This window comes from Acinetobacter haemolyticus (assembly GCF_900406815.1).
Classification (GTDB): domain Bacteria; phylum Pseudomonadota; class Gammaproteobacteria; order Pseudomonadales; family Moraxellaceae; genus Acinetobacter; species Acinetobacter haemolyticus_A.
The window spans coordinates 57,672-115,342 of the sequence record NZ_OVCN01000014.1 but is presented as its reverse complement, the minus strand read 5'-3'; the positions used below and the strand labels follow the sequence as shown (position 1 = coordinate 115,342).

Annotated in this window: 54 protein-coding genes, 3 tRNA genes and 2 pseudogenes (2 of these 59 cut by a window edge); 27 read left to right on the top strand and 32 right to left on the bottom strand. The window is 39.5% G+C overall.

Features of this window, described 5'->3' with window-relative positions; all coding sequences use genetic code 11:
* The 8 genes from DK207_RS11425 to DK207_RS11390 all read left to right on the top strand — a co-directional run.
* Positions 1-629 carry the final stretch of an NAD(P)/FAD-dependent oxidoreductase gene (locus tag DK207_RS11425; protein WP_005081817.1) on the top strand. The gene continues 658 nt to the left of window position 1, outside the view, so 629 of the gene's 1,287 nt are visible here — the last part of the coding sequence; the start codon falls outside the window, past its left edge; it ends in the stop codon at positions 627-629.
* Positions 630-750: 121 nt separating this feature from the next.
* Positions 751-1,233, top strand: a complete 483-nt coding sequence (locus tag DK207_RS11420) for an FKBP-type peptidyl-prolyl cis-trans isomerase (protein WP_004638347.1) — start codon at positions 751-753, stop codon at positions 1,231-1,233.
* A 118-nt stretch (positions 1,234-1,351) separates the two neighbouring features.
* Positions 1,352-2,782 carry a deoxyribodipyrimidine photo-lyase gene (gene phrB / locus DK207_RS11415; RefSeq protein ID WP_109441279.1) on the top strand — a complete coding sequence of 477 codons (1,431 nt, stop codon included), beginning with the start codon at positions 1,352-1,354 and terminating at the stop codon, positions 2,780-2,782.
* Between the two features lie 157 nt (positions 2,783-2,939).
* Positions 2,940-3,689 (top strand): hypothetical protein, encoded by a 750-nt coding sequence (locus DK207_RS11410; RefSeq protein WP_109441278.1) that lies wholly within the window; start codon positions 2,940-2,942, stop codon positions 3,687-3,689.
* Positions 3,689-4,594 carry a hypothetical protein gene (locus DK207_RS11405; RefSeq protein ID WP_109441277.1) on the top strand — a complete coding sequence of 302 codons (906 nt, stop codon included), beginning with the start codon at positions 3,689-3,691 and terminating at the stop codon, positions 4,592-4,594. The genes DK207_RS11410 and DK207_RS11405 overlap by 1 nt, the downstream gene beginning before the upstream one ends.
* Positions 4,581-5,831, top strand: a complete 1,251-nt coding sequence (locus tag DK207_RS11400) for a glycosyltransferase family 2 protein (protein WP_109441276.1) — start codon at positions 4,581-4,583, stop codon at positions 5,829-5,831. The genes DK207_RS11405 and DK207_RS11400 overlap by 14 nt, the downstream gene beginning before the upstream one ends.
* Entirely contained in the window at positions 5,832-7,679 is a 1,848-nt protein-coding gene (locus DK207_RS11395) for a hypothetical protein (protein ID WP_109441275.1), read from the top strand. It abuts the gene before it with no gap.
* On the top strand, positions 7,657-8,556 hold the full coding sequence (locus tag DK207_RS11390; RefSeq protein WP_171293675.1) for a hypothetical protein: 900 nt from the start codon (positions 7,657-7,659) through the stop codon (positions 8,554-8,556). Before DK207_RS11395 ends, DK207_RS11390 begins: the two co-directional genes overlap by 23 nt.
* A gap of 17 nt (positions 8,557-8,573) precedes the next feature.
* Here DK207_RS11390 and DK207_RS11385 read toward each other — a convergent pair whose 3' ends face one another.
* The gene (locus tag DK207_RS11385; RefSeq protein WP_109441273.1) at positions 8,574-9,788 is read right to left on the bottom strand and encodes a tetratricopeptide repeat protein; all 1,215 of its coding nucleotides are present in this window, start codon (positions 9,786-9,788) and stop codon (positions 8,574-8,576) included.
* Between the two features lie 219 nt (positions 9,789-10,007).
* Here DK207_RS11385 and DK207_RS11380 point away from each other — a divergent pair, with 219 nt between their 5' ends.
* The 5 genes from DK207_RS11380 (at position 10,008) to DK207_RS11365 (ending at position 15,285) form a co-directional block, all read left to right on the top strand.
* On the top strand, positions 10,008-10,709 hold the full coding sequence (locus tag DK207_RS11380) for a VIT1/CCC1 transporter family protein (protein WP_109441272.1): 702 nt from the start codon (positions 10,008-10,010) through the stop codon (positions 10,707-10,709).
* Between the two features lie 206 nt (positions 10,710-10,915).
* The gene (locus tag DK207_RS15960; protein ID WP_228247944.1) at positions 10,916-11,374 is read left to right on the top strand and encodes a DUF2946 family protein; all 459 of its coding nucleotides are present in this window, start codon (positions 10,916-10,918) and stop codon (positions 11,372-11,374) included.
* Between the two features lie 153 nt (positions 11,375-11,527).
* Positions 11,528-12,961 (top strand): cytochrome ubiquinol oxidase subunit I, encoded by a 1,434-nt coding sequence (locus DK207_RS11375; protein ID WP_109441271.1) that lies wholly within the window; start codon positions 11,528-11,530, stop codon positions 12,959-12,961.
* Position 12,962: 1 nt separating this feature from the next.
* The gene (cydB, locus tag DK207_RS11370; protein WP_109441270.1) at positions 12,963-13,967 is read left to right on the top strand and encodes a cytochrome d ubiquinol oxidase subunit II; all 1,005 of its coding nucleotides are present in this window, start codon (positions 12,963-12,965) and stop codon (positions 13,965-13,967) included.
* Positions 13,968-14,241: 274 nt separating this feature from the next.
* Positions 14,242-15,285: an NAD(P)H-dependent flavin oxidoreductase gene (locus DK207_RS11365; RefSeq protein WP_109441269.1), complete on the top strand. Its 1,044-nt coding sequence runs from the start codon at positions 14,242-14,244 to the stop codon at positions 15,283-15,285.
* A 49-nt stretch (positions 15,286-15,334) separates the two neighbouring features.
* Here the strand turns inward: DK207_RS11365 and ppk1 are convergent, their stop codons facing one another.
* Both ppk1 and mtgA read right to left on the bottom strand, forming a co-directional pair.
* On the bottom strand, positions 15,335-17,413 hold the full coding sequence (ppk1, locus tag DK207_RS11360; RefSeq protein WP_109441268.1) for a polyphosphate kinase 1: 2,079 nt from the start codon (positions 17,411-17,413) through the stop codon (positions 15,335-15,337).
* Between the two features lie 155 nt (positions 17,414-17,568).
* Positions 17,569-18,240 carry a monofunctional biosynthetic peptidoglycan transglycosylase gene (gene mtgA / locus DK207_RS11355; protein ID WP_109441267.1) on the bottom strand — a complete coding sequence of 224 codons (672 nt, stop codon included), beginning with the start codon at positions 18,238-18,240 and terminating at the stop codon, positions 17,569-17,571.
* Between the two features lie 98 nt (positions 18,241-18,338).
* Here mtgA and DK207_RS11350 point away from each other — a divergent pair, with 98 nt between their 5' ends.
* Together DK207_RS11350 and DK207_RS11345 are read left to right on the top strand one after the other, a co-directional pair.
* A complete protein-coding gene (locus DK207_RS11350; protein ID WP_109441266.1) occupies positions 18,339-19,142 on the top strand; it encodes a rhomboid family intramembrane serine protease in 804 nt (267 codons plus the stop codon).
* Between the two features lie 261 nt (positions 19,143-19,403).
* The gene (locus DK207_RS11345; RefSeq protein ID WP_109441265.1) at positions 19,404-19,832 is read left to right on the top strand and encodes a VOC family protein; all 429 of its coding nucleotides are present in this window, start codon (positions 19,404-19,406) and stop codon (positions 19,830-19,832) included.
* Positions 19,833-19,912: 80 nt separating this feature from the next.
* Here the strand turns inward: DK207_RS11345 and DK207_RS11340 are convergent.
* The 3 genes and pseudogenes from DK207_RS11340 to DK207_RS11335 all read right to left on the bottom strand — a co-directional run.
* Positions 19,913-21,688: pseudogene (locus DK207_RS11340) on the bottom strand (ABC transporter permease); the annotation flags it as partial.
* Positions 21,689-21,765: 77 nt separating this feature from the next.
* Positions 21,766-22,399: pseudogene (locus DK207_RS16090) on the bottom strand (ABC transporter permease); the annotation flags it as partial.
* Complete coding sequence (locus tag DK207_RS11335) at positions 22,396-23,100, bottom strand: ABC transporter ATP-binding protein (protein ID WP_109441263.1); 705 nt, start codon at positions 23,098-23,100, stop codon at positions 22,396-22,398. The gene DK207_RS11335 and the pseudogene DK207_RS16090, both read right to left, overlap by 4 nt.
* A 43-nt stretch (positions 23,101-23,143) precedes the next feature.
* Here DK207_RS11335 and DK207_RS11330 point away from each other — a divergent pair, with 43 nt between their 5' ends.
* On the top strand, positions 23,144-23,767 hold the full coding sequence (locus tag DK207_RS11330) for an arylesterase (RefSeq protein ID WP_171293676.1): 624 nt from the start codon (positions 23,144-23,146) through the stop codon (positions 23,765-23,767).
* Positions 23,768-23,788: 21 nt separating this feature from the next.
* Here the strand turns inward: DK207_RS11330 and aac(6')-I are convergent, their stop codons facing one another.
* Positions 23,789-24,226, bottom strand: a complete 438-nt coding sequence (gene aac(6')-I, locus DK207_RS11325) for an AAC(6')-Ighjkrstuvwx family aminoglycoside N-acetyltransferase (protein ID WP_109441262.1) — start codon at positions 24,224-24,226, stop codon at positions 23,789-23,791.
* A gap of 86 nt (positions 24,227-24,312) precedes the next feature.
* Positions 24,313-24,927, bottom strand: a complete 615-nt coding sequence (locus DK207_RS11320) for a carbonic anhydrase (protein ID WP_109441261.1) — start codon at positions 24,925-24,927, stop codon at positions 24,313-24,315.
* Positions 24,928-25,446: 519 nt separating this feature from the next.
* Between DK207_RS11320 and DK207_RS11315 the strand changes: the two genes are divergently transcribed.
* Positions 25,447-26,454: an alpha/beta fold hydrolase gene (locus tag DK207_RS11315; RefSeq protein WP_109441260.1), complete on the top strand. Its 1,008-nt coding sequence runs from the start codon at positions 25,447-25,449 to the stop codon at positions 26,452-26,454.
* Between the two features lie 24 nt (positions 26,455-26,478).
* Entirely contained in the window at positions 26,479-27,486 is a 1,008-nt protein-coding gene (locus DK207_RS11310) for a hypothetical protein (RefSeq protein WP_109441259.1), read from the top strand.
* A 31-nt stretch (positions 27,487-27,517) separates the two neighbouring features.
* Here the strand turns inward: DK207_RS11310 and DK207_RS11305 are convergent, their stop codons facing one another.
* Both DK207_RS11305 and nfuA read right to left on the bottom strand, forming a co-directional pair.
* A complete protein-coding gene (locus tag DK207_RS11305; RefSeq protein ID WP_109441258.1) occupies positions 27,518-29,557 on the bottom strand; it encodes a ligand-gated channel protein in 2,040 nt (679 codons plus the stop codon).
* Positions 29,558-29,739: 182 nt separating this feature from the next.
* The gene (nfuA, locus tag DK207_RS11300) at positions 29,740-30,378 is read right to left on the bottom strand and encodes a Fe-S biogenesis protein NfuA (RefSeq protein ID WP_004638320.1); all 639 of its coding nucleotides are present in this window, start codon (positions 30,376-30,378) and stop codon (positions 29,740-29,742) included.
* A gap of 153 nt (positions 30,379-30,531) precedes the next feature.
* Here nfuA and DK207_RS11295 point away from each other — a divergent pair, with 153 nt between their 5' ends.
* Both DK207_RS11295 and DK207_RS15955 read left to right on the top strand, forming a co-directional pair.
* A complete protein-coding gene (locus tag DK207_RS11295; RefSeq protein ID WP_109441257.1) occupies positions 30,532-31,149 on the top strand; it encodes a rhomboid family intramembrane serine protease in 618 nt (205 codons plus the stop codon).
* Between the two features lie 122 nt (positions 31,150-31,271).
* A complete protein-coding gene (locus DK207_RS15955) occupies positions 31,272-31,436 on the top strand; it encodes a YgdI/YgdR family lipoprotein (protein ID WP_228247943.1) in 165 nt (54 codons plus the stop codon).
* 21 nt (positions 31,437-31,457) lie between these two features.
* On the opposite strand, the gene epmA is transcribed toward DK207_RS15955, so the two are convergent.
* From epmA to DK207_RS11265, 6 genes are all read right to left on the bottom strand, one after another.
* On the bottom strand, positions 31,458-32,429 hold the full coding sequence (gene epmA / locus DK207_RS11290; protein WP_416224677.1) for an EF-P lysine aminoacylase EpmA: 972 nt from the start codon (positions 32,427-32,429) through the stop codon (positions 31,458-31,460).
* An 11-nt stretch (positions 32,430-32,440) separates the two neighbouring features.
* The gene (locus DK207_RS11285) at positions 32,441-33,508 is read right to left on the bottom strand and encodes a 4-phosphoerythronate dehydrogenase (RefSeq protein ID WP_109441255.1); all 1,068 of its coding nucleotides are present in this window, start codon (positions 33,506-33,508) and stop codon (positions 32,441-32,443) included.
* A gap of 201 nt (positions 33,509-33,709) precedes the next feature.
* On the bottom strand, positions 33,710-35,344 hold the full coding sequence (gene groL / locus DK207_RS11280; protein WP_109441254.1) for a chaperonin GroEL: 1,635 nt from the start codon (positions 35,342-35,344) through the stop codon (positions 33,710-33,712).
* A 57-nt stretch (positions 35,345-35,401) separates the two neighbouring features.
* Positions 35,402-35,692 (bottom strand): co-chaperone GroES, encoded by a 291-nt coding sequence (locus DK207_RS11275; protein ID WP_004652030.1) that lies wholly within the window; start codon positions 35,690-35,692, stop codon positions 35,402-35,404.
* Positions 35,693-35,883: 191 nt separating this feature from the next.
* Entirely contained in the window at positions 35,884-36,636 is a 753-nt protein-coding gene (locus DK207_RS11270) for a metallophosphoesterase family protein (RefSeq protein WP_109441253.1), read from the bottom strand.
* A complete protein-coding gene (locus DK207_RS11265) occupies positions 36,617-37,555 on the bottom strand; it encodes a diacylglycerol/lipid kinase family protein (RefSeq protein ID WP_109441252.1) in 939 nt (312 codons plus the stop codon). Before DK207_RS11265 ends, DK207_RS11270 begins: the two co-directional genes overlap by 20 nt.
* A gap of 396 nt (positions 37,556-37,951) precedes the next feature.
* On the opposite strand from DK207_RS11265, the gene DK207_RS11260 reads away from it, so the two are divergent.
* Entirely contained in the window at positions 37,952-39,781 is a 1,830-nt protein-coding gene (locus DK207_RS11260; protein ID WP_109441251.1) for a phosphoenolpyruvate carboxykinase (GTP), read from the top strand.
* Positions 39,782-40,000: 219 nt separating this feature from the next.
* Here the strand turns inward: DK207_RS11260 and DK207_RS11255 are convergent, their stop codons facing one another.
* The 3 genes from DK207_RS11255 to DK207_RS15775 form a co-directional block, all read right to left on the bottom strand.
* Positions 40,001-40,861 carry an Imm49 family immunity protein gene (locus DK207_RS11255; protein WP_109441250.1) on the bottom strand — a complete coding sequence of 287 codons (861 nt, stop codon included), beginning with the start codon at positions 40,859-40,861 and terminating at the stop codon, positions 40,001-40,003.
* Between the two features lie 14 nt (positions 40,862-40,875).
* Entirely contained in the window at positions 40,876-41,232 is a 357-nt protein-coding gene (locus DK207_RS11250) for a hypothetical protein (protein ID WP_109441249.1), read from the bottom strand.
* A 100-nt stretch (positions 41,233-41,332) separates the two neighbouring features.
* Positions 41,333-41,494, bottom strand: a complete 162-nt coding sequence (locus tag DK207_RS15775; RefSeq protein ID WP_162540226.1) for a hypothetical protein — start codon at positions 41,492-41,494, stop codon at positions 41,333-41,335.
* Positions 41,495-41,592: 98 nt separating this feature from the next.
* Here DK207_RS15775 and DK207_RS11245 point away from each other — a divergent pair, with 98 nt between their 5' ends.
* Complete coding sequence (locus tag DK207_RS11245) at positions 41,593-43,782, top strand: TonB-dependent siderophore receptor (protein WP_109441248.1); 2,190 nt, start codon at positions 41,593-41,595, stop codon at positions 43,780-43,782.
* Between the two features lie 31 nt (positions 43,783-43,813).
* Here the strand turns inward: DK207_RS11245 and glpD are convergent, their stop codons facing one another.
* The 3 genes from glpD to glpK all read right to left on the bottom strand — a co-directional run bounded on the left by glpD (position 43,814) and on the right by glpK (position 47,900).
* Complete coding sequence (gene glpD, locus DK207_RS11240; RefSeq protein ID WP_109441247.1) at positions 43,814-45,334, bottom strand: glycerol-3-phosphate dehydrogenase; 1,521 nt, start codon at positions 45,332-45,334, stop codon at positions 43,814-43,816.
* Positions 45,335-45,574: 240 nt separating this feature from the next.
* On the bottom strand, positions 45,575-46,333 hold the full coding sequence (locus tag DK207_RS11235) for a DeoR/GlpR family DNA-binding transcription regulator (protein WP_109441246.1): 759 nt from the start codon (positions 46,331-46,333) through the stop codon (positions 45,575-45,577).
* A 52-nt stretch (positions 46,334-46,385) separates the two neighbouring features.
* The gene (gene glpK / locus DK207_RS11230) at positions 46,386-47,900 is read right to left on the bottom strand and encodes a glycerol kinase GlpK (protein WP_109441245.1); all 1,515 of its coding nucleotides are present in this window, start codon (positions 47,898-47,900) and stop codon (positions 46,386-46,388) included.
* Positions 47,901-48,187: 287 nt separating this feature from the next.
* Between glpK and DK207_RS11225 the strand changes: the two genes are divergently transcribed.
* Positions 48,188-48,610: a hypothetical protein gene (locus DK207_RS11225; RefSeq protein WP_004638300.1), complete on the top strand. Its 423-nt coding sequence runs from the start codon at positions 48,188-48,190 to the stop codon at positions 48,608-48,610.
* A gap of 56 nt (positions 48,611-48,666) precedes the next feature.
* On the opposite strand, the gene DK207_RS11220 is transcribed toward DK207_RS11225, so the two are convergent.
* The 3 genes from DK207_RS11220 to folD all read right to left on the bottom strand — a co-directional run bounded on the left by DK207_RS11220 (position 48,667) and on the right by folD (position 50,645).
* Positions 48,667-48,951 (bottom strand): GNAT family N-acetyltransferase, encoded by a 285-nt coding sequence (locus DK207_RS11220; RefSeq protein WP_109441244.1) that lies wholly within the window; start codon positions 48,949-48,951, stop codon positions 48,667-48,669.
* Between the two features lie 126 nt (positions 48,952-49,077).
* Entirely contained in the window at positions 49,078-49,746 is a 669-nt protein-coding gene (locus DK207_RS11215; protein ID WP_005081711.1) for a class I SAM-dependent methyltransferase, read from the bottom strand.
* A gap of 50 nt (positions 49,747-49,796) precedes the next feature.
* Positions 49,797-50,645 carry a bifunctional methylenetetrahydrofolate dehydrogenase/methenyltetrahydrofolate cyclohydrolase FolD gene (gene folD / locus DK207_RS11210; RefSeq protein WP_005081710.1) on the bottom strand — a complete coding sequence of 283 codons (849 nt, stop codon included), beginning with the start codon at positions 50,643-50,645 and terminating at the stop codon, positions 49,797-49,799.
* Positions 50,646-50,797: 152 nt separating this feature from the next.
* Between folD and DK207_RS11205 the strand changes: the two genes are divergently transcribed.
* Together DK207_RS11205 and DK207_RS11200 are read left to right on the top strand one after the other, a co-directional pair.
* Positions 50,798-50,871 (top strand) — tRNA-Cys (locus DK207_RS11205).
* A gap of 8 nt (positions 50,872-50,879) precedes the next feature.
* Positions 50,880-50,965 (top strand) — tRNA-Leu (locus DK207_RS11200).
* A gap of 123 nt (positions 50,966-51,088) precedes the next feature.
* On the opposite strand, the gene DK207_RS11195 is transcribed toward DK207_RS11200, so the two are convergent.
* Positions 51,089-52,849: an alkaline phosphatase D family protein gene (locus tag DK207_RS11195; RefSeq protein ID WP_109441243.1), complete on the bottom strand. Its 1,761-nt coding sequence runs from the start codon at positions 52,847-52,849 to the stop codon at positions 51,089-51,091.
* 198 nt (positions 52,850-53,047) lie between these two features.
* On the opposite strand from DK207_RS11195, the gene DK207_RS11190 reads away from it, so the two are divergent.
* Positions 53,048-53,133: transfer RNA gene (locus tag DK207_RS11190), tRNA-Leu, on the top strand.
* A 66-nt stretch (positions 53,134-53,199) separates the two neighbouring features.
* Here DK207_RS11190 and DK207_RS11185 read toward each other — a convergent pair.
* From DK207_RS11185 to DK207_RS11170, 4 genes are all read right to left on the bottom strand, one after another.
* A complete protein-coding gene (locus DK207_RS11185) occupies positions 53,200-53,595 on the bottom strand; it encodes a hypothetical protein (protein ID WP_109441287.1) in 396 nt (131 codons plus the stop codon).
* Between the two features lie 386 nt (positions 53,596-53,981).
* Entirely contained in the window at positions 53,982-54,323 is a 342-nt protein-coding gene (locus DK207_RS11180) for an FKBP-type peptidyl-prolyl cis-trans isomerase (protein WP_109441242.1), read from the bottom strand.
* A 36-nt stretch (positions 54,324-54,359) separates the two neighbouring features.
* The gene (locus DK207_RS11175; protein WP_109441241.1) at positions 54,360-54,890 is read right to left on the bottom strand and encodes a YaeQ family protein; all 531 of its coding nucleotides are present in this window, start codon (positions 54,888-54,890) and stop codon (positions 54,360-54,362) included.
* Positions 54,891-54,959: 69 nt separating this feature from the next.
* Positions 54,960-55,967 (bottom strand): CobW family GTP-binding protein, encoded by a 1,008-nt coding sequence (locus DK207_RS11170; protein WP_109441240.1) that lies wholly within the window; start codon positions 55,965-55,967, stop codon positions 54,960-54,962.
* A gap of 471 nt (positions 55,968-56,438) precedes the next feature.
* Here DK207_RS11170 and DK207_RS15840 point away from each other — a divergent pair, with 471 nt between their 5' ends.
* Entirely contained in the window at positions 56,439-56,615 is a 177-nt protein-coding gene (locus DK207_RS15840; protein ID WP_171293674.1) for a hypothetical protein, read from the top strand.
* 123 nt (positions 56,616-56,738) lie between these two features.
* Here the strand turns inward: DK207_RS15840 and DK207_RS11165 are convergent, their stop codons facing one another.
* Positions 56,739-57,254 carry an acyl-CoA thioesterase gene (locus DK207_RS11165; RefSeq protein WP_109441239.1) on the bottom strand — a complete coding sequence of 172 codons (516 nt, stop codon included), beginning with the start codon at positions 57,252-57,254 and terminating at the stop codon, positions 56,739-56,741.
* A 137-nt stretch (positions 57,255-57,391) separates the two neighbouring features.
* Positions 57,392-57,671, bottom strand: the 3' portion of a protein-coding gene (locus tag DK207_RS11160; RefSeq protein ID WP_109441238.1) for a MarC family protein. 338 nt of this gene lie beyond the right edge of the window; only the last 280 of its 618 coding nucleotides appear in the window; its start codon lies beyond the right edge, outside the window; it ends in the stop codon at positions 57,392-57,394.

Here is a 57,671-nt window from a genome sequence, read left to right as displayed (position 1 = left end):
CAGCACTCAATGAGAAAACAGCAGCACATAGTGCCAAGCAATTGCAAAAAATGGGAATTGAAATTCTAACCCAGCACAAAGTGCAAAAAGTTGATGATTCCAATGTCTATTTTAGTAACGGCAATGTCATCCATTCTGATATTACAGTTTGGGCAGCAGGCGTTAAAGCACCTAAGATATTAGAAGCTTTAAATGATTTTAAACGCGATAAAATCAATCGTTTAATGGTATATGCGACCTTACAAACTTATTCGGATCCGAATGTTTTTGCATTTGGAGATTGCGCCCATTGCCAACTGGATGCACGTCAACCACCTCTCGGACCTCGTGCACAAGTTGCCAGCCAGCAAGCGAGTTTTTTAGTTGATGCGATGGCAGCACGTTTAAACCACTCACCACAACCGATGTTTGTCTTTAATGATAAAGGCTCATTGGTTTCATTAAGCCGAAATCAGGCTGTAGGTGAGTTATTGGGTGACGTGAGTGTGCAAGGTTTTATTGCCAAAACGATGTATGTATCTTTGTATCGACTGCATCAAGCCAACATTCATGGTTATACACAGGCAGGAATGTTAACCATGAAAGATTTGCTTACCCGTCGTGTTCGCCCAAAAATTAAACTTTACTGAGTTGAAAACATAAATTTCGTTCCCATTTATAACGAAATCGTTTCAAAAAGTGGAAAATAGTCAACAAACTCGACTTTTCACTTTATGATGTACACCTGAACTCTTTGAATGGATTAACAACATGACTGCTATTGCAAATAACCACGTGGTTTCATTCCACTACACTTTAACAAACGCTGAGGGTGAAACACTTGATAAATCTCAAGGTGAACCACTTGCATATTTGCACGGCGCAGGGAACATCATTCCTGGTTTAGAAAACGCACTTACAGGTAAAACTGTAGGTGAGAAATTCACTGTAAATGTTCCTGCAGCAGAAGGTTACGGTGAATACAACCCTGAACTTGTTCAAGAAGTTCCAGCTCAAATGTTCCAAGGTGTAGACAACATTCAACCTGGTATGCAATTCCAAGCGCAAACTGATGATGGTGTACAAATCGTAACTGTTAAAGCAATCGAAGGCGACAACGTTGTTGTTGATGCAAACTTCCCACTTGCTGGTCAAGATCTTACTTTTGAAGTAGAAATCGTTGAAATTCGTGATGCTTCTCAAGAAGAGTTAGATCACGGTCACGTACACGGTGCAGGTGGTCACCACCACTAATTCTTTTTAGAATTAGCACAACTAAAAAGCAAAGCTTCGGCTTTGCTTTTTCTTCACATTCACTTTTATAAAATAAGAAAGATACCTTACTTCGAATAAATTGAGTGGTTCTTACTTTATGCAAAGCGATTATCAACTGATTTGGTTTCGCCAAGATCTCAGAATCCATGACCATGCCGCCCTTTGGCATGCAACACAAACAGGGCCTACAGTTGCGCTAGTGATCTTGTCACCTGAACAATGGCAACTACATGATGATGCACCCATCAAAATCGACTTCTATCTTCGTCAACTACAACAATTACAAATTGCATTGCAATCTCTCAATATTCCTTTAATTGTTCAGCATTTACCACTTTGGAAAGATATAACACAGCTCTTTGCAGATTTAATGCAATATATTCCAATTCAACAGGTATATGCCAATATTGAACTGGGGGTCAATGAATTAAAACGGGATAAAGAAGTACAAAAATTATTAAATCAACAAAACAAGGAACTGGTGCTTTTTCATGACCGTACTCTCTTTCCAGTAGCATCGATTCGTAATCAGAGCCATCAGCCCTATCAAGTTTTTAGTGCTTTTAAAAAAGTCTGTTATCAACGTCTGCAACAAAGCTTACCCCAATGCTATCCAGTACCTGACGTGCAGCAGCCGATCAACATCCATCCACACCCCTCACTTGAAGATTTCAAAGAGCTACAACTTAAATATACTCAGCAACTTAATCATCTAACACAACAATGGCCAGTAGGCGAATCCTATGCATTAACATTACTCGATCAATTTATCCATGACAGATTGGACGATTATAAAAATGCCCGCGACTTCCCAGCACAGGCAGGCACCAGCCAGCTATCCGCTTATTTAAATATTGGTATTCTCTCTATTCGTCAATGTCTACAAGCACTATTCCGTAAACAACATGGCGATTTTGTGATTGAGTCTGAAGGCCAGCAAACATGGCTGGATGAACTACTCTGGCGAGAATTTTATCAGCATATTTTGTTTGACTACCCACGTGTTTCAAAGCACTTGCCATTTCAGCTTTCAACCCAAAAAATCAACTGGTGTGATGATCCAATTGCGCTGCAACAATGGCAACAGGGTCATACGGGTATTCCAATCGTCGATGCAGGTATGCGACAACTCCTTGCAACAGGTTGGATGCACAATCGAGTCCGTATGATTTGCGCCATGTTTCTGAGTAAAAATCTTTTGATTGATTGGCGAAAAGGGGAACAATGGTTTATGCAGCACCTTATAGATGGTGATCTAGCTGCAAACAATGGTGGCTGGCAATGGTGTGCTTCGACAGGTACCGATGCTGCACCGTATTTCCGTATATTTAATCCGATTAGCCAATCACAAAAATTTGATCCGAATGGTGATTATTTACGTCAGTGGATCCCAGAACTTGCCCATTTGGATGCCAAATCTATTCACGAACCTCATGCTAAAAAAATCAATTCAGAACTTCACTATCCAGTACCCATAGTTGACTTAAAAAGTAGTCGGGCACGTGCAATAGCTGTTTTTAAAGAATAGGTTTGGATTATTTTCCAACCTATTCAGTAACATATCGACACACGATATATTCATGTTTATAAAGTTATTTCACATACTCAACAACATAAAACTATCGCAATCACTATAAAATAGTGCTACCTTGATCACAAAAGACAACATTAAAACTAAAAATATTATGCAAAAAAACCCAGCTCCCGCACTCGTCTTATGGATTATCACAGCTCATATCTTTATGGGGATTGTGGCGTATGAGTGGCTACCTGCCACCTATCGAGGCAGTTGGATTTTCTTACTATTATTGGTGATTGCTGGCGCATACTTAAATATTGGTATGGCATTGATACTGGGTTTAGTCGCATTTGTCGGAATCGCATTTTATTTCTTTCTTGATCTCGCAAATCAAACCTATATTGAACGACAACTACTTCTGTTATTTGTGGCTCCCCTAGCTCCTATTTTTCTTAGTGCGATTCGTCACAATATTAAAAATGCTTTAGCCTCTTATCGTGCTATTCAAAGTTATGACCGGAATTACCAACATGATATTTTACCGTTAACTGCACTCAAGCACTTCCAGGATCAACTTAAGAAGCTATTACAACTGACTCATAAAGATCACTATGAGGTGATCAGTATTAAAATTACCAATACTGTCCTTATTCGAGAAATGCTCGGAGAAGATATCTGGAAAGAAACGCAAAACAACATTATGGCAATCTTATCTACTGAGCGAGATAGCGTCATTTATCATTTTATCAATGAAGAGTTAAGTGAAATAAAAAGCATCGTTATCCACGAAAGTCGAATGGATGAACAACACCCGACACCTCATTTTATACAGCAATTGCAAGAGATGAGTGTTTTAAAGTTAAAAATTGAACAACATACAGAATACCTATCGCAAGTGGGCCGAGAGGTGTTTTGATGTCCGTACTTCTAAATATTTGTGGTCTACTGGTGACAACTGAATATTATCCAGATACAACCTTACAACAACTTTATCAGCAGTATTATCACTGTTCGATTCAGCCCGCAAAATTAGAGTCCAGTCCACATATTCAATCTTCTGAAATGATTTCAGAGGTTTTCTCTCAACCAGCAACATGGTGGCCTGTTTTTACGGCAGACCAACTCCAGTCCAACAGTTTTAAAGAACTCATCGCTAAAGGCGTAAAACCCGGCGTTATTTTACCAGATGAGTATTTCAGCTTTTTAACATACTATCGGATAAAAAAAGCAGTCAATGAAGGCGCGATTCCGATCGCCCTTTTTCAAATGGAACATTCAAGATACTTTTCAGCCAAAGCAACTTTTTCTACTGCAATTGGTTTGAGGCCGTTAGCCACATTGATTGAAACAGGTTGGGATGAAAACTTAATCTCACAACCTGCGGGTAGCTACATTATTCAATCGGATAACAAACAAATCCTGCCCATACCTGCACGTAAGATTCAGCATCATCAGCACCATTTTTATCAAGCCAATCATAACTATGATCAAACCTCTGGCTACCAAATTTTAATTAATCCTCCCGCACACTTACCCGTTAATACCATTGAATATCCCCAATTAGGGATATCATGGCGCTTTGGTCGAGTTCATTACCACAGTACGCCTGAAGGGGTCGAGACCAATCTATTTGGTTATTTCTTAATTGCCATAAGTCCTATTGTGATTCCGCTAGATTATCTTTTTTCGACCCATTTCCCGAGTTTATTAAGTAGTTTTGGTAGTTCTATTTCCTGGATTTCATTATTGCTTGGTGGATCGCTACTTCTTATTTTAATCATCTCTATCATTCGTAGGAGAAGAGTCAATGCCCGCGATTGATATTCTATTTTTATTCGGTTTTCTTGGTATTTGGATTCCCCAAGCTTTTTGGGCATGGTTAAGTTATCAAGCATGGAAATATTCAAAAAATGCAGCCAAAGAGTTAGAAAATTTGCCTGTACCCGCCGAATGGCCAATGCTCAGTGTATTGATCCCCGCCTACAACGAAGGTGTGGTGATCGAAGATACACTCCATGCAATTGCGCAACAAGACTATCCCGCGCATGCGTATGAAGTTTTATTAATCAATGATGGTTCTAAGGATAATACCCTCGAGATCGCTGAGCGAATGGCGGAAATTTACCCGTGCATCAAAATTGTGAATGTCCCGAAAGGTATGGGAGGCAAAGGTAAATCTCGGACCTTAAACAATGGTCTTCCCCATGCCAAAGGCGAATTAATTATTGTCTATGATGCCGATAGTACGCCCGAACCCGACTGTGTTCGACTGTTGGCTCAAACCTTATTGGCAGATAAAAAACTGGTTGCTGTCAACGGCAAAGTTCGAACACGGAATTGGCGCGATAGTATTTTGACGCGATTTATTGCAATCGAATTTATTTTCTTTCAATGGATCTTCCAAGGTGGCCGATGGCAACGTTTCGAATTATCAACATTGATGGGAACCAACTATGTCATATGGCGTGATGCACTAGAAACATTAAGGGGATTTGATGAGAAATCATTGGTCGATGACACTGAAATGAGCTTCAGAATCTTTCTCGGCCAAAAACGAATCAAATGGGTGCCTTATGCAGTAGGTTGGCAACAAGACCCTCCCTCACTCAGTGTTTTTGTTAAACAACGTTCTCGTTGGACGCAAGGTAATTTCTATGTGACCAGCAAATACCTCCCCGTTGCTTTAAGAAAACCGTTTCCAATTGGCATCGAAATTTTCAACAACATTATGTGTTATGTCTTATTCGTCCCAGCACTCATTTGGAGTCATATCACTCTAACGCTGGGCTTACTTGGCATAGCAGGGATCACTTTACCTGGACCATTTACGGTGTTATGGGTATTGTCTTTTTGTCTATATGTCGCACAAATGTGGTTCACCTTATCGCTTGAAAGAGTTAAACCTCAACTTTATTTCTTTTCAGTTTTATCTTACATCACCTATTCACAGATCTTTTTATTCATCGTATTTAAAGCAGCCTACGACATGCTGAAAAATAAGATACAAGGTAATTCACTACAGTGGTACAAAACTGAACGCAGCAAAGAGAGAAAATAAATGAAAAAAAATCGATTCAACCATCCTGTTTTCAAAATCCTGTTAGCAAGTGCGACTCTCTCTTTGCCCGTATTTGCTCAAGCAGATTCATGGAATACGTGGAAATTTGATAACATCAATACCTCTAACAAATACACGATTGAACCGCACTACTTTTATGTCGGCAAGGGTTCTGAATGGCAAAGTATTCGTTTTAGTAGTGACTATTCAACTGAACATTTCACCACTTTACTAGTGAAATACGATGATAAGTTGATTTATAACACGGTGTTAAATGGTGATGGCCAACTGGAATTTAATATTCCCGCAGCTGAAAGCGGCTTTCATCGCTTAGATTTCATTTTACAGCAATATTCCCCGCGTACTTCACCTGCTGCTGATCGCACAACTTTCTGTAGTGAAGATATTGATCAAGTCACTTATTTAAGTAATTCAAAAATTGACTATGCACGACATCGACCAGTTTATCGTTTAAAGGATTTACCCGATGCATTGTTTAATCCGCAGATCGTCAGACCGACACCTTTTGTAGGCGTTCTCAAATTTAACCCAGCCAATGTAAATGAAGCATCTATGCTCGGTCGCCTCATGAATGCATGGGGATCCGTTACTCCTGTGCAATGGTATGAACAAAATCCACCAGCAGATCAAGCTGCCGACTTCTTAATTGAAATTTCAAAATCGACTACGCCAATACCGCAAGGAACCTTAGTTCAGCTTAGCTCTGAAAATAATGTGCCAACTTTGCAAATTAAATATGATCATCCACAAAAACTTGCCTCAACTATTAACGGATTACTCAATTCAAATTATTTACAACAGCTCAATACTTCAGCTACTTTTTTACCTGATAAACTTGCAGCACCCACTTGGGCTAAAATAAAACAAATCAATACCCTAGCAGATTTAGGCATCAGCGATTTTCGACTCAACCAAGCTGAAAAAAACCTGTTCCTTAACTTTCCAGCGGTTTGGCAACCCACAGATATTTTGCAAGGGCAAATTGCATTACGTGTCCAAAGTGGCTTACTGCAAGGCTCTAATATCACCACTTGGATTGATGGGGGATTGGCAGGCAGCCTAAAAACTGCTGAATTGGATTCAGATCCCGTAAACCGTCAATTTAACTATTTTGCAAAAACAATTTCTAATAGCACTTCATTTCAATTAAAACTTGAAAACTCTGTGATCGTAAACTCGCAATGTTTACCTACAGCAAAAGGCTCTCTATGGATTGATACTGAGAAATCCACGGTCAAATTACCGCATAAACTTAAAAATGGTGTAGCGTCATTATCAATGGCATTTGCAACCCATCCGACCATCGCTATAGATGGTGAACCAGGTAGTTTAGAAATAGCCCTAATCCTGAGTCAAACAGCAAAAAGGATGTTACTCACGGACGATCCAGTACCATTAAATTTTGTCAAATTTGATGCGGCAAAGCCTGAATTAATTAATGTTCAAGTCAATCCTAATATTTATCGCCAGCAAGTATCCATGCATCAAGATACTGTTTATGCACCTGCTGCCGCCAAGGGCTTTTTAGTAAGTTTTCACGAACAACGTTTTGATGTCCTGACAGACTCCACTGAGGGTGCTCAAAACTTCACGAAATTTTGGGAAAAAATTCAACAAAATATTCCCAATAATGCCAGCAAGATTCTCGTGACGCAAAATGGTCAACTCTTTACTTTACAAAAAATTATTGTCGGTAATCAAAAAGCACCTCTGGTTCAGCAGTCATCTTTCTTTATCTTGGTGCTTATCATTTCTGCTATTATGATTTTGGCAATCATGCTTTGGTACTGGCGAAAAAAACCGAATGCTAAAAATAAGGCAGAATAATTTAACACTTACCATTATTTTCATCTTTTCAATGATCATTCTTTTGGGTGGTTGCATACACTTTTCGCAATCCGAAATGCAGCCTCCCCATATTGAAGGAATTTTTTGGCAACCTGATTTAGACACTACTCCACCCAAAGGAAACTGGGACCTACTCGGGGTTTCTACATTTGTTCCGCAATGGTCTGTTGTGCAATCCAAATCTTGGTTTGACCATGATACGGGTTTTGTAAAATGGGATAAGAATATAAATCTCCAACAGCTTAATCAAAATGCATGGGCATCAGAGATTATCTTAGGTTTAGCAGGTGAATATGATGAAAAGCTTGCACGCTCTCAAGTCATGTCGCTTGCTCAAAGTTCTCAACAACTGATTGTACATACCCAATCTATCCCACTCAAAGGATATTACTTTCCAGTTGAAGCCGACCCGACATGGTTAGGTGTAGGCGTTTTAGGACAAGCATTAGCCCAACTTCCAAAACCTGTATGGGTGAGTATTTATAGCGCAGATGAAATGCCCAAACATTACGATGTGTGGTTAAAAAGTTGGCTGCCTGAGCAAACCAATGTTTTTTTTCAAGATGGTGTTGGGGTCGGCACTCGCTCACCTGAACAAGCACGAATTATCTTAGATGAGCTGCAACATGAATTTGGTCAAGACAGAATCATTATTGTTTTAGAAGCATTTCGACCTACTAAAAAAGGTCATTTTCGAGCAGCATATCCATGGGAAATTATCGAACAATTGAAAGCCTATGAGGGACAAAAAGTTTATATCTTTGATGGCCCTCATTATATGAATCGTATCAATGTCTACGTGATTGCCTTATGGTATAAGCTTAAATATCGTACAAACAACCAGACTGTTTCTTAACAGAAGCAGTTTAAGCCTTAGAAACTCTTATAAAATACCAATTCAGTTCGAGTGTTGTTATAGCGATCTTGTCCATTTGCCAATGCATCTTTGAAATAATGACCATATAAACGCTCTACACGTAGTTTTACAGGCACATAATTAAACGGTTGCCACGCAACACCAGCACCATATTCAAATAAATTATTATAATTTTCACCTTCAGAATCTGCCAAAGCATGTAATTTGGCATAGGCTTGTACCGTACCCGTTTCACCTTGGTAAACATTAAAACCTGAGCGTAATCTTAGATCCGCAATGACGTTATAATCTTCACGTGAATAACTAGCCACGTTACCATACAGGTCGGTAAAATAATCATTCCAAACCGTGCGATTTTCGACACTCGGATTTGCATACCATTCTTGATAGCCTGTAACTCCACCTACAACGCTTTCACGAAACTTATCGCGATTACGGTCAATTAAGTCATAACTACCGCCTAATTCTAGATAGGCTCTAATCGGTACACTCGACCACGGCTGATAATTTGCACCTACCCCAACCGTTACCGCATTTTCATCAATAATTTCAGGTCGAACACCCCCTCTGGATTTGGTATCACGATTAAGATTCATAAAACCATAAATCTGTGCGCGACCATTATCAAGATTACGCCCATAACGCATTTTTAACGGGAAAATGAAATCGTCATAACGCGACTCATAAGAAGGTGCAAAATAAATATCTTTAAATATAGGGCTAACTGCTCCACCACTTAAATTTTGTACGGCTTGCTGTGCTTTAGTTGCGATTTCAACATCATTTGATTGGGTCAACATTTTGAATATCGGTAAAGCTTCTTTATCTCTCTTTTGCTGATTCAGCAAATATGCTTCTTGTAGTTTTAATTGATCGTCCTGAGGAGCAAGTTGCGAGGCTTTACGAACACTTTGGAGAGCTTGGTCTTGTTTGTTCAAGCGTATTTGCAAATAAGTTAGGCTTTTCCAAACTTTGATATCTTGTGGTGTCAGCGTTGCAAGTTCGAGTAAAATTTTTTCTGCTTGCTCAGGCTGCTGTTGTTCTAATTTATAAAATTGATCCCATCGATCATAGATTGGATTACCAGGTTTATAAGCCGCATCCCCTTCTTTTACAAAATCAGCTTCAGCACTCATAACCGCTTGTAATGGAAATAGAAGGCTTAATGTAAATAAGGTATGACTGAGTAACTTTTTTTTTGATTTTTTCATTGCATATCTCAAGTAAATAATGCCCATTATAAGTGGATGTAATCGTCAGCTTAAATCAATTTAAAATGTTAATTTATTCACACATTATAACTAAATCATTGTTATCATGTCGTTAAAATACGTTATTTTATAAATCGATTCAGTCCGTGAATCATCGATAAAAATAGTATCTCGCATAAGAAAACAAACACTTTTACTTTTCTCTCAAAGAGCACAACCATGTCATTTTCACATCATACAGAACCTCATGTTATTCAACGATCAGGCTGGCTGAGAGCCGCGGTCTTGGGTGCAAATGATGGCATTATTTCCGTTACCAGTTTAGTCATGGGCATGGCAGCAAGCGGCGCACATACCCAGACGCTATTAGTCACTTGTATCGCGGGATTGATTGCTGGTGCCACCTCAATGGCTGCAGGTGAATATGTTTCCGTCAAATCTCAAGAAGATATAGAAAAGGCGGACTTAAAATTCGAAGCAAAAGAACTCAAAAGAAACCCTCAAGCTGAATTAAATGAGCTTACTCAAATATATATCAGTAGAGGATTGGATACAGAATTAGCATTACAAGTAGCAACTCAACTTACGGCGCATGATGCACTCGCTGCCCATGCAAGGGATGAGATTGGCATTCATGAAAATACTGCTGCTAACCCGATTCAGGCTGCGGTATCTTCTGCAGCCGCTTTCTCATGTGGTGCCGCATTACCGATGCTAGCCATTTTACTCAGCGCTGAAAATTATGTCTCTCAAACCGTCATGCTGACAGGCACCTTATCTTTAGCATTGTTAGGTGCAGTTTCAGGTTATGTTGCAAAAACTTCGATGTTTAAAAGCAGTATGAGGGTTACCATCTGGGGAATTTTAGCCATGTTATTTTCAAGTTGGATTGGTTCATTGTTTAATGTTCATCCACTGTGATTGACGTAGTGAGAAGACATGCCTGTTCCAATTCTTATTTTTAATGTTAATTATTCAACATAAAAAGCCAAAAGCAAATTATTCCTCACAGTTTAAAGCTTTTTTTATCATTTAGATGTATGATCGAAGAGATCTCATCATCATCCATGAAGCTGAAAAGCCAACTGATGAATAGAGTCTAGAAATATCCAATGTAGAGAGCGGTTTTGATACATCGACTTGGGATATGGCTTGCTTTCGCAACCATCACGCTACAAATTGCTGTTTTTCTGCAGCCTCTTTTGCCAGAGGAATTTCAAATTTCTCCAGCATGTGAGACTGTTGTGCATTTGTCAGCCCAGTCCCGACATCATCAGGGTATACAAAACTCATCAATAACCTCTCGATCTCATTCTGAACATCATCATAGCAGCACAGTTGATCATGTCACTTCAGAGGGTGTAAATCACACCCATCAGCATGATATTAACCATCAGTGCCCATTTTGTTTCTTCTACGGTCAGTTGGTCGTACCACCCACACTAGGTATCAAAGAAGTCGTTGTCCGCATACAAGTACGCTATGTGCACCTGCAACAACTTTTCCTTAGCTTCTTTTTTGACTTACAACGTCTTTTTCTTCTGCCCCAAGGTCGCGCGCCTCCTCTCACCTTTTCAATTCATTAGCTTTTAAAACTATTTATTGAAAAGTGAGTAACGTATGTTTTTTCAAACTTGTTTTGCTGTTTGGCAGCAAAAACGAGCGATCTTTATCGCCAATAAATCTCTGTATCTCAATGTTCTTCAACAACCGTTTTGTTTGGTATCGGAGGCTTCGTGATGGACTTAGGTTTAACCGCATTAGAATTGGCACGTATCCAATTCGCATTTACTGTCTCATTCCATATTATTTTTCCAGCAACATCGATTGGACTGGCCTGTTTTCTTGCCGTTTTAGAATGGAAATGGCTAAAAACCCATGATCCGATTTATCAAGATCTGTATAAATACTGGCTTAAAATTTTTGCTGTGACCTTTGGTATGGGGGTCGTTTCAGGTGTAGTGATGAGCTATCAGTTTGGTACAAACTGGAGTGAATTTTCACGAATTGCAGGAAGTGTCACGGGTCCTTTGCTGACGTATGAAGTGTTGTCTGCCTTTTTCTTAGAGGCAGGATTTCTCGGTATCATGCTGTTCGGATGGGGACGTGTAAGTGAAAAAGCACATTTTTTTGCCACCTTCATGGTCGCAATCGGTACCTGTATCTCCATGTTTTGGATTTTGTCATCCAATAGCTGGATGCAGACCCCGCAAGGTTTTGCAATAGAAAATGGCATTATTGTTCCCAAAGACTGGTTTGCCATCGTGTTTAATCCATCATTCCCTTATCGCTTTGCGCACATGGCTGTCGCTGCATTTTTAGTGTCGGCTTTGGTGGTTGCTGCAACTGCAGCTTGGCATTTATTGCGTGGTCGTCGTGATGCACTGGTTAAAAAATCATTTTCCATGGCAATGTGGATGATCTTATTTGCTGCACCAGCACAAGTCATCATCGGCGATCATCATGGTTTGAACACTTTAAAATATCAGCCTGCCAAATTAGCTGCGATGGAAGGACATTGGGAAACCAATGTCAACGAACCGATGCCACTTTATCTATTCGGTATTCCTGATATGCAAGCCGAAACTACCAAGTATGCAGTGGGTATTCCATATTTAGGAAGTTTGATCCTCACCCATAGTCTGGATGGCGAAGTTAAAGGATTAAAAGAGTTTGCTCCTCAAGATCGCCCAAATTCAACCTTGGTATTCTGGAGTTTTCGTATCATGGTGGGTTTAGGCACACTCATGGTCTTACTTGCTGTGATCGGTTTAATTCTACGTAAGAAAGATCGGATATATGAGAAAAAATGGTTTCATAAATTTGCCTTCATCATGGGTCCAACAGGTTATATCGCCTTACTCGCAGGCTGGTTCACAACTGAATTAGGCCGTCAACCGTGGGTGGTCTATGGGGTATTACGTACTGAAGATGCGTTATCAAGTGTTTCGGCAAATCAGGTTGGAATAACCCTCATCATCTTTGTCGTGGTATATACCATCGTATTTGGGACTGGGATTTATTACATTCTCAAGCTCATGTACAAAGGTCCGCAATTCATTCATACCCCAGTCCAAGATACTGGTGGTGTTGGACATTTTAAAACCCCAATGCGTCCTTTGAGTGCTGTTGAGGAAAGCCTCGATAGCAACGACCAGAAGAAAGGAGAATAACATGTTTGATATTTCTCTTATTTGGGCAATGATTATTGCCTTGGGCGTATTAATTTACGTCGTACTTGATGGATTTGATCTAGGTATTGGGATTTTATTCCCCTTCATTCAAGGTCAACAAGAACGTGATGTGATGATGAATACCGTGGCACCTGTGTGGGACGGCAATGAAACATGGATGGTGCTTGGGGGCGCAGGTTTATTTGCTGCTTTCCCAATCGTCTACGCAACCGTATTATCCGCTCTGTATATGCCAATTACCCTGATGGTAATTGCCCTCATTTTTAGAGGCGTTGCTTTTGAGTTCCGCTTCAAAGCCAATCGTTCCAAAGCACTGTGGGACATGGCCTTTATTTGGGGATCAACACTTGCCAGTTTCTTGCAAGGAGTGATTTTAGGTGCATACATTCAAGGTTTAAAAACTGAAAATGGCATCTATGTGGGTGGCAGTTTGGATTGGTTAACTCCTTTTGCACTATTTACTGGTCTAGGTGTGGTGGTAATGTATGCAGCGTTAGGATGTGGCTGGTTAATTCTAAAAACTGACCAAGCGCTGCAAAATAAAATGTATGAACTGATGCCAAAACTCATCTTCAGCCTATTGGCAATTTTCATTGCGGTGAGCTTGTATACCCCATATAGTCAGCCTGCCATTGCCGAAAAATGGTTCACTGTGCCACAACTGATCTACTTTAGTCCTGTGCCAATTTTAGTGTTGATTTTTAGCTATTTGGCATGGCGCGCTTGTCTAAATAAAAGTGAATATAAACCCTTTATTTATACATTAATGCTGATGTTCCTTGCCTACTCTGGCTTTGTAATTAGCTTATGGCCCAACATTATTCCACCATCTGTGACGATTTGGGATGCTGCCGCACCAAAAGAAAGTCAGATTTTTGCTTTAGTTGGCGCTGCGATCATGATTCCCATTATTCTGGTTTACACCTTCTGGGGATATTGGATCTTTAGAGATAAAGTCCGTATCGGTGACGAAGGCTACCATTGAGGTGAAATCTAATGAAAAAATCACAAATCAAATGGTTTATCGGACTGTGGCTGGTTGGTTTTATAGGCTTGGCCATTATCGCGGGTCTTTTTAAGGCTTTGCTCATGTTGGCTTATCAATAATAAGGCGGTTTGTGGGTGTTTGATCATTGATTGGTCAAACACCTTTTTCACATCACTGCTTAACTTTCCATTCCTCAAGTAAATAACCATTATTATTTGCTATTTTTTTAAGATCTAGGCTATGTTGGGTTAAAAGAGATGAGGAATCTAACATGTCGATTTTAGAATTATTAGAAATAAAACATCCTATTTTTCTAGCACCTATGGCAGGTGTGTCTACTCCGGACCTTGCTGCTGAAGTTTCTAATCAAGGTGCTCTCGGTTCTTTAGGCCTTGGTGCCAATACACCAGAATCAGCAAAAGAACTCATCTTGAAAACTCAACAGCTCAGTGAGCGTCCATTTCAAGTCAATTTCTTTTGTCATCAACCAGAACCTTTAAATTCTCAACATGCACAACAGTGGATTGAATATTTAACCCCTGAATTCAAAAAATTTGATGCTCAGCCACCAACTCAACTCAAATGTATTTACCCAAGTTTTTTAGAAAATGACGATTTTTTAAATGTGGTATTAGAAACCAAACCTAAAGCCGTCAGTTTTCATTTCGGGATTCCTCACGCTCATCAAATTGAAGCACTCAAAAATGCAGGCATAATCACGATGGTGTCGGCAACAAATCTGATAGAAGCTCAAGCCATAGAAGCAGCTGGCATTGATTTAATCATCGCGCAAGGTATTGAGGCTGGTGGACATCGAGGAATTTTCAATCAACACTTTGACGCAGCGATTAAAACCAGCGATTTGGTCGAATTACTTACTCAACACTGTTCCCGACCGATTATTGCCGCTGGCGGCATTATGAATGGTGATCAGGCAAAAAATATGCTTAAACGCGGCGCAAGTGCAGTACAGTTGGGCACCGCCTTTGTACAATGTAAAAGTTCAAGTGCCAATGCTGCCTACCGTAAAGCACTCTTTAGCCAAAGCATTACGCAGATTAGTGCGAGTTTATCTGGTCGCCCAGCACGTGGTTTACTGGGTACATGGCATACGAAAATCGATGCACCTGATCGCCCAACCGTTCCAGCTTATCCATATACCTATGATCTGGCGAAACAATTAATGAATATTGCAAGTCAACATCAAGATTATAGTTATGGTGCTTTTTGGGCAGGCAGTAATGTGTCACAAATTCGAGAATTAGAGGCAGCCGATTTGGTCAATCAATTAATTGTTGAAATGACAACACTCTAAATTTTCGTGCAAAAAAATCGACCTACTTAGGTCGATTTTTTTAATTTGATCATTTAAATGTTTCTAGCAATTTTTGCTGCGCATTATGAGGAGTTTCTCCTTCAGCAAGCTGAGCTCGCTCCCAAACACCATCACCTTGCAGTAACCATGCTTGTTGATTGTCTTTAAGATAATTTAACAATCCAAGTTGATAAATTGATTTCTTCAAAGCAGGATCTTCAATTGGAAAGCACGCTTCCACACGATTAAACAGATTACGATCCATCCAGTCCGCACTTGAGCAATAAATACGAGGATTACCATTATTGCTAAAATAATAAACGCGGGTATGTTCCAAGAAACGACCGACAATCGAGCGAACGCGAATATTTTCTGACAGATTCGGCAAGCCTGGACGTAAGCAGCAGATAGAACGAATAATCAAATCAATTTGTACACCAGCCTGAGAGGCTTCATACAATTTATTGATCAACTGCACTTCCGTCAAAGCGTTCACTTTAATGATAATTTGCGCAGCTTTTCCTGCTTTGACATTGGCAATCTCATCATCAATGAAATTGATCAACTGTGTATGTAAAGTAAATGGTGCATGTAACAGCTTTTTCGGTTTCGCCATTTTGCCCATGCCGGTAAGCTCTTGGAAAATCCGATGCACGTCTTCACAAATATCTTTATCAGTGGTCATCAAGCCATAGTCGGTATAAATACGTGCATTACCCGCATGGTAATTACCTGTACCGAGGTGAACGTAACGCACTAATTTATTATTCTCACGACGCACAACCAAAATCATTTTGGCGTGCGTTTTGTACCCTACGATCCCATATACGACAACGGCCCCCGCTTCTTGTAAAACGTTTGCGACTTCGATATTTGACTCTTCATCAAAACGGGCACGTAGTTCAATCACGGCCGTCACTTCTTTGCCATTGCGTGCTGCTTCGGCAAGCACTTGCACGATTTCTGAGTCGGCACCACTACGATAAAGCGTTTGTTTGATCGCTAAAACCTGTGGATCACGTGCTGCCTCTCGCAACAACTGAATCACGGGTGCAAATGATTCAAAAGGATGATGCAAAAGAATATCTTGTTTTTGCATGGCAGCAAAAATATTTTCAGACTTCTTAAATACTTTTGGCAAGATCGGTGTATGTGAGTCATAACGTAAATGAGGGCGTTTAAAGTTTGAAAGTAAACGCGCTAGATTAACGGGACCATCAACACGGTAAAGCTGCTCTTCATTGAGATCAAACTCATTGAGTAAATATTCATAAATATGCTGTGGACAATTATGCGTAACCTCTAAACGCACCGCACGACCAAAACGGCGTGAACTTAATTCACCTTTTAAAGCTTTGGCTAAATCTTCAACGTCTTCATTCAATGCCAGATCCGCATTTCGCGTGACACGGAATTGATAACAGCCTGTAGCGGTCATCCCTGGGAACAAGTCGGATACATGTTCGTGGATGATGGCTGATAACATCACGTGATGCTCTTTGCCATCTGTTAATTCATCAGGCAATCGGACTACACGTGGTAACGAACGTGGCGCAGGTACAACTGCAAGATCAATTTGACGACCAAACGCATCCTTACCTTCCAAGGTCACGATAAAGTTTAAACTTTTATTGACTAGACGTGGAAATGGGTGGGCAGGATCCAGACTAATAGGTGTGAGGACAGGTGCGACTTGTTCTTGGAAATATTTCTTAATCCATGCAGATTGGGCTGGTGTTAATTCACCACGACGTAAAAAGCAGATATCTTCTTCGCGTAACTTTGGCAGAATTTCCTGGTTAAGAATACGATATTGACGTTCAATCGCAGCATGTGCTGTCTTTGAAATTTGTTCCAACACTTGCTTTGGCGTTAAACCATCAGGTGTGCGACTTTCATTGCCTAATGTTAATTGCTCCATAACCCCTGCGACACGAATTTCAAAAAACTCATCGAGGTTACGAGAAAAGATCAGCAAAAAGTTCATCCGTTCCAACAGCGGATGAAGTGGATCAACTGCTTGTTCCAATACCCGAAGATGGAAATCAAGAATTGAAAGTTCACGATTAATATAACGATCGTTGTAACTATATTCTATTGGTGCCGTTGTCGTCACTGCAGTATTCATACCGAACCTTGTCGCATTATCATTTATCAAGTGATGAATTAAGTATGCTGCAAAATTATGTCAATTTGGTAAAAAAGCCCAAAAATATTGGGCTTTTCTTTTGTAAAATAATTCTAATTTGTGAAAATATTATTCAATCATAACAAAATAAGCATTTAGGGCTTTTGCGTCCCATTCATATATTTCAAAATAATACGCTTTCGATATTGCAGCTTTCGATCATTACGGTTGTTTTGATAGTACTTAGGGTTTGGCAATAAGGCTGCTAAAAAAGCCGCCTGTTCACGCGTTAAGTTTTTCGCACTTTTTCCATAGTAAAATTGTGCAGCAGCTTCTACACCATAGATATTTTGTCCGAACTCAACAGAGTTCATATACACTTCTAAAATTCTACGTTTCGACCACATGCGCTCCATCATCCAAGTCGCGATCGCTTCTTGCCCTTTGCGCACAAATGAACGTTTATTATAGAGAAATAAATTTTTTGCTAATTGTTGTGAAATCGTTGAACCTCCAGCCACAACTTCGCCTTTTTTATTATTGCGTTCTAAAGCATGTTGAATCCCAGCCCAGTCGAAACCATGATGATGAATAAATTTCGCATCTTCACCTGCAAGAACTGCCTGCTTGAAGTTATCGCTAATCTCGTCATAGTCACGCCAATGATGTTGAATGGGTGTCAGATCTGACCAGTAATCCAGACGCATAAACATAGTGGTATTCACAGGATGAGTTCGCCACCAAACCAGACTACTAAAAATCCATAACTGAATCAGTAAAATTACGCCGATCAACAGCATCACTATACGCGCGAATAAGGCTTTCATTTAAATGCATCACTCCTAGGTGCAAAAAGTCTGCGTCGTATCTACAAACCTTCGATTCATGCTAAGCTATTTTTTATTGTAGCAACTCGTTTAAGTACATGACTGAAACAACTCCACCACAAATTACTCAAAAATTACACGTACATACTTGGTGGTTTACAGCGGCTTTGATTGCAGTCAACGTTAGTCTATTTGGCTGGCAAATCTTCACAGGCGTTGATATTACCGATCCTTCCCCTGTTGATGCAATTGCTTGGGGGGCTGATTTCACACCACTGACCTTCTTGGGTCAGCCTGAACGGCTTTTCAGCAGCATGTTTTTCCATTTCGGAATGATCCACCTCATGCTGAATATGTGGGCATTATACATTTTTGGCAGTATCGCCGAACAACTGTTCGGTCGTCGCTACTATATTGCACTATATTTCCTTGCTGGGCTGATGGGGAGCCTACTTTCGAGCTATCTCGGTATTCTAGATGGCTATCAATTGCTGCAAAATTTCGATCCTCAATATTTACCTAAAATCAGCGCTGGGGCTTCTGGTGCAGTGATGGGATTAGGTGCAGCCCTTACTATTATTTCTGTTTTACCGATGTTGCCACGCCAACGTTTCCTCTTAGATAAGAAGTCTTTGCTATTGATTATGGCAATTAACCTCATATTCGGCTTTACAGTTTCAGGTATTAATAATGCTGCTCATATCGGTGGAATGCTCATGGGGGCTGTATTAGCAACTGCATGGTATATCAGTCAAAAAACAGGGAAAAAAATAATGTTCCAACTTGGAGCTGTCCTGATTGCGACGCTATTACTTTATGGGTTTTACGTTTATTGCACAGCATTAAGTCAAACACTACATCCGTTATGGTATGAGATTTTGACGCAAAATAAACTCAATTAAATCGCTTAAACAATTAAATTGGGCGATCACCGCAAACAAATAACTGCCCAATTTAATCTATTCATGCGCATACTACCCTTTTAACATTGACTAAAAAACCATCCATTTATTATGCTTTTTTTGTCAGAAACAGATTAGGTTTGGGACGGTTGGCCCATTCCCTCGTTGATACGAGTTCTTCCGTTATTCGACTAACGGCCCATGACGAATAATGTACCAACATCATGTAGGTACATCTATGACATCAAAAGGGGCACAAAGATGAAACCACACATTTCCATTTTAACGCTTGGCGTTAACGATCTAGAACAATCTCTTATTTTCTACCGCGATGGTCTTGGCCTGCAAACAGATGGTATTGTCGGTCAGGAGTTTGAACACTGTGCAGTCGCATTCTTTAATCTTCAACGTGGGCTAAAGCTCGCAATCTTTGCTCAGCAAGATCTCGCGATTGATGCTGGATTAATTCCGCAACCTATCAGTTCAACTGGCATGTCAATTGGACATAATGTCAGCAATAAAAGTGAAGTTGATGAAATTATGGAAACTGCGAAAAAAGCAGGTGCCGTCATCGTTAAACAAGCCCAAAATACTTTTTATGGCGGCTACGCAGGATACTTTCTTGATCCGAATGGTCACCTTTGGGAAATTGTCTGGAATCCACAAATTATGCCACCCTCGGATTGTTGATAAAACGAAGTTTTTTAAAGCATAGTAGGATTTAGATGCAAAATAACAGAATATCTTGCATCTAAATCATTACATAATTTTTAAGATTGGTTGATTTCCCTCAAGCTCTGCAATGGTGGAATATCGCATAGATAGCTTAGGCGATAACGTCCAATCAAAGTACAAATCAACAGCATACTCAACGGTAGGATCAACCAAATTTCAGGATGCCATTGAATCGCCATTTGCATTTTATAACTGGCAATTGCACTAATCACCTCTGCAAAAAGACAGGCTACAACACCAGCCAATGCACCAATAAAACCGATCTCTAAACTGAGCATGCGTTTCAATTTATTTTTAGCAATTCCAAATGAACGCATTAACGCGACTTCTTTGCGACGCTCATCCATCAATACATTTAGACAGGCAATCAACACCAGTAAACCCGATAATCCAACCAGCATTGCCAGTACCGTGACGATTTGCACCAACACATTCATTAGCCTTTTCACTTCATCCAAAACGCGTCCCACATCAATAAACACGGTATTTGAAAACTGTTGAATTAAAGAAACCATTTTGGCTTGATCTGTAGGAGGTACATAAAAACTTCCCAGATAACTACCTGCGTTTTCATCCATGCTGTTTGGTGAAAAAATAAAGAAAAAATTGGGGCTAAAACTCTCCCACTCAACTGACCTGAAATTGATTACGGTGGCCTGTAACGGGCCTTCAGGCAAGCTAAAACTGAGTTCATCGCCGATCTGGATGCCTAGTTCAGCAGCTAAATTTTCTTCGACGGAAACTTGATGTGTTTTGGTAAAAACAGGCTCACCACTTGTAATGACATTGTCATTCGGAAAGTCAGATGCTTGAGTTAAATTAAGCTCTCGACGTAATGAGTTATTCTGCTCAACCAATTCAGGTGAAAATGCCTCTCCATTTTTTGCGATCAACCGCCCCCGAATATTTGGATAAAGCGGTGTGGATAGCCAACCATTTTGTTCAAGTTGTTGCTTTAATTCTGGCATATCAAAGGGTGGTAAACCATAAACAAACTGATTGGGTGTGCCTTCAGGTAATTGCTGTTGCCAACGTTGCAATAAATCGGTTCTTAAAACGCTAAGCACAGTAATTAAGCTCAACCCTAAAGCCAGAGCTGTAATCTGCAAAGCAGTTTGATGAGGGATCCGCACATAGGCAGAGATTGGATGTTTAAGTTGTTTTATCGCTTTTAATAACTGCCAAATCAGTACATAAAGTATCGCGCATAAAAGTAAGATTGCAGCTAATACCAACATACTGAGAGACAGGTTATCACTCAATACCAGACTAAAAACAAGTAAACTCGTCACCCCCACTGCAAACATTGCAACATAAGATTTACGCGAACGTTCTTGCTGTCGAATCACTCGAATTGGAGGCGTGTTTAACAACTCCCAAATACTTGGCAAAATAAAACCAATCAGCACCATCACACTAGTAAAAATAGCGATTGGTAAGGCATAAAACAAATCACCAATTGCAAAACTCAGCTGTAATTGGGGAATCAACTGCAACATTAACTGCAATAAACCATAGCCTAAACCAATACCAATCAGACTTCCCACCACAATGGATAAGGCACTAACCACCGCTAGCAATACACAATAAGCCACAATGATTTGTTTTTTACTGGCACCCATGCAACGTAACAATGCAATATGATCTTGGTTTTGTTGAACATAGCGTTGACTGGTTAATGCGATGGCAATCCCACACAACAAAATTGTCAGCAAATTAGCAAGCTGTAAGAAAGTATCCAAATTTTCAATTGGTTTCATCAAGCGCGTATTAGATTGACTGGCATCTCGCAGTTTTAGCGAACTCGTCTCCTGGTTCGACATGCTAGGATCATCTGTTTGAGCCTCAGGATGTTCTTGCTTGTTTTGCAGTTCAAACTGTTGTTGAAATGTGTTGACCTGTGCTGGTGTACCAGCCATAAGTAAACGATATTCAATACGGCTTCCCACTTGAACAGCATTGGTTTTGGCCACATCTGCTTGATGGATAATCACGGTCGGTGAAAAACCAGAAAAGCCAAGCTCTTGATTTGAGTCGTGTTCGATCAGGCCTGTAACCTTAAACTGTCCATCTGCAATCGCAATCTGATCCCCGATCTTCACCTGTAATAAGTCCATTGCACGAGGACTTAACCAGACTTGTCCTACCTGAATCCTCTGTGCCATGGGTGAAATCTCTAACTTCCCCCTTAAAGGAAAATGTTCATCGACGGCTTTGACATTCACCATCACAAACTGATCATCAGTATGTGCCATTGAACCAAAAACAGTTACAGTAGCTCGCTTTAGATCTAGTTTTTCAGCCTGTTGTTGCCATTCGGCTTGGATAGGTTCATGGTCGGATAACACCAAGTCAGCACCAAGCATTTCTGCTGCTTGTAGAGTGACTGCATTTTGGACCTGTGTATTGCTAAACTTTAATGCGGTGGTGGCACTGATCGCGAGAGATAATGCGATAATGAGCAGATACAATCCACCTGTACGAAAACTTTGTAGAAGTAAGGGCTTTACGATTGAGTTCATATCCCTTCCCCGACTTTGACCACATTCTGAACTTGACCATCGACAAGCCGTACGTGACGTTGGCACATTGCAGCTAGATTCTGATCATGGGTCACTAAAACCAGAGTCGTCCCAAGTGCCTTATTCAAATCAAACAACAGCTGTTCAATCTCTTCTGCAGTTTGCCCATCAAGATTACCTGTTGGTTCATCGGCAAAAATAATTTTTGGTTCTGCAATCAGTGCTCGTGCAATCGCAACCCGTTGTTGTTCACCTCCCGATAACACTTTCGGTGTTTGCTGAGCTTGGCGTACGAGTCCCACACGTTCCAACCATTGCAAAGCTTTTTGTTCTGCTTGCTTAAAATTAAAGTTTGGCTGTAAACGTAATGGCAACATTACATTTTCCAAGGCGCTCAACTGTGGTAACAATTGAAAGGATTGAAATACAAAACCAATATTTTCTAAACGCACTTGGGCACGTTGCTCTTCGGTCAGCGTATGAACAGCCTGCCCACATACCCATAACTCACCACTACTTGGTCGATCCAGAGTGGCTAAAATACCCAACAATGTAGACTTACCCGAACCTGATCGCCCCGTAATCGCAATTTGTTCACCCTGATAAATCTCAAGATCAATCTCTCTTAGGATCGTTAAACTTTGCTGATTAATTTGAATATTTTGTGTAACTTTTTGAGCAGAAATAATCGGTTGTGGCATGATGTCACGTATCCTGTTGAGCAAATTAATTACGGTTATGCAAATTTCTAAAGTAATTTTGTCGATATCGAAACCATTGATCATTATCGGAATTTTTTTATTTCCGACACTGGTTTCAGCAAAGACCATTTTAATATTAGGCGACAGTCTAAGTGCAGGCTATGGTATTGAAACCAAACAAGGTTGGGCTCACTTACTACAACAACGCTTAGACCAACACTATCCGAAACAGCACAAGGTGGTCAATGCAAGCGTAAGCGGAGAAACCACCAGTGGTGCGCTCGCTCGATTACCCAAACTTCTGCAAACCTATAAACCTGAAGTTGTCGTCATCGAGCTAGGTGGAAATGATGGACTTCGCGGACAACCGCCACAATTGATTCAAAAAAATTTAGCTCAATTGGTACAACTGAGTCAGAAACAAAAGGCCACAGTTTTACTGTTTGGTATGAAAATACCACCAAATTATGGTACAGCCTATAGCCGCGCTTTTGAAAATAATTATAAAGTTGTAAGTCAGCAATACCGTATTAAGCTGCTACCGTTTTTTCTTGAAGGTGTAGCGGGCAATAAGAGTTTGATGCAGAATGATCAGATTCATCCAAATGCCAAAGCACAATTGACGATGCTTAATTTGGCTTATCCCTATATACGAGAGGCTTTGTAAATCACCGCATTTCAAGTTTGATTAATCTATTTTTTTACTAAAATAAACGACTTTTTCAGTTTCCTGAAAACCTAATGAACGATGCATAGCGTGACTAATTACATTGTCTAATGCAGCATCAGATGCGAATTCAGTACAAGAAAATTGTTTTGCCCACACTTCCGCCTGTCGAATAAGCTCCGTTGCAACACCTGAGCGTCGATAGGCTGGAAGTACATAAATATCTTCCAAAAAGCCTACAGGAGAGGTCTCCGTTCCATTTACATATTCAAACCGAATTGAGGCTTCTAACATCGCAATCGCTTGGTGATCAGAATAGGCTAATAATTGTAAGGCATGTTTTGCAGCTAATAATTGATGCATCTCTTTTAAATGTGAGGCTTCAGAATCGTTCCACAACTTATTTCTTAGTTCTAGCCAATCTTGGATTAAAGCTTCTGATGCTGTTTTAATATTCATGAAATAACCACCACTGTGTACATCACAACATCGTGAAAATAACAGCTGGAACATGGCTAACTTAAAAGTTAGCCATGGAGATGATTTTAAAAATCAAAGAATGTGACTTCACCTGTTTCCAGCGAATACTCTGCACCCACGACAATCATTTTACCTTTTTCAATTAGGCTTTCTAATACCGAAGAACCATGGCGTAACTGATTCACAGAAGCAAAAACATTGGAACGGACGGCATGCGCAGATAATTTTTTCAAATCATCCTTTAACTCAGTTTGCATCAAAATTTCAACCGAAGGACGCACACGATTCACAATCGACATCAGGTTTGATGATGGGGGTTGATCTGGATTCTTTAGCGTATCAATTGTTGCTTGGATTGCACCACAATGACTATGACCTAAGACAACAACCACTGCACAATCATATCGTTCAGCGGCAAACTCAACACTACCCACTTGTGATGGTGCAACAATATTACCAGCTACACGGATCACGAATAAATCACCTAAACCTTGGTCGAACACCATCTCAGCAGGTACACGTGAATCTGAACAGCCTAAAATAATCGCAAAAGGATTTTGTTCACTTGCCATCTCGGCACGCTCTTGATGAGTGAGCAATTTTTGTTGGGTTGCTTCCCCTTTCACAAAACGAGCATTACCAGCTTTTAAACGTTCTAGAGTTTCTTGGGCAGTGAGCATGTGTATATCCATCTATGGTAAACATGAGAAATAGGGGCTGATGACATTTCACCTTGCGAGCTATTCAGCTCTCATTGCGACAGTGGACATTTTCTGAGGATACAAGTCATGACTTACGCAATTTAGCTCTTCTAAATAAGTAAGGCATAACGCAGTTGCGGCACAAAATGTACCTGTCCCACAGGGTTACGGCTAAAACTGCTCCAAACTTCGTTATGAAACTTGACAAGGGAACCGCCATTGTCTGTGCCTCATGCCTCGTTTGTATGGTTTTAGCCAGTAACGCAATGCATGGCTGAAATATCAACAGCCCCTTAGTTTAATCTGCGCAAAGTTTAATGTCACTGACAAAAATAGAAACTGCATCGACTAAGGAACATACCTTTGATCATAAAAATAGCTTAAAAATGCTGATTTCATTGGCAAGAATTTCCATACACCTGTAGATTATGCGAATGACTCACTGAGCAACATCCTCAATAATCAATTGTTTTAAAATAGATCAAGGACTGAGCAAAGATGAATATTCCATTTTCGTTACCTATAGCTAAAACACTTACTGCCGCATTATTGGCATTCAGTTTAACAGCAACCATAAATACAACACATGCTGCTGAAATTGAAATGAGTTTCCAAAACCTACTTCAACAAGAACGCTCATGGGCTGGCTTACAAACCAAAACTCTAAAAGTAGGAGATATGACTTGGTCATACAGTGAAGGTGGTCAAAGCGGCAAACCGATTATTGTGTTAATTCATGGTCTGGCAGGCAGTCGTGATAACTGGAATCGTATTGCTCACGCATTAACAGCAAATTACCATGTCATCATTCCGGATTTACCTGCCAGTGGCGAAACACAAGTTCCTAAAGATTTTGACTACTCTGTTCCAAACGTAACAGAAAAACTACGTCGCTTTATTGAAGCTGCCAACCTAACTGGACCAGCACATATTGCAGGTCATTCACTTGGTGGATCAGTCGCTATGCTCTATGCAGGCCAATATCCTTTTGAAACCAAGAGCCTATTTCTCGTCAATGCTGCAGGCGTATATCGTTCAGCAAACACGCCTTATCTAAAAGATCCAAATCAACTAAGAAATATGGTGGTGAGTAAAAAAGGAGATTTTAATTTCCTGATGCAACAAGCAATGTATGCACCTCCTTTCATTCCAAAAGAAATTGCACAAGCTCAAGAACGCATGATGATCGGACAAGTTGAACAAACCAAAAGAATGGTTGATCAAGTCGTTGCCTTGAATAAATTATACACGCCTGATTCTTTTGCTTTACTCGCAAGAGCCATCGATGCTCCAACGCTTATTTTATGGGGCAAACAAGATAAAATTATCAATGCTGAAGTTGCACCAGAGTTAAAATCACTCTTGAAAAATGCGCAAGCGCCTGTGATTTTAGAAAATGTGGGACACATGCCAATCCTAGAGGCAGATCAATTGGTTGTTCAACAGTACTTACCATTTTTAAGCAAAATTCAGGCGCAAAAACCTGTAACCGCTTCAACACCATAAACTTAGAGGTGTGATTTAAACCCTATGCAAAAACATCCAATGATAGAACAATTGATTGATGCACAACTTGATTTTCTTGATCATGAGTTTGCACAAACTGAAACCATTCAACATGAGTTTAAACAGTTCTATCATTGGTTGCGCTTACAGCAATTACAACACATTTGGTCGTTTGAGCAGATCTTTGATTTGATCGAAAAACAAATCTTAGCCACGCCAGCAAGTTCATTTTTAATCGAGCAAATTGCAGAACATATCCGTTTTGCGTTAATTCATCCGCTCAATGATGAGACCTCAATTGAAGATGTCATTCCTGTTTTAACCATTGATTCGATTGCCCAATACATTGCAAGTAAAAGTGGACACCGCCAAAGATTAATCAAGACTGTTGTGAATAATCCTGCATTTTCCGCACTGATTACACAACTCATCCAACATTCTATTCAAGATTATTTAGAAAACTCAGTTATGTCTAAACGCGTTCCTGGTGTGGGACAGTTTATGAAAATGGGAAAATCTGTTTTGGAAACCGTGACAGATTCGAACCTGAATAACACTATTGGACATTATTTACAGAAGAATATTTTAAAAATCAGCCAAATGAGTGAGAAAGTGTTAAATCAACACTTCAATGATGACAAGCTCTATCACTTCCAAGCTAACATCTGGCATAAAATCAAAGTAATGCCATTGTCAGTTTTACGCAACTATATCGAGGTACAAGATTTACCACGTACTGTGGCTATGGGGCATGAAATCTGGGATCATATTCGTCAAACCGACTATTTGAAACAACAAGTCCATGATGGCGTTTATGCATGGTATGCACGAAATCAAGAACGAACTTTTGATCTGTTGCTTCGTGATCTCAACATTGATGAGGATTTGATTCAGAAAGAATTAAATGATTTGTTAGTGCCTATTTTAGAACAAGTGATCCAAACCGGTTATTTAAGACAACGTGCACGCACTTATTTGGAAAGTTTTTATTATTCTGAACAAGTTTCCCAGATTTTAAAATTAGAAGGATAAGGCGCTAAAACCCTATCCTTCAGTTTATATCTTAGAAGCTATAAGTCACACCTAAATTATAACGGCGTCCGTCTAATACATAATTATAGGTATCTTTATCAATTTCTTTATCAAATAGATTGTAGACCCCTGCTGCAACTGCGATATTTTGTGTTGGTTTATAGTTCAATCCGACATCAACCATGGTATAAGCAGGTTTGCCTTTCGCCATCGCTGTCCGACTTAAATAATCCGAAGTTTTGCTACGGTAATTAACTCGTCCCCAACTAGAAAACTGATCATTGATCTCCCAATCGGCGGTGGTATTAAACATATGCTTAGGCATTTCGTTTAAAGGTTTACCTTTATTTACACCACTCTTTTGTTCGGTATCCGTAAAAGTATAGTTAGCGCTCAAGTTTACATTGGGTAGGACTTTCCAGCCTAAAGTCGCTTCAGCCCCTCGCATATTGGCTTTATCAACATTTTCTCGTAGGCTGACAAAATCAAATTTTTCACCTAACCAATCACAACCTCTTGTCCCAGCATCGCTTTGACATGTTCTAATTTCAGTAATTTTATCTTTAAATTCACTGTTAAAAAGCGTGAATCCTGCTGTAAGATTGTCTAAATTATCCCAATTAAAAGAAACCTCATAATTGACACTTTTTTCAGGTTTAAGATTAGGATTTCCAACAATCACACCATTACTTTGACTTCCACCTGTCGCTTGCCCCCATTCTGCAACCGTTGCACGAAGTGCTGGAGTTTTATAACCAGTTGACACACCACCCTTGATTACCCAATTATCATTTACTCCCCAAACACCATAGACTTTTGGACTCCAGTGTTCGCCAAACTTTTCATCTTTATCTAGGCGAATAGAGCTTGTTAGGGTGAAGTCATCCACAATATTCCATGCATTTTCTGCAAATAATGCCCAACTATAGCGATCTAGATGTGAAACGGGTTTAACACCGCCAACACTCAATTGATTACCTTGATCATCTAATTCTTCTTTTAGATACATCCCACCAAAGCTCAAGCTGTGTTGATCAAAATTAATTTTATTGATGGTATTAAAAGTTGTATTGATTGCTTCCATCTTACGTGAAGGATTTTCATTTTCTTCACGTTGGATATATGAATGTGTTTCTACCGCACCAAGCTGACCACGATGCGTTAAGCTATACTCTGTACGATAATAATCCGATAAAGAATTTACTGGAGGGTTCCGACCTGTTTGTACTGGAGAAATACTTTTTCCGACCATGGCATTACGGTTTTGGATCGAACGTTGATATTCAAAATCAATCGTGTGATCATCGTTCGGTGTTAGGCTAAAGACCGCCCCACCTGCACGAATTTTTTGTTTGCTGTAACCGCCATAAATTTCGTCTTCATCGCGCTGAGAATACAGTCCATTGGCTTTAAAGGATAAAAGATTGGCGATTAAAGGACCTGCAATATAAGCATTGGTTTGATAAAGATTACCTGAGTTTGAGTTTTCTTGTAAGGTAGTATCTACCTTAATGGATCCAGTCCATTCAGTTGCATTTTTCTTGGTAATGATATTAATTACACCACCCATAGCATCAGAACCGTATAAACCAGACATTGGTCCTCGAATCACTTCGATACGTTCAATCGCTCCAATATTAGGGAGCCAACCTTGTTCAATTCCTGAATTATCGCTATTTGGTCGTACTGAGCGCGTATTTACTTTTTTACCATCTACCAGGATAACGGTATATGCACTGCCCATTCCCCGAATACTTATATCACTTGAGCTACCACCGCCCGTGACCACTACTCCTGGAACATCTTTCAATGCATCTGTCACATCACGATAAGCTTTTTTATTAATTTCTTCTTGTGTGAGAACCGAAATAGATGCTGCAGCCTTTTTAATGTCTTGTTCAAAGCCACTTGCGGTCACTACGATCTTAGCCAATTGAGCAACATTTTTATTTGAATTATCACTGTTATTAGTTGCATTTACCTCAATCTCATTTGCTGAAGCGTTACCAATTGAAGTCATTCCGATAAGAACTGATAAAGATAGCAGTGAGAGAGTTGATTGTTTAGACATACAAATTCCAATAAATTAACATGTGGTATAAAAGTGGATATTTCACATATCATGGTAACAATATTGGATACAATTGTAAATATTAATGATAATTACTATCATTAATAAATTTAAAGTTTATAAAAAAAATAGCCTCAATGAATGAAGCTATTTAAAGTTTATTTTTTCAGGTAAGTACGGGTTTATTTAAAATAAGCACCTTCTGCTTGTGTATGGTCTGTTTGGTCAACCACACGCTGTAACTCTGGAATATGCTGACGTAGTGTTGTCTCTACACCTTGCTTCAAAGTCACATCAATCGCAGAACAACCTTGGCAACCACCACCAAATTTCAATACTGCAGTAAGGCCATGCTCAGCATCTTCTTGAACTTCTACCAGACTACAGTTACCACCGTGTCCTGCTAGACCTGGGTTAATCTCAGATTGCAAGATATAAGTAATACGTTCTTCAATTGAAGCATCAGGACCTACACGAGGCACTTTGGAATTTGGTGCACGGAAAGTTAATTGACCACCGAAACGATCTTTATTGTAATCAATTACCGCATCAACCAAATAAGGAATTGAAGGTGCATCTACATAGGCAGGAAAATCTGGATAATCCTGTTTGTAATCCGTTGGTATCACCTCTTCTGGCGCACTATATGCCATACAGCATTCAGCACGTGGAGTACCCGGATTCTCTACAAAAACACGAACGCCAATCCCTGGAGTATTTTGTTTTGCTAATAAATCACTTAAATACTCTTGTGCAGAGGGAGTAATCAAAAGGTTTGGAATTTCTTCTGCGACAGCAGTGTTGGTGTTCTCAGTCGACATAACAATAATCCTCAAGCTGATGTCGTTATATTAACTGAAGATGGTGGGTAATGAAAAAAAATCAACCATTTTTGTAGGAATTCTATGCAAGATCATTGTTTATTAAGTTTTTAATGGCATTATTGCTTAGACACTGATCAATTTGAAACGTTTATGTTACATCTACCCTTTAATCATACTGTGACCCTGATTTTGATCACAGTCGCGATTTCTTTACTCGCATTCTCCAATCAACGTGTAATGAACCGACTTATCTTTTGGCCTCCAGCAATGCAACGTGGTCAATATGATCGTTTTATTACGCATGGTTTTGTTCATGCTGATGGTATGCATTTACTATTCAATATGATCACCCTCTTTTTCTTTGGCAATATCATTGAAAGCTTTTATCGTCAGTTCTTCTATGACATGGGCTTTGTCTTATTTTATTTGGGTGGCTTAATTGTTGCAATTTTACCAAGCTATTTAAAACATCGACATGATCCACGTTGGGCAAGTCTTGGCGCATCTGGTGCAGTTTCAGCGGTACTCTTTGCTTATATCCTATTCCAGCCTTGGAATTTGATTTTTGTTTTCTTTATCCCTGTTCCTGCAATCATTTTTGCCATTTTATATGTGGCATATAGTGTATGGTCTGGCAAACGCGGTAATAGCAATATAAATCATAGCGCCCATCTTTGGGGAGCTGCTTATGGTGTCATTGTTACCATCATTTTAGAACCGCGTGTCATTCCACACTTCTTGAATCAATTGACTAAATTACCGTTCTAATAAAAAAAACAAACCTCCACGGAGGTTTGTTTTGATTGTCTTAACAATATAAAAATAAACTAGTAAAAAGTCTTAGATCGCTTTAAAGTTTTAATATAAGAAGTCATAAAGGATGTGCCGAAATGAAAAAAATATCGCTCTACCTTTGCATACTATTTACATTAGGCCTCTCAGGCTGTGCAGTACACACCCCGCATGGCAGTGTAGTCATCGATCCAGATCACCCTGACTACGGACGGTATGGCGACTTCTGCCCTCCTGGTCAAGCCAAAAAAGGTCGCTGTTAATCACTGCTTATTTGGATAAAATTATGCGATTTCTGCTGGAAAGGCGATGACTTTATCAATATTTACTTGATTCATCGCCACCATCAGTAGACGATCAATACCTAATGCGATCCCAGAACATTTAGGCATCTTTGGTAATGCAGCCAATAAATATTGATCTGTCGGCATAACCGATAAGCCCTGCAGCATACGTTCATGATTGTCTGCTTCAAAACGTGCAGCCAAAACTTCTGCGTCCAAGAGTTCATCATAAGCATTCGCTAACTCTAAACCCTCGATATACACCTCAAATCGTGCAGCTACCCATTCTCCATCTTCATCCTGTTTCACTTTTGCCAGTGAAGCCATTTCAGGTGGAAAATCAGTCAAAAATACAGGTTTATCAAAACCCAAACTCGGCTCTACAAAATGAGAGAACAATAAATCCATGTACGCTAAACGGTCGTCACCCAAATCTAAATTAAGCCCAACACGATGAGCCGTATCTTTGAGCTGCTTGAGTGATGCTTGCAATGGGTTAATATCTAAACGGTCTTGAAATGCATGCTTATAACTCAAAACAATTGGACGAATATCACCAAAACGATGTGCTAGACAAGTCTCTAAAAGATCGGCTGTCTCATGCATCAGAGCTATTAAATCCATTGCAGGTCTATACCACTCCAACATGGTAAATTCACTATTGTGTTTACGCCCATGTTCATCATCACGAAATACTTTACAGATTTGGTAAATCGGCCCACTTCCACTTGCCAATAAACGCTTCATTGGAAATTCAGGAGAAGTCTGTAAATATTGTGTATTTAATTTTCCATGTATATGACGCTGCACTTGTACCGATGCCAAATGAACGTCTGTGACCCCTGCTTGGGATAAAATAGGCGTTTCCACTTCTAAAACATTACGCGCTGCGAAAAACTGACGAATCTGTTTATACATCTCCGCACGCGCTTTTAAAGCCTCAATAGAACAGGTAGGTTGATAGCTTTTCATTTCATCTCGACTCATGCTTTTGGTCCACCATGCGCTGCCCATTCACGGCGTAAAGGATAATTCTTTCGGAGTAAATCAAATGCTTTTTGCTCTACTTTGCCTTTCTGAACACATGCTCTTAATTTCTTATCATCTTCGGTAATATTATAAATCTGGGGAAGACGTTGCTTTAACACTTCTTTCAAGTCGTGTTGTTCAAAATATTGTTCAACGCTTGGTAACTGACTTTCAAAGCACTTCGATGCGGTATAACCAAACTTCTGGCAAAAAGCATCATAAATCATCTGCGTACCTCGTGCCTTCCCTTCCAAACTATAGCCAGCAATATGAGGCGTCGCCAAAGCCAATAGATCTAATAAATCTTGAGGAATCTCAGGTTCAAACTCAAACACATCCAGCACGACTTGACGCTTGGTTTTCATCATATCTGCCATCAATGCCGATTGCTGAATCACAGGACCACGCGCGCTGTTGATTAGAATGGCTGAAGATTTCATTGCTGCTAAAGTCGCTTGATTGAACAAGTGCTGCGTTGGATATTCACCTGTTAGCGTCAAAGGCACATGAATTGAAATCGCATCTGCACGCGTTAATAACGTTTCAAAAGAAACATTTTCGATTCCTGCAAGTTGCACATACGGATCATACCCAATTACGTTCCAACCCAATAATTTTGCCATTGTTGCCAATCGCGTACCAACATTACCTAAACCAACAATCGCTAAAGTAAAAGCAGCTTCTTTTTCTAATAATTCAATATCTAAATGTAATAAAGCAGTGATGACATATTCCGCAACTGCCTGAGCATTACAACCGGCAGCATTGCTCCATGAGATATTGTGATTTTCTAAAGCTTGAATATCTAGATGGTCTGTGCCAATCGTAGCACTGCCCACAAATTGAATTTTACTTTGATCAATTAAAGCATGATTGACCTTCGTTACCGAGCGAACCAATAAAGCATCCGCATCCTGAACATCTGCATGAGTTAGCGTACGCCCTGCTCGATGCTGTATTTCTGCAAATTCCGCAAAGAAATAATCGGTAAATGCCAAGTTTTCATCTGCGACAATTTTCATGCAGTAAATTCCATAATTTTCTCTGGGCTTATTATCCTAAGCAATGAAGAAATTAACAAATCAAATCTGAATGTTCGAGTAAAAATGGCGAGAAAAACCACGATTTTGAAATACTAGAGCCGCTTCATCTCTGCTGCCATTTAAAAAAAAATCCCCGCATTAAAAATGCAGGGATTTTCTTATAAAGAGGAAGAAACGTTATTACATCATTCCGCCCATTCCACCCATACCGCCCATGTCTGGAGCAGCTGGTTTGTCTTCTGGGATATCCGTGATCATACATTCAGTTGTCAACATTAAACCAGCAACAGAAGCTGCGTGTTCAAGTGCAGAACGCGTTACTTTAGCTGGGTCAAGGATACCCATTTCTAACATATCGCCATATTCACCAGTTGCAGCGTTGTAACCAAAGTTACCTTCACCGCCTTTAACTGCATTGATCACTACAGATGGCTCATCACCAGCGTTTGCAACGATTTGACGAAGTGGTGCTTCGATCGCACGGCGTAAGATATTGATACCTGCAGTTTGATCTTCGTTCGCACCTTTCAAGCCGTCTAATACGTTTACGGCACGTACAAGTGCAACACCACCACCAGCAACAACACCTTCTTCAACTGCTGCACGAGTCGCATGAAGCGCATCATCTACACGATCTTTCTTCTCTTTCATTTCAACTTCAGTTGCAGCACCGATTTTAATCACTGCAACACCGCCAGCTAATTTAGCAACGCGTTCTTGAAGTTTTTCTTTGTCGTATTCAGAAGTAGATTCTTCGATTTGCGCACGGATCTGTTGAACACGTTCAGCGATTTGAGCTGCATTACCAGCACCATCAACAATCACAGTATTTTCTTTAGATACTGTTACTTTGTGTGCTGTACCTAAGTGTTCAAGTGTCGTTTGATCAAGTGCCATACCGATTTCTTCTGAAATCACAGTACCGCCAGTCAAGATTGCGATATCTTGAAGCATTGCTTTACGACGATCACCGAAACCAGGTGCTTTCACTGCACATACTTTGATAATACCGCGCATGTTGTTTACAACCAGTGTTGCAAGCGCTTCGCCTTCCACATCTTCAGCAATAATTAAAAGCGGTTTACCAGTTTTAGCAACTGCTTCTAATACGGTGATTAATTCACGGATATTACCGATTTTTTTGTCAACAAGAAGAATGAACGGATTTTCAAGTTCAGCAGTTAAAGTATCTTGCTTGTTCGCGAAATACGGAGAGATATAACCGCGGTCAAATTGCATACCTTCAACAACGTCTAAAGCGTCTTCGAAGCCAGAACCTTCCTCAACAGTGATTACACCTTCTTTACCCACTTTTTCCATTGCTTGCGCAATTAACTTACCAACAGTGGTGTCAGAGTTTGCAGAGATCGAACCAACTTGTTCAATCGCTTTAAAGTCATCAGCAGGTTTTGCATTGGCACGGATATTTTCAACCACAGTCTTAACCGCAATATCAATACCACGTTTTAAATCCATTGGGTTCATACCAGCAGTTACTGATTTGATCCCTTCGTTCAAGATTGCTTGAGCAAGTACTGTTGCAGTTGTTGTACCGTCACCCGCGATGTCATTCGTTTTGCTTGAAACTTCGCGAACAAGTTGAGCACCCATGTTCTCAAACTTGTCTTTTAAAGAAATTTCTTTTGCAACAGTAACACCATCTTTAGTAATGTGCGGCGCACCGAAAGAACGGTCGATTACAACATTACGACCTTTAGGACCTAAAGTTACTTTTACTGCATCTGCAAGTACGTTTACGCCTGCAATCATTTTTGAGCGAGCTGAATCACCAAATTTTACGTCTTTAGCTGACATGTTAAACTCCAAATCTTTTTAAATACTGTATCTGATAATGTGTGAGTTATAGGTCGATTAGCCTTCAAGCACAGCTAAGATATCCGACTCTTTCATGATTAAAAGTTCTTCACCACTTACTTTCACAGTTGTCCCTGCATAAGTACCGAACAATACTTTGTCTCCAACTTTAACGTCTAAAGCACGAACGCCGTTGTCAGTGATCTGACCATTACCAACTGCAATCACCTCACCTTGAGATGGTTTTTCAGCAGCAGAACCTGGAAGTAAAATGCCACCAGCGGTTTTGGTTTCTTCTTCTACGCGACGAATCACTACGCGATCATGTAATGGACGAATGTTGCTCATATTTAACTCCATCAGACTTAGTCTTTTTGATTAATTTGCATTGCTACTCCAGTAGCAATTAACAAAATTTTGATATGCCACTTTTGTGGGGTTAAAAAAAAAGGCTTCAAGGGGAAAATTAAAAAAAATTTCGACTTTTTGTACTTTTTTCAAACATTAGAAATCTGAATCTTAAATTCAGTCTATTTACGCTACTTTTCAAACTGTTTTTTATCTTCATTAAAGTAATAATGCTCAATCACCCCATGATTTAAAATCACATTAAAACTATTCGGCAATCCAAAACGTACTCGATTGGATATCGCGGTACCAGCATGGATATCTAAAATTGGATGGTCAAAACCCAATTTGAAAATTTGATTCAAATCATGCACTGCAACTTTGTGTAAATGTCCATGCAATAAACCAAATAACCCAGTTTCACCCCACTTTTGCAGCGCAATTTTCCCTAAAACTGGACAATCTTTATCGCCATGATCATCAGGAAAAGTATAAAAAGGTTGATGAAAAACCCCTAACTTAATTTTGCCTGATGGTGCATTTTTTAATTTCTCATAAGTTTCATTGATTTGGTCATACGAGATGTGTCCCCGCGTGTGGTAGCGCCTACGAATACTATTCATTCCAACAATATAAAAATGCTCAGTCTCTAAAGTCGTCTCCAAACTCCCAAAGAACATCTGATATCGTAAAAATGGAGAAAAAAAACGATTCCAGACGTGGTAAAGCGGAATATCATGATTACCAGGTACCACCAAATAAGGAATAGATAGCGAATTTAAGAACTGCACACATGTATAAAACTGATGATAACGAGCACGTTGGGTCAAGTCTCCACTCACCACAACCACTTCAGGACGATGCTGCTGGCAAAATTGATGGATTGCCTCAATACAACTCTCTCGTTCTGTTCCAAAATGCAAATCAGATAGATGTAGTAACATTTGGAACCATCACCTTTAATGCAGACTTTTCTACTGAGAATTTTAATGGGCTTTGCATTTCTACCAGTTCACCATCGATGGCAACCGTAAGCTGTATTTTTTTACACCCAACCTCTATCTGTTCAGCACAAAATGAATAAACATCAGAAGCCTGATCAATTTTACCTTGAATCAATTTCCATAACATTTTTAATAAACTGAGACGATCACTTTTCGCAACAACCACCCCCGCAAGTTTTCCATTTGCAGCACATTCGGCAATTCTTAACCTCATATCACTGAGCTGAAGCTGATTATTACCAAAGAAAATTAACGGTGTTGTCACTGGATATTTCTGACCATCAACAGTAACCGAAAGTTTGAGCGACTTATGCTCGCGTAAAAGTACATCTAAACCTGATGTATAAGCATGTAAGGCAAGACGCCCTAAACGTTGGTTATATAATTCTCGTTTTTTTATAAATAATGGATATAACCCCAAACTCGCATTATTCAAATAAATGTGATCATTGATTTTGGCCACATGTACTTCATGTATCCTGCCCGTGGCAATCACTTCAGCAGCTTGAGCAACATTAATTGGAATATCCAAGGCACGAGCAACATAGTTAAATGTTCCTAGCGGCATAATACCCAGCGGAATATCCGTATGCATTAATCGCTGAGCAACAGCATTCAATGTCCCATCACCTCCTGCTGCGACCACAACACCCCGAAAATCAGTTTGCTGATGTCTCACAAAAATTTCCGACATCATTTCATCAAAACTGGCATGTTGATGTAACTCAAACACCTGAATTTCAAACCCCTGCTGCGTCCAGTAGGTCAACAGTTGTTCATATTCTTCACTTTGTTGTGCTGCATGGAATCCTGAATTCTGATTATAAATGATCGAAAGAGGTCGTAATTTTAAGCTCATGGAGATCAAACTTAAGGAGATTAATAGCCCTATTTTTGTTTACTAAATCAACAAATAAAAGCTTGTTTATGTAAATTTTGAATGAACATCATTCATTTAATCAATAATAATTCTCAAGTATTTCAAATAATATAAGATATTGTTTTTTAATATAATTTTTTATAAAAATAACACATATAAAAATTTCGAATAAAGATTAATAAAAACAACCCATTCTTTAAAAACAATCACTTAGATACAAATAACACATCTAGAGTCAATACACTATAACATTCATTGCTCTTATTTTTTTTTCGATTTTATGCTTTAATACAGCCACTTTTTTTACTTCATCTATTTTACTGTCACCCAGTAGATAGAATTTGTACGTCGTACACACTTTAAAAAGGCATCACCATGACCCAAGTGAACGCACCAGAATTCGTTCGTCACCCTAAGCTAATTGCATGGGTGGAAGAAATTGCAAAATTAACCAAACCAGCAAAAATCGAATGGTGTGACGGAAGCGAAGAAGAATATCAACGTCTTATCGACTTGATGATCGCTAACGGCACCATGCAGAAACTTAACCAAGAAAAACATCCTGGTTCTTATCTTGCAAATTCTGATCCTTCTGACGTTGCTCGTGTTGAAGACCGTACTTATATCTGTTCACAAAACCAAGAAGATGCTGGTGCAACCAATAACTGGGTTGAGCCTGCTGAAATGCGTGCAAAATTAAATGGCTTATTTGATGGCGCAATGGAAGGTCGTACCATGTACGTGGTTCCATTCTCAATGGGTCCTTTAGGTAGCCACATCGCGCACATCGGTATTGAATTAACTGACTCTCCATATGTTGCGGTTAGCATGACCAAAATGGCGCGTATGGGTAAAGCAGTATATGACGTATTAGGTACTGATGGCGAATTCATTCCTTGCGTACATACAGTTGCAGCGCCGTTAAAAGACGGTCAAAAAGATGTTGCTTGGCCTTGCAACAGCGAAAAATATATTGTGCATTATCCAGAAACTCGTGAAATCTGGTCTTACGGTTCTGGTTATGGTGGTAATGCTTTACTTGGTAAAAAATGCTTAGCTTTACGTATTGCATCTGCAATGGGTCGTGAACAAGGCTGGTTAGCTGAACACATGCTTATTTTGGGTGTAACAAACCCTCAAGGCGAAAAACACTACATTGCAGCGGCATTCCCTTCTGCTTGTGGTAAAACCAACTTTGCAATGTTGATTCCACCAGCAGGTTACGAAGGTTGGAAGATTGAAACTGTAGGTGACGATATTGCTTGGATCAAACCAGGTGAAGATGGTCGTTTATATGCAATCAACCCAGAAGCTGGTTTCTTCGGTGTTGCACCGGGTACAAACACTAAAACTAACCCGAACTGCATGGCAACCATGTATAAAGACGTGATCTATACCAACGTTGCTGTTACAGACAACGGTGAAGTTTGGTGGGAAGGTCTTTCTAAAGAAGTTCCAGCAAACCTTACCAACTGGAAAGGTCAACCGCATACTGGCGAAGACAAAGCTGCTCATCCAAATGCACGCTTCACTGTTTCTGCTGGTCAATGCCCTTCTATTGACGCTGACTGGGAAAATCCAGCAGGTGTGCCGATCTCTGCATTTATCTTCGGTGGTCGTCGTGCAGATACAGTGCCTTTAGTATCAGAAGCATTTGACTGGGTTGATGGCGTATATAAAGCTGCAACGATGGGTTCTGAAACAACTGCTGCGGCTGTTGGTCAACAAGGTATCGTTCGTCGTGATCCATTTGCGATGCTTCCTTTCGCTGGTTATAACATGGCTGATTACTTCGGTCACTGGTTACAACTGGGTCAAGAAGTTGGCGCTAAAGCAGAAGCTGCTGGTAATAAATTACCAAAAATCTTCAATGTAAACTGGTTCCGTCGTGATGCTGAAGGCAACTTCGTATGGCCTGGTTTCGGTCAAAACATGCGTGTTCTTGAGTGGATTATTGATCGTTGTGAAGGTCGTGCTGAAGCAACTGAAACTCCAATCGGTCTAGTTCCAACTTATGAGCAATTGAACTGGGAAGGTATCGATTTCTCTAAAGAGCAATTCGAAACTGTTACAGCGCAAGATAAAGATCAATGGATCAAAGAGCTTGAAAGCCACACTGAGTTATTTACTAAACTTGGTGACCGCTTACCGCAAGCACTTAAAGATCGTCAAAATGAGTTATTAAATGCAGTGAAATCTGCTTAATAATTAAATGACATAAAAAGGTCGCTTCGGCGACCTTTTTTATATTAACTTGAAGACTTGATTATATTTTAAGTCCTTAATATCTTAAATAAAAAATTATAATAATCCCTTATTTTTCAAATATAATCTATTTTAAACTTTATAGCAGTTCAGCCAATTAGATTTAGTCATCCTCCTCTAATAATTGATAACCAAACAGTACCTCATATCTACTATCGATCATTTATTTTTATTTGGTGACCAACTTGTATATACCCCATCAAATTCTGTCCAAAGATCAAATTTTTTCATGAAATCCCATGGCTCAGGATATTCATCCAATGGCTGTATAGGTAACCATTCTTTAGGTATCCATGACGTATCTATATCCAACTGATAACCATTTCTCCATGCCAATTTTGCATAAATTACTGCAAACGTGGAAATAAAATGCTCTGTAAAGGTAAAAGCAAATTCATGATTACGAATCTTTGAAGTTTTAGGACTAGTTAGTTCTGTTAATACATTTTCCATTTCTGTTTTATCTCCATTTGCCAGTGCGAGATAAAAACGATGGTCTATTAAGTACTTACGATCCTTTTTTAGCTCGATGCTTAAAATTAATTCGCAACACTCCCGTAAAAGTTCCCATTCATGATTAAGGGCTAAAATCAATTGATAACCATGAAAGTCTGGTTTTCGTGGATTATCACGGTCTTTAATTAAGCCTTGTCGATCATAAGGCAGTCGATGTTTAGCATACCAAGAAATGATCTCTTCATTATCTGATAATAAAGCATATAAATGTTCGTAGGCGGGGAACCATCCAATAGGATCAAATTGAATTACCATACGATTCAGTTTAGCTGCAATAAAACACCACTGTTTAAAAGCTATTAAATCACTATCCCGGAACCAAGATACCATTGCGTTCGCTTCAGCATAACTCCTTAGTCTTCTAGTGCAAAATACTACGTTACCTTTTTTATTTGTAACATAATCCACGAACTCAATTGTATCTTCATTAAATTCTGCATGCTGAATTACATGTGCTAAAGCTTTTTGATAGGCTTCAGAATGATTTACTTTTACACTGCTCATAATTTATCACTCAGTTATTTTTTCGTCGTTGGCTCAATACGAACTAACATCAATTTCTCCGTATTTTTATCCACATAAGCAGCACCCTTAATTAATGTTCCATTGGTTTTCGCAGCATCAATAGCTTTATATGCTTCACTATTTTTGTCTAATTTAGCAAGAACAGCCTTATCCCATTCACCAGAAATTTGCATGCTACCACCAGCGGCTTTAGGATCTAGCTTAATTCCTTTCTGTCCTAACTGTTTACTATCAACAACCATGGTCAAATTTGTATTTCCTTGGGCATCTTTAAACACAATCACATGATCATAACCATTATTGCTTCCATATTTACCACCCGATAATACTTTTCCACCCTGCTCTTTCACTACATTTTCGAATAAAGCTTCCGTTACGCCATTGGGTTATTGTTGGATGATTTTCAGGTGGTGGAAGAAATTTCACCTTTACACCAAAAGGTTAAATGTACTAGAAAGGCTTTTCATTCATCACGTTATCAGCTTTTACACCTTGCTGATAGACAACTTTCAGCTCAAGTCTACCCTGAAAGGAAAAAGCAGATTTCCAATCAATTTCCCTTCTATTAACAATTTCAATTTTTATCCTGCGTTCGAAATTCCAATCAATCATCTAAATCTCTTCTTTTATTCCTATTAATGGTAAGTCGAAATGCATTGCAATATTAATGAATATTAACAATAATTGTAATAATAATATTTCTCATTTACATGGTTGTAAATATGAGCTCGACCCTCTCCTTCAAACGAAACTCACTTTTTCTCGCACTATCAAGCTTAGTCAGCATTAGCCCCTATAGCTTTGCAGCAGATGAAGTATCACAGCAACTCCCAACCATCCAAGTCAAAGCGACTCAGGATGAAAATTCAGATTCTGAAAGCACCAAAGCCTATACGATTAAAAATAGCTCAAGCGCGACCAAGCTCAATATCGCTGCCAAAGAAACACCACAAACTATCAATGTTGTGACACGCCAACAAATAGAAGACTTTGGTTTAACGTCAACACGAGATATTTTAAATAATACCCCTGGGGTAACTGTCAATGCGCTAGAAACGGAACGCGCCGTATATATGGCACGTGGATTTGAAATTTCTAACATATTAATCGACGGTGTGGGGTTTCCACTCACCAATTGGAATACCACCGATATCAATCCTGATAGCTATTTTTATGATCGTGTCGAAGTTGTTAAAGGCGCAAATGCATTAACCAATGCCTTTGGTGATCCAAGTGCAACCATCAACTACGTTCGAAAACGCCCTACTAAAGAGTTTCAAGCCAATACAGGCTTAAGTTATGGCTCGTGGGATACCCAACGTTATGAAGCAGATATTTCTGGTAGTTTAAATGATCGCATCCGAGCAAGACTGTTTGGTTTCCAACAAACAGGCGACTCATATCGTGATCGTTATTCCTCAGAAAAAAATGGAATTGCAGGTGTTATAGAAGCAGATATTACGGATTCTACCCTTCTGACAATTGGTGCAAGTCAAGAAAAGCATAAACCGAATGCTAACAACTGGGGTGCGATTCCACTGATGGATGATTCTGGCAAACAACTCAGTTATGATCGTTCATTTAACCCCAATCCAGATTGGGCATATTGGGACAAAACCTCTAAGAATGCATTTATCGAATTAAAACAAAAATTCCTAGATACATGGTCTGTCAATCTGAGCTATAACTACAACGAAAAAGATAGTGAAAGCAGACTTTTATACTATTACGGCTATCCAAATGCAGATGGATCGAATGTTGATCTTACTGCGGGAGGCTATATTGAAAAAAATAGAAAACACAATGTTGACCTTAATTTGAATGGAAAGTTTGATTTATTCGGTCAGCAACATGATGCAATTATCGGCTATAGTTATACGCAGAATAAACAAAATGATTCGTCAAGCTATGGCGACATTCAAGATAGCAATATCGGAACATGTATCCGTGGTACCAGCCCAAACACTTATGAAACACAATGCACAACCAATTGGGCAAGCTGGACACCAAAGCATGTCACATGGTCTAATTTCGCCAAACAAGCCGATTATACCCAACGCAATCAGTCAATTTATGCAGCCACACGTCTGCATCTGAATGACGATCTCAAGCTAACACTCGGTGCGAACTATATCCAAGCTAAAAGTGAAGGTTCGAGCTATGGCTCCCCGATGAATTATGATGAAAGTAAAGTTTCGCCTTATGCTGGGATCACCTATAACTTTACACCTGAGTACACAGGTTATATGAGTTATACCTCGATTTTCCGTCCACAAACATCTGTTAATGAAGCAACAGGAAAAGTAGCTGATCCAATCGAAGGAAAAAGCTATGAAGTTGGGATGAAAAGCTCATGGTTAGATGACAAACTTACAGGCACTTTAGCTATCTTTAGAACTGAAGAAAACAATTATCCGCTTCGCTCAAGTGATGGACATCCTTTAAATCGTAAAGTGGGGATCAGTGATTTACGCTCACAAGGCGTTGAGGTTGGTTTGGCAGGACAACTCACTGATCAAGTGAATGTCTCTTTAGGCTATGCCCAATTTAGTTTACAAGATCTAAAAAATGGTGGCGCAGCCAGAACCTATAACCCAACTCAAACCTTTAATTTACTAACCACCTATACACCTGCTCAACTACCCAAATTAAAAGTAGGTGCTGGGCTACAGTGGCAAGGAAAAACCTCTGTTTTTGACAATGTAAAATCAGCATATCTCAAACAAAGCGATTATGCGTTGTTTAACCTGATGGCAAGTTATGAAGTGAATAAACACTTTAGCGTTCAAGCCAATGCAAATAATGTAACCGATAAAAAATATTTGAATAGTTTTACCTATAGCCAAGCATTCTACGGAGAACCTGCCAACTATACCGTTGCACTAAAGTTTAAATACTAAAAAAAAGCCCCTCATGTTCGAGGGGCTTTTTTTATGCAGCATTCGGTGCTTGGTTTTTAGGTTTTAAATAAGCATCTAATAATGCAATTTCATGCGCTTGCATATTTAGTCCTAATTTAGAACGTCGCCACAGGATATCTTGACTATTGCTTGCCCATTCAAAGCGACATAGATAATCTACCTCTTTGGCATACAAGCCCTGTCCAAAATGTTGACCAAGCTGCTTAACCGAACTTGCTTCCCCTAAAATATTCCAAATACGCGACCCATAAGCCCCCGCCCAACGTTTCGCCAAAGCTTCAGGAGCATCGGAGATTTGCGCACGAATTTCGTTAGCTAACTGCTCAACCGATACCATCTTTTCACCACCTGGCAATGCTTCCGTTGCAGTCCAACTGCCTTTCATTTCTGGGAAAAATGCTTTCAGCTGTAACATCGCAGATTCAGCAAGTTTACGATAAGTTGTTAATTTTCCACCAAATACCGAAAGTAATGGCGCTTGACCTGCAGCTTCTTTAGACAATGCCAAAGTATAATCACGTGTCACTGCAGATGGATTGTCTGACTCATCGTCACATAATGGGCGAACCCCAGCGAAAGTCGAAATAATATCGGCTTGCGTAATCTGCTTTTTAAAATGCGCATTACTGACCTCAATGAGATAATCAATCTCAGCTTGAGTAATTTTTACTTGAGCAGGATCACCTTGGTACTCTTGGTCTGTGGTGCCAATCATGGTGTATTGATCCAAATACGGAATCGCAAAGACAATACGACGGTCATCATTTTGCATAATGAAAGCTTTATCACCCTCATACAACTTCGGTACGATGATGTGACTACCTTGAATCAGACGAATACCATAAGGAGATTTTAGCTGTAAGTCCTGTTTGATAAACTGTGCAACCCAAGGACCTGCGGCATTTACCAAAGCTTTCGCTTTAATTTGAAATTGCCCTTCCGCATTCTCCAAATTTACAACCCAAACATTTCCTTCACGTTGAGCAGACAAACAACGGGTACGGGTGACTAACTCAGCTCCCTTTTCACGTGCCTGCATCGCATTTAATACCACTAGACGTGAATCATCTACAGCACAGTCTGAATATTCAAAACCACGGGTAATCGCTGCATTCAACGGACTATCTTCTTTAAAATAGACATTATGTGAGCCCAGTAATTTTTCGCGTTTACCTAAATAATCGTAGAAGAATAAACCTGTACGGATCAACCATGCTGGGCGCAAATGCGGACGATGAGGCATGATGAAACGCATTGGACGAATAATATGTGGCGCTTTACTCAGCAACACTTCACGTTCAGCTAATGCTTCACGCACCAAACGAAACTCTTTATGTTCGAGATATCGTAAACCACCATGAATCAACTTACTACTGGCAGATGAAGTATGGCTGGCCAAATCATCTTTTTCACATAAAAATACCGATAAACCACGCCCAGCAGCATCAACAGCGATACCTACACCATTGATCCCACCACCAATGATGGCAAGGTCATAAATTTTGTCACTTGACTGAGGAGAAGTTTGCATAAATCACCGCAAATTTTCATTATTGTTCAATAATGAAAATTTAAACATATTAAATGAAAATAAACAATATAAAATAGCTATAAAAACGCAAAACAGTCGACATTTACTATGCAGATTTGTTCAAATGAAAGTTAAAGGAAAACTATGGAATGGTTAAACCACTCCATCTAATAAGAAAATTCAAAGGGTTTTAAATATTTTTTATTAAAATTCAGAAAGTTGTTTTTCGAAAATGAATATTTATTTCGCTATAATCAAACCCACGTCTAATTCTTGGATCATTTTCATATACTGCTCATTGGGTTGTTGATCCGTAAAAATGCAATCCACTTGTTTTAGTGATCCCAAACGGATCATTGCATTTCGACCAAATTTACTACTGTCTGCTGCAAGAAAAACCTGTCGAGCACTTGAAAGAATTTCTTGAGATACACAGACTTCTTGAAAATCAAAATCTAATAATGTGCCGTCCTCTTCTATTCCACTAATACCCACTAAAGCATAATCAGCCTTGAACTGTTTGAAAAAGTCAGCGGTTGCCTGACCAATTACCCCACCATCTGGACGAACACGCCCACTGGCGATCAACACTTCAAAATCTTCTTTGGTACTCAAAATTTTAGCGACATTTAAATTATTGGTAATAATTTTCAACCCAGTGTGGTTTAACAATGCATGGGCAATGGCTTCTGTGGTTGTACCAATGTTAATAAATAACGAAGCATGGTCTGGTACCGCGGCCGCCACAGCTTCTGCAATGGTTCTTTTTTCTTCAAGCATGTAACCCACACGGGTGGTATATTCCGTGTTTTCTACTGTTGAATCATGAGCCGCGCCGCCATGATAGCGACGCAGTAAACCTTCATCAGCCAATTGATTAATATCACGACGAATCGTCTGCGGCGTCACATCGAAATACTGAGCCAGTTCTTCAATACTGATATAGCCACGTTCCCGTACCAGCTCAAGGGTTTTTTGTTGGCGCAGTATCAAGCTCATGCTCATCCATCCTATGCTATTTCAAATCAATATAACGCTGTGATTGTTTTACTTAATCCTCAGCCCAATCACGGGTACGACCTACGGCTTTTAGCCAGCCAGTATAGAGTTTCTCAGTTTCTTCCTGCGTACACGCTGGCGTGAAAGTATTTTCAATCGTCATTCTACGCTTTAACTCGTTTAAATCCGACCAAAAACCGACAGCTAGACCCGCTAAGAAAGCAGCTCCCATTCCAGTGGTTTCTTTCATCGCAGGACGTTCTACAGAAGTCGAAAGAATATCTGCTTGGAACTGCATTAAGAAGTTGTTTGCAGTGACCCCACCATCTACACGTAAAGTTCGTAATTTCTCACCTGAATCCTGTTGCATCGCATCCAGGACATCACGTGTTTGATAAGCAATAGATTCTAAGGTTGCACGGATAATATGTTCAATACTCACGCCACGTGTAATACCTAAAATTGCACCACGAGCAGTTGGATCCCAGTACGGTGCACCCAATCCAGTAAATGCCGGTACTACATATACCCCGTTACTATCTTTAACTTTGGTTGCATAATACTCAGAGTCATGTGAATCATTAATCGCTTTTAACTCATCACGTAACCACTGCACACAAGAGCCACCATTAAAAACAGCACCCTCTAGCGCATAGTTCACCTCGCCTTTTGCACCACAAGCAATCGTCGTCAATAAACCATGGTCGGATTGAACCATACGTTCACCAGTGTTCATAAGTAAGAAACAGCCTGTCCCGTAGGTATTTTTGGCTTGTCCAACTTCTACGCACATTTGCCCGAATAATGCAGCTTGTTGATCACCCGCAATACCTGCAATCGGAATACCAATCTCCTGACCACTAATGGTATGCGTATAACCATAAACTTCCGAAGAACTGCGTACTTCTGGCAACATTGCTTTTGGAATATCTAACACTTCAAGAAGCTTGTCATCCCATTGCAAAGTTTCAATATTGAATAACATCGTACGAGAGGCATTGGTATAGTCTGTAACATGCACTTGACCATTGGTTAATTTCCAAATTAACCATGTATCGATCGTCCCGAATAAAAGCTCACCACGCTCTGCACGCTCACGGCTGCCTTCAACACGATCAAGAATCCACTTGATTTTAGTCGCCGAGAAGTAAGGATCAATTACTAACCCTGTTACTTTTCTCACATAATCTTGCCAGCCATTTTGGCGGAGCTGATTACAAATTTCATTGCTTTGTCGGCTTTGCCATACAATCGCATTATAGATCGGCTTACCTGTTTTTTTATCCCAAATCACCGTAGTTTCACGTTGGTTGGTAATCCCGATCGCGGCAATTTCATCACTAGAAATGCTCGCTTGTGCTAAGGCTTCAACCCAAACTGCGCTTTGAGTCGCCCAGATTTCCATAGGATCATGCTCAACCCAACCTGGTTGTGGGTAAATTTGCGTAAATTCACGCTGAGCAATAGTGATGACATTCGCATCGTGATCCAATACGATTGCACGTGAACTCGTTGTACCTTGATCAAATGCAACAACATATTTTTTTTGACTATCTGTAGAGATCATGACATACCTAACCAGACCTGCCTTATTTTAGGATTTGTTGGACATCAACAGCTCCTATTTGAGCAATAAATTAAACGCCCGAAAAACGGGTAGCAATATCGCAATAAAGCAATGACTTTTGCATTAAATTAAAAACTCGGCAGATTATATGCAAAATTGTTCGTAAACGAAAATTCTTTCTTTAAATTTGAATATAAAATTGACGAAACGCAGAACTTTTAAAGATTCCTAACAATTCAGAATTTATTTTATGCGATACTAAAACCAGAAATAACAGGACGATTGAAATGAAAAAAACCAATTTACTTTTTATTGTGGGCGGTACACTTTTAATTACTGCGTGTCAGAGCACTTCACATCAATATAATGGTGAAAAGGGTTATCAAATTGAAAGTAAAACAGCAACTTCCGCAACAATTGCATATACACTTTCTGCCCGTGGCAATGCAAATCTAGATGAGAAAAAACTCCAACATGCCTGTAAACAAGTGCTCGGTGCAGAGAGAAATTATAAATTAAACATTCTCAGTACCAATGAAATCATGAACCCAACCAAGCAAGAACAATATGGTGTTCAGCTCGGTAACAGTCGCGCAACTTTTGGTCTATCGAACTCACCAGATTTTAATAATACGACTGGCTATGCAACTCGTCAGGCACTTGAAGCTAAACCAACAACGCTAACTGTTGTTCGCTATACCTGCTCATAATTAACTCATCAGAAACTGGATGTATATAGATCAGAACTAAATACATCCTATTTTACTTATGCTTTTAATACATCACGAATAGATGGATCTTTATCAAATACAGATTTTGCAAAAGGACACAGCGGAATAACTTTGACCTGACGCTGACGCACAAACTCAACTAATGCATCAAGGAGTTGACGACCAACACCTTGTCCTCTGAAATTCTCATTCACATCGGTATGGTCAATAATAAGCATTTCTTCGCCGGCCCATGTATAAGCCATCTCGCCAGCGATCACCTCACCATCCAATAGTTTAAAAACACCATGCTTGCCATCATCTGTTTGCTGAATATCCATCCCACTCTCCTGCTCTATTTTGTTTGATTTGGTGTAATTATAAGATCACCTAAATCACTACATGTTTTAACATGCTATACCATAGGATTGTGTTGAGTTTTGATATTTTAAATCAAGTAGAGCCAATCACTTAGTTCGATAAAAGCTTACATTTCTGAACTCTTTGGCTTCATCTAAATCAGGCCACGTTGTCGCACTCCGCTCATCCAACTTAATATAATGTGGATGGCTAAAGTTTTTCACTCGACTATCTGCAACCCAGACTTCAGGCGCAAACTTCAAAAACTCATCTAAAAAAAATCGGTTACACTGATCATAGAGCACATCAGCTGCAAGCAAAACATCGACTTGTTCAGATTTATACAAATCATCTAAATATTCAAGTTCGACATTATTCAGTAATGCATTTTCACGACATGACGCTAAGCTCACTTGATCAATGTCACAGCAAATAACTCGTTTTGCGCCTGCCATCTTTGCCGCAATTGCAACAACACCTGAGCCTGCCCCAAAATCTAACACCACTTTATCTTTGACGTGATGGGGTTCTGCCAATAACCATTGCGCCATCGCCAAACCCGATGCCCAACAAAAAATCCAATACGGTGTTTCATTCCAAATCCGTCGAATAACCTCATCGTCTAAGCGATCAGTAGGAAATACAGGTGGAATCAACCATAAGGAAATTGGAGTTTCTGGCAGTTGTTGAGCCAATAAATCAGTATTTGGAATAACTTCATGTAGTGCTTTTAGCAATTGCTCAGGCGCTTTCGCAAATTGAAATGTACAGCTCATCATTCTTTAATTCTTGAAAAAAACCCCTCTATATTAGAGGGGTTAAAATATTAACCTAAAGCCTTTTCAGCAGCTTCTACTGTTTGGCGAATCAATGTGGTAATCGTCATTGGACCTACACCACCAGGAACCGGTGTATAAGCTGATGCAACTTCTTCAATACCGACTAATTGAATATCACCTACGCCACCGCCTTCACGTGGATGGAAACCAGCATCGACCACAACCGCGCCTTGTTTAATCCAGTCTTTCTGAATTAATTCAGCCTTACCGACTGCACCCACAATAATATCAGCTTGCTTCACCAGCTCAGGAAGGTTTTGAGTACGTGAATGACAAATCGTCACGGTAGCATTGGCTTGTAATAGCATCATTGCCATTGGTTTACCTAAAATCGCTGAACGACCAACAACAACCGCATGTTTACCTGCGATTTCAATCTTGTTTTCTTGCAAAATCGTCATGATACCTGCTGGCGTTGCTGAACCATAAGCAGACTCACCCATCGCCATACGACCAAAACCTAAACAGGTTACACCGTCGACATCTTTTTCTAATGAAATTGCATCGAAACATGCTCTTTCATCAATTTGTTCTGGAACAGGATGTTGAAGCAAAATACCGTGTACATCAGGATTTGCATTTAATTTTTCAATTTCAGCTAATAATTGTTCTGTGGTGGTTTCTTTTGGAAGCTCTACTTTTAGTGAATCCATTCCAACACGGCGGCAAGCATTACCTTTCATACGTACATAAGTTGCAGATGCACCATCATCACCAACCAAGATTGTTGCCAAAATTGGGGTACGTCCCGATTTTGCTTTTAATGCTTCTACACGTACTAACAAATCAGCTTCGATTTGTGTTGCCAATGCACGACCGTCTAAAACCAATGCCACAGCGCATCTCCAAAGTGGGTATCAATCAATAGCGTAAATAATACATGATAATTTGAGCAATATTCTTTTAGATGTTGTTTTTATGTGCATATTCGCTATAAACACTATTGTTTTTTTTCTAAAGATTGCTAATATGTGCATCACCAAGAGATGGCGGGGTGGCAGAGTGGTCATGCAGCGGACTGCAACTCCGTGTACGCCGGTTCGATTCCGACCTCCGCCTCCATTGGTAAAGCCCGAGTGGTGAAATCGGTAGACACAGGGGATTTAAAATCCCCCGCCCACAAAGCGTGCCAGTTCGAGTCTGGCCTCGGGCACCATCCTTCAACTACTGAAGTTTGGTGCAATAAAAACCCAGCGTAAGCTGGTTTTTTTATGCCTGAAATTTAATAAATCAAAAAACAAAAGCCAAGTGCAACGCCTTGGCTTTTCGAGTCAAATGATTATGCGACTTGTTGATTCGTTTGAATCGGCAATAAATCCAAATCTAGATCCAACTGATAGTGTCTAGCTGTATCAAGCTGATATTCTGATTTTTTAATTGAATCAACGAAAATCCATTCCGAGTGAATTTGTGTGTCATTAAACTCAACCATCAAATAACCGCGCTGGTTTAAATTACAATAGTTCAGCTCATCGATCAAAGTCGTAAATGCAAATTCAAATTGTTGTAGTTGATCAGTTGGAATATTGAGATATTTCTCCATTCCCGGTGAAGATACCGAACTGGTTGCAAGCTCAACACCAACAAAAGCACCATCTTTACTATATAAGTTAGATGACCAAGCATTGTGGGTATCCCCTGCTAAGACAACAATTTTCTTTTTTAATTGCGCCAAAGTGCCATACAGCATTTCACGCTCAACAAAATAGCCATCCCATGCATCTAGATTGTAAGGAGCAACGGTAAGCACACGAGCTTTCTCTTGTTCAGTAAGGCTTGGATCACCTTGTTTTAAACGCATCTTTAACATGACCAGTTCTGTAATCTGTGCTTGCATTTTGGTTAATGTATCGGCACTTGGCTGACCAGAAGTAATCTCAGCCAAAGAAAATAACAACTCAGCAGGAATCTGCATTTTGCTCATTAAAATCTGTTGGCCTAATACATTCCATGTTGCAGTGGATTGCTGAAGTTTTCCGAGCAACCAGTCTCGTTGATCGTATCCCATTAAAGTACGATTGCGATCAGTCAAATCGGCTTGAAATTTTGCGGCATCCAATCCTGAAGCTGTCATGTAATTTGCATAATCCAACTGTTCATCACGCGCAATGATCCGGGTATCCAACATGCTAAGTTGCACTAAATGACCAAAATCAAACTGACGATAAATCTTAATTTTCTGATCATCAATTGGACGAATTGGCATCCATTCAAAATAGGCTTGTAAGGCTGCTAATTTACGTTCTAAGAATGAACCTTCATTTTCTTGATGATTCTCTGCACCATCTTTCCATGTATCATTCGCTAACTCATGGTCATCCCAAACCACGATGAATGGATGGCGTTGATGAACTGCTTGTAGGTCTGGATCCTGACGATATAGAGCATAGCGTTTGCGATAATCATCTAATTTGATAATTTCCTGATTATTGTCAGCAGCTAAGGTTCGCCCTAATTTAACAGCATCTTCTGAAGCATATTCACCTTCGCCATATTCATAAATATAATCACCAAGATGAATAACCACATCGACGTTTTGCTTTGCTATCTCACGATAAACATAAAAATAGCCTGCTGGATAATTCGAACAAGAACACACTGCAAAGCTGACTTTTGATGTATTTGCCGCTAAAGTCTTGGTTTGCCCAATTGGAGAAATCTTATCTCCAAAGATAAAGCGATAAAAATAGCGTTGGTCTGCTTTCAAACCCGTGGCATCGACTTTAATCGTAAAGTCATCCGATGCTGTGGTGATGACTTTATCGGTTTTGATGATTTGTTTAAATTGTTGATCTAATGCAATCTGCCAAGTCACTTGTAAACGTGCACTCGCATCATTCGGCGTTAATCGAGTCCATAAAATGACACGGTCCTGCAATGGATCACCACTTGCAACGCCATGATCAAAACTGACTTTCAGCGAATTGCTTTCTTTATCCGAACTGTTATTACATCCAGTTAAACTGGCGGATAAAGATAAAGCCCCAAAACCAAATAAACTTTTTTGAATCAGTTCCCGTCGTGAAATTTTTGCTGTCATTGGATAGCTACCTTAGTTTTTATCACTACAAATAGCTAAAATTAAGTCCTTGATATGAAGTTTTGATCTCAATTTGATGAATAAATGATGAAAGTGAGCCTAGCTTTATCCGATAAACACATGAATTGATTGAAAAGAAAGCAAACAATCGGTTTTACACTTGCTAAGTTTTAAAGTGTCCTCTATTATTGCGCACATGCCCGAGTGGTGAAATCGGTAGACACAGGGGATTTAAAATCCCCCGCCCACAAAGCGTGCCAGTTCGAGTCTGGCCTCGGGCACCATCCTTCAACTACTGAAGTTTGGTGCAATAAAATTCCAGCGTAAGCTGGTTTTTTTATGTCTGATATTTAGTAATCAATGACTTGAAAATTTGGATGTTCAGTAAGTTGCTGTAAATAGTAGCGTTCTTTTTGATAAAAATATTTATACATACGGTTCACCCACTCACCACGTCGAAAAGTAAGTACCTTTTTATTGACCCCATCATAGTTTAATAAAACAATATCGCCCTCATCCTGATTCAATAAAGTAATTCGATAACTATGTTGAGCGTGTAAATGGGTTGCACTTTGCTCTCTGACAATCTCGACTTTATGCTCGCCATCAAGCCAGTAATGTTTATCAATTAATGCTTTTTCATTTACCCAAAAACCTGTTTCAGCGCCATCATAAGTATCAATCAAGAAGAAGTGATGTAATTCTCTCAATAACTCAGATGCCGTGATATCTAAATAATCATTCATATATTGTTCTACCCATTCAAAATTTTTTATTGCTTGTTGGCTTAATACAGCATTTTTATAATCTAAATCACTTTCAGAGTTTGTGTTTTTAACCTCTGATCGCAACTTTATGAGCAAGTTTCTGAAGATCGGAACTGTTTATTTGAGGTAAGTTGTTATCATTTAAAAATTTGCTCTTTAATCTCAAAGATATATAGCCAATTTTATAGAATCAATCTTTTTTTCTTAGACTGTGATAAAAATCAGATAAATGAAAAATTATTTAAAATCATGATCTTGTATAAAGATAATGAGCATACATTTTTTAAATTTATATTTATGATTTTTAACGTGATTTAGCAATCTATTCAACTAAATCACGTTATATCAATCCATTTGTCGTTAAGCTATTCGTCGCGAGTTTTCACATCAAAAAGCTCAATTTCAAAGATTAGATTTGAGTTTGCTGGGATAATTTTTCCCATCTTGCGCTCACCATACGCAAGATGTGCAGGAACGATCAATTTTCGTTTTCCTCCTACACGCATGCCCATAATGCCTTGATCCCAGCCTTTGATTACACGTCCTGTACCAATCACTGTTTCAAAGTAATTTCCACGATCAAGCGAAGAATCGAACTGTGTTCCATCTTCCAACCATCCTGTGTAATGCGTGGTAATTAATGCGCGTTTAACAGCCTCCTTACCTTCACCGACTTTCAAATCAATAATTTGTAATTCTGCGCTCATTTTTATCTCTCCAAACGAAATAGATACTATCGAAGATTATTGTAACTGTTGCCATTGGATATCGATCTGTCCTTTGTCACTTAACAAAGTCCACTCCCCATCCATGATATTGAGTTGTAATTGCATGGTTCTTTCACACAATTGTTCCAATGCTTCGCTGGTTTGTGGGGCCAATTGCCAAACTTCAACATTGGTCAATGACTTGATTTTGGTGTTTTTTTGCCACCAATCTTGTGCTTGGCTTCCATAGGTCACAATAGCAACACGTTTACATCGTGCGCTTGCTTTTTTCACTTTATCTTCAGAAGGACAACCTACTTCAATCCATTTTTCTAATAAACCTGTCAGATCCTTTTGCCACAAAGCAGGTTCATCCGTCTCAAATAGGTCTTTGGTAAATTCTAATTGCTCATCAGCATAACGAGCATACGCCAGGATACGTACCATTAAGCGCTCAATAGTTTCTGAAGGATGTTGAGCAAGTGTTAATTGATAATCCGCGTAAATGTGATCATCCATATTGGCAATATTAAGATCTGCCTTATATATCGTTGCTTTTAGCGCCATGAATCATGTCCTCAAATTTGGCGCTAAGCATACTCTATTTTGTTCAACAAATGCGGAGATTCATATTGATTATGCGTCATCTACTCGACAAGCCAACAACTGTGTTTCAAATAATAACCAATCATGTTGCGTTGAATCCTGAATGATCACTTCTATTCGATTATCAATACTTTGCTCTGTAGATTTATAATTGAATTGCTCAGGATTAAAATTAAAACTTTTCCAGCCCTGATCGGTATAAAAAATTGCTTTGATTCGTATCCAATCCTGTTGTGTACATAATAGATCTAACACATCATAAAACTTGAATTGCCATCTTTTCGGCAGTTTCCATCCAGCTATCGTATAACCTTGAGCTGTTTCAACATAATGATAAGGGAGCTGTTTGATTTCTTGCGTTACTCCTTCATTTTGCTGTGTCATTTGCTGACGCAACAAAGGTTGAATTGTCCGCTGCACGGGGCGTAAAGGCAAATCAAGCTGTAAAAGTGAAACCTGCCCATTTTCAGCTTCTATCCAAGTTTGCACATAAGTCTGATATTCTTGTTTTAATTGAATGTAAGCCTGCTGATCGTCAGCAATCATAGTGTCTGGGTGTGAAAGTACAAGGACCTGAGCTGCTTTTAATTGATCAGTATACAGATGCTGTTGAACCCATGATTCATCATGTAAACGGCTACCATCTACTACAACCACCAGCGCACGCATATCCAAGCTACTGTGCCAGTGCGGCTCAGTGAGTTGTTCCAAAAGTTGCGTGGGATGCCCTAATCCCGTCGGCTCAATAAATAGTCGATCTGGTTTACTTTCACTCAGTAATCGAGATAAAGCGATCTGCATAGGCAACTGACTACTGCAACACAAGCAGCCACCTAATAATTCCTTGACTGCATAACCTGGCTGCTGTGTGATCAGTTGTTGATCAACACCAATTTGCCCAAATTCGTTCATGAGAATTGCCCAAACCTCATTTTTTGGTTTTTGGGTCAATAAATGCTGTAATAAAGTGGTCTTACCCGCTCCTAAAAAGCCGGAAATAATATGAGTTGGAACCGCTTTACGCGCAATAATTTTCACGACATACTCAGGAACAAGAATTTAGGGCATTGTAATGCGGAAAATTGTAGAAATAAAATTTTCCTCTCAAAATTATAAAATTTAAAAACAACCACATTAATAAAAAATAAAGTGATATAAATCACATCACTAATCTAATATCCTTATTTAAAATTCAGATATAAATGAATTAACCAATTAAGTTAATTTTATGAACTCGGCATTAATGTTTAATCTACGTAAATAGTTAGTTTATTTTTTATCCAAAAAAACATATTTTCATACATTTTAGCCCTAAATTATTTGCTTAGGCTTTACAGAGTAAGTACATAAAGATGAGTAACTTTGCAAATTGTTAAGATCAGCGTAATAGATTGTTAAGAACATTGCCGCAATCGAATTTGGCACATAGCATGGAGCACATGTCTAGATTTGTGGTCGATCTACAAATCAGACTGTTTTTTAATGAAACTGAAATTAAGGATGCCAACAATGAAACTTATCAAAACTCTTCTTGCGACGACACTTACACTTGCTGCGGCTACAACTTTCGCTGCAACTGCTGACGAAGCGCAAACTGACGAGCGTGTAGTTGTTTCTACTCAAGAACAACCAACTACTGATGCATCAAGCGAAACTGCTCCAGCTTCAGAACCAGTTGCAAACTAATACCGTATAGATTTAAAGCTTACCTCTGCTTCTAAATCGATTTATTATGATTTGACCGTATTTCATAATAAATACAAAAAGATCGAACCATGCTGCGGTTCGATCTTTTTTATGCATGTGATTTTAAGAAGAAGATTTAAAAATACTACATGAAGGCTGATGGACTTCTTGCAAACGCATTTCTTTGCGTTGCTCAGCGGCTTCAAAACGGCAGCGTTTCCAATCCGTGTTTAAGTTTAAAGGCGGAACTTGCTTTGGCTTACGCTCTTCATCTACCGCAACCATTGTGAAATAGCAGGTGTTGGTATGTCGAATAGTACGATTTTGAATATTTTGCGCTTCCACCCGTATTCCAACTTCCATGGAAGTGCGCCCTACATGGTTAATACTGGCTAAAAATGTGACTAACTCACCCACATAAATAGGTTCTTTAAAATTTACCTTATCTACTGATAGCGTAACGACATAACTTCCCGAATAACGACTTGCACATGCATAAGCCACTTGATCCAATAACTTTAGAATCGCGCCACCATGCACATTGCCTGAAAAGTTTGCCATGTCAGGTGTCATCAATACCGACATCGTGAGTTCTGATTGATCATCAGGGATTTGATTCATTTGGTCTAATGGATTCATAGACATGGACTCACAAAATAAAGCGTTCTTTCTTATTGAATATTATGCGCCATAATAAGTAGAAAGAGAGACTAAATTTCATTGGTTTAGTCTCTCAATTTAATCCGTAGAATCGATGTTTTAATTGTTCTTAATTTTTAGGGTGCTGACTGGATTAGACCTGTGACACCATTGACAATCATATCTACCGCAATGGTTCCAATCAACAATGCAGATAAGCGACCAACAATATCAAAATAGCGGTCAATGTGTTTGGCATGTTTATATCGTAAATGATCATGCCCATATTTCATTAAAATCAAAATACTACAGGTCAGGAATAAAGTCAGTGTAATCACAGCAACCGCACTAATGAAAGGCACTGTCACCCCTGTAACCACAGCAGCACTAATCGTTCCAGGACCAATCATAAATGGC

Excerpts from the sequence above, each read along its gene's own strand:
- DK207_RS11420 (WP_004638347.1), top strand. The coding sequence starts at position 751 with ATGACTGCTATTGCAAATAACCACGTGGTTTCATTCCACTACACTTTA.
- phrB (WP_109441279.1), top strand. The coding sequence starts at position 1,352 with ATGCAAAGCGATTATCAACTGATTTGGTTTCGCCAAGATCTCAGAATC.
- DK207_RS11410 (WP_109441278.1), top strand. The coding sequence starts at position 2,940 with ATGCAAAAAAACCCAGCTCCCGCACTCGTCTTATGGATTATCACAGCT.
- DK207_RS11405 (WP_109441277.1), top strand. The coding sequence starts at position 3,689 with ATGTCCGTACTTCTAAATATTTGTGGTCTACTGGTGACAACTGAATAT.
- DK207_RS11400 (WP_109441276.1), top strand. The coding sequence starts at position 4,581 with ATGCCCGCGATTGATATTCTATTTTTATTCGGTTTTCTTGGTATTTGG.
- DK207_RS11395 (WP_109441275.1), top strand. The coding sequence starts at position 5,832 with ATGAAAAAAAATCGATTCAACCATCCTGTTTTCAAAATCCTGTTAGCA.
- DK207_RS11390 (WP_171293675.1), top strand. The coding sequence starts at position 7,657 with ATGCTAAAAATAAGGCAGAATAATTTAACACTTACCATTATTTTCATC.
- DK207_RS11385 (WP_109441273.1), bottom strand. The coding sequence starts at position 9,788 with ATGAAAAAATCAAAAAAAAAGTTACTCAGTCATACCTTATTTACATTA.
- DK207_RS11380 (WP_109441272.1), top strand. The coding sequence starts at position 10,008 with ATGTCATTTTCACATCATACAGAACCTCATGTTATTCAACGATCAGGC.
- DK207_RS11375 (WP_109441271.1), top strand. The coding sequence starts at position 11,528 with ATGGACTTAGGTTTAACCGCATTAGAATTGGCACGTATCCAATTCGCA.
- cydB (WP_109441270.1), top strand. The coding sequence starts at position 12,963 with ATGTTTGATATTTCTCTTATTTGGGCAATGATTATTGCCTTGGGCGTA.
- DK207_RS11365 (WP_109441269.1), top strand. The coding sequence starts at position 14,242 with ATGTCGATTTTAGAATTATTAGAAATAAAACATCCTATTTTTCTAGCA.
- ppk1 (WP_109441268.1), bottom strand. The coding sequence starts at position 17,413 with ATGAATACTGCAGTGACGACAACGGCACCAATAGAATATAGTTACAAC.
- mtgA (WP_109441267.1), bottom strand. The coding sequence starts at position 18,240 with ATGAAAGCCTTATTCGCGCGTATAGTGATGCTGTTGATCGGCGTAATT.
- DK207_RS11350 (WP_109441266.1), top strand. The coding sequence starts at position 18,339 with ATGACTGAAACAACTCCACCACAAATTACTCAAAAATTACACGTACAT.
- DK207_RS11345 (WP_109441265.1), top strand. The coding sequence starts at position 19,404 with ATGAAACCACACATTTCCATTTTAACGCTTGGCGTTAACGATCTAGAA.
- DK207_RS11335 (WP_109441263.1), bottom strand. The coding sequence starts at position 23,100 with ATGCCACAACCGATTATTTCTGCTCAAAAAGTTACACAAAATATTCAA.
- DK207_RS11320 (WP_109441261.1), bottom strand. The coding sequence starts at position 24,927 with ATGCTCACTGCCCAAGAAACTCTAGAACGTTTAAAAGCTGGTAATGCT.
- DK207_RS11315 (WP_109441260.1), top strand. The coding sequence starts at position 25,447 with ATGAATATTCCATTTTCGTTACCTATAGCTAAAACACTTACTGCCGCA.
- DK207_RS11310 (WP_109441259.1), top strand. The coding sequence starts at position 26,479 with ATGCAAAAACATCCAATGATAGAACAATTGATTGATGCACAACTTGAT.
- DK207_RS11305 (WP_109441258.1), bottom strand. The coding sequence starts at position 29,557 with ATGTCTAAACAATCAACTCTCTCACTGCTATCTTTATCAGTTCTTATC.
- nfuA (WP_004638320.1), bottom strand. The coding sequence starts at position 30,378 with ATGTCGACTGAGAACACCAACACTGCTGTCGCAGAAGAAATTCCAAAC.
- DK207_RS11295 (WP_109441257.1), top strand. The coding sequence starts at position 30,532 with ATGTTACATCTACCCTTTAATCATACTGTGACCCTGATTTTGATCACA.
- DK207_RS15955 (WP_228247943.1), top strand. The coding sequence starts at position 31,272 with ATGAAAAAAATATCGCTCTACCTTTGCATACTATTTACATTAGGCCTC.
- epmA (WP_416224677.1), bottom strand. The coding sequence starts at position 32,429 with ATGAAAAGCTATCAACCTACCTGTTCTATTGAGGCTTTAAAAGCGCGT.
- DK207_RS11285 (WP_109441255.1), bottom strand. The coding sequence starts at position 33,508 with ATGAAAATTGTCGCAGATGAAAACTTGGCATTTACCGATTATTTCTTT.
- groL (WP_109441254.1), bottom strand. The coding sequence starts at position 35,344 with ATGTCAGCTAAAGACGTAAAATTTGGTGATTCAGCTCGCTCAAAAATG.
- DK207_RS11275 (WP_004652030.1), bottom strand. The coding sequence starts at position 35,692 with ATGAGCAACATTCGTCCATTACATGATCGCGTAGTGATTCGTCGCGTA.
- DK207_RS11270 (WP_109441253.1), bottom strand. The coding sequence starts at position 36,636 with ATGTTACTACATCTATCTGATTTGCATTTTGGAACAGAACGAGAGAGT.
- DK207_RS11265 (WP_109441252.1), bottom strand. The coding sequence starts at position 37,555 with ATGAGCTTAAAATTACGACCTCTTTCGATCATTTATAATCAGAATTCA.
- DK207_RS11260 (WP_109441251.1), top strand. The coding sequence starts at position 37,952 with ATGACCCAAGTGAACGCACCAGAATTCGTTCGTCACCCTAAGCTAATT.
- DK207_RS11255 (WP_109441250.1), bottom strand. The coding sequence starts at position 40,861 with ATGAGCAGTGTAAAAGTAAATCATTCTGAAGCCTATCAAAAAGCTTTA.
- DK207_RS15775 (WP_162540226.1), bottom strand. The coding sequence starts at position 41,494 with ATGATTGATTGGAATTTCGAACGCAGGATAAAAATTGAAATTGTTAAT.
- DK207_RS11245 (WP_109441248.1), top strand. The coding sequence starts at position 41,593 with ATGGTTGTAAATATGAGCTCGACCCTCTCCTTCAAACGAAACTCACTT.
- glpD (WP_109441247.1), bottom strand. The coding sequence starts at position 45,334 with ATGCAAACTTCTCCTCAGTCAAGTGACAAAATTTATGACCTTGCCATC.
- DK207_RS11235 (WP_109441246.1), bottom strand. The coding sequence starts at position 46,333 with ATGAGCTTGATACTGCGCCAACAAAAAACCCTTGAGCTGGTACGGGAA.
- glpK (WP_109441245.1), bottom strand. The coding sequence starts at position 47,900 with ATGATCTCTACAGATAGTCAAAAAAAATATGTTGTTGCATTTGATCAA.
- DK207_RS11225 (WP_004638300.1), top strand. The coding sequence starts at position 48,188 with ATGAAAAAAACCAATTTACTTTTTATTGTGGGCGGTACACTTTTAATT.
- DK207_RS11220 (WP_109441244.1), bottom strand. The coding sequence starts at position 48,951 with ATGGATATTCAGCAAACAGATGATGGCAAGCATGGTGTTTTTAAACTA.
- DK207_RS11215 (WP_005081711.1), bottom strand. The coding sequence starts at position 49,746 with ATGAGCTGTACATTTCAATTTGCGAAAGCGCCTGAGCAATTGCTAAAA.
- DK207_RS11195 (WP_109441243.1), bottom strand. The coding sequence starts at position 52,849 with ATGACAGCAAAAATTTCACGACGGGAACTGATTCAAAAAAGTTTATTT.
- DK207_RS11185 (WP_109441287.1), bottom strand. The coding sequence starts at position 53,595 with ATGAATGATTATTTAGATATCACGGCATCTGAGTTATTGAGAGAATTA.
- DK207_RS11180 (WP_109441242.1), bottom strand. The coding sequence starts at position 54,323 with ATGAGCGCAGAATTACAAATTATTGATTTGAAAGTCGGTGAAGGTAAG.
- DK207_RS11175 (WP_109441241.1), bottom strand. The coding sequence starts at position 54,890 with ATGGCGCTAAAAGCAACGATATATAAGGCAGATCTTAATATTGCCAAT.
- DK207_RS15840 (WP_171293674.1), top strand. The coding sequence starts at position 56,439 with ATGAAACTTATCAAAACTCTTCTTGCGACGACACTTACACTTGCTGCG.
- DK207_RS11165 (WP_109441239.1), bottom strand. The coding sequence starts at position 57,254 with ATGAATCCATTAGACCAAATGAATCAAATCCCTGATGATCAATCAGAA.